Origin of the sequence: Cupriavidus oxalaticus, assembly GCF_016894385.1 — a bacterium.
GTDB lineage: Bacteria > Pseudomonadota > Gammaproteobacteria > Burkholderiales > Burkholderiaceae > Cupriavidus > Cupriavidus oxalaticus.
In genome coordinates, this window is sequence record NZ_CP069812.1 from 1,519,196 (window position 1) to 1,576,866 (window position 57,671).

General features: G+C 65.4%; 45 protein-coding genes and 3 rRNA genes (2 of these 48 running past the window's edge). 21 read left to right on the top strand and 27 right to left on the bottom strand.

Going from position 1 to position 57,671, the window contains the following annotated elements; genetic code table 11:
• Together JTE92_RS19425 and JTE92_RS19430 are read right to left on the bottom strand one after the other, a co-directional pair.
• On the bottom strand, positions 1-885 hold the 5' portion of the coding sequence (locus JTE92_RS19425) for a flavin-containing monooxygenase (RefSeq protein ID WP_063241829.1). 582 nt of this gene lie to the left of the window's left edge; the window shows 885 of its 1,467 coding nt (coding positions 1-885); it begins with the start codon at positions 883-885; its stop codon lies off the left edge, out of view.
• Positions 878-1,888, bottom strand: coding sequence for a LysR family transcriptional regulator (locus JTE92_RS19430; RefSeq protein ID WP_063241828.1), 1,011 nt, complete (start codon positions 1,886-1,888; stop codon positions 878-880). Before JTE92_RS19430 ends, JTE92_RS19425 begins: the two co-directional genes overlap by 8 nt.
• Positions 1,889-2,095: 207 nt before the next feature.
• Here JTE92_RS19430 and JTE92_RS19435 point away from each other — a divergent pair, with 207 nt between their 5' ends.
• Complete coding sequence (locus JTE92_RS19435; RefSeq protein ID WP_063241827.1) at positions 2,096-3,604, top strand: glycine betaine ABC transporter substrate-binding protein; 1,509 nt, start codon at positions 2,096-2,098, stop codon at positions 3,602-3,604.
• Between the two features lie 6 nt (positions 3,605-3,610).
• Here the strand turns inward: JTE92_RS19435 and JTE92_RS19440 are convergent, their stop codons facing one another.
• Positions 3,611-5,026 carry an aminotransferase-like domain-containing protein gene (locus tag JTE92_RS19440; RefSeq protein WP_063241826.1) on the bottom strand — a complete coding sequence of 472 codons (1,416 nt, stop codon included), beginning with the start codon at positions 5,024-5,026 and terminating at the stop codon, positions 3,611-3,613.
• A 153-nt stretch (positions 5,027-5,179) separates the two neighbouring features.
• Between JTE92_RS19440 and JTE92_RS19445 the strand changes: the two genes are divergently transcribed.
• The 3 genes from JTE92_RS19445 to JTE92_RS19455 are packed head-to-tail and all read left to right on the top strand — an operon-like array spanning position 5,180 to position 8,690.
• Complete coding sequence (locus tag JTE92_RS19445) at positions 5,180-5,404, top strand: DUF2970 domain-containing protein (protein WP_063241825.1); 225 nt, start codon at positions 5,180-5,182, stop codon at positions 5,402-5,404.
• A 49-nt stretch (positions 5,405-5,453) separates the two neighbouring features.
• The gene (locus tag JTE92_RS19450) at positions 5,454-6,800 is read left to right on the top strand and encodes a c-type cytochrome (protein WP_063241824.1); all 1,347 of its coding nucleotides are present in this window, start codon (positions 5,454-5,456) and stop codon (positions 6,798-6,800) included.
• A gap of 42 nt (positions 6,801-6,842) precedes the next feature.
• Entirely contained in the window at positions 6,843-8,690 is a 1,848-nt protein-coding gene (locus tag JTE92_RS19455; protein WP_063241823.1) for an NAD(P)/FAD-dependent oxidoreductase, read from the top strand.
• A 48-nt stretch (positions 8,691-8,738) separates the two neighbouring features.
• Here JTE92_RS19455 and yihG read toward each other — a convergent pair whose 3' ends face one another.
• Positions 8,739-9,641, bottom strand: coding sequence for a 1-acylglycerol-3-phosphate O-acyltransferase, YihG family (gene yihG / locus JTE92_RS19460; RefSeq protein ID WP_063241822.1), 903 nt, complete (start codon positions 9,639-9,641; stop codon positions 8,739-8,741).
• A 398-nt stretch (positions 9,642-10,039) separates the two neighbouring features.
• On the opposite strand from yihG, the gene JTE92_RS19465 reads away from it, so the two are divergent.
• The 6 genes from JTE92_RS19465 (at position 10,040) to JTE92_RS19490 (ending at position 19,409) form a co-directional block, all read left to right on the top strand.
• Positions 10,040-10,423, top strand: a complete 384-nt coding sequence (locus JTE92_RS19465) for an META domain-containing protein (RefSeq protein ID WP_063241821.1) — start codon at positions 10,040-10,042, stop codon at positions 10,421-10,423.
• Positions 10,424-10,659: 236 nt separating this feature from the next.
• Positions 10,660-13,269, top strand: coding sequence for a type VI secretion system Vgr family protein (locus tag JTE92_RS19470; protein WP_063241820.1), 2,610 nt, complete (start codon positions 10,660-10,662; stop codon positions 13,267-13,269).
• On the top strand, positions 13,259-15,100 hold the full coding sequence (locus JTE92_RS19475; RefSeq protein ID WP_063241819.1) for a lipase family alpha/beta hydrolase: 1,842 nt from the start codon (positions 13,259-13,261) through the stop codon (positions 15,098-15,100). Before JTE92_RS19470 ends, JTE92_RS19475 begins: the two co-directional genes overlap by 11 nt.
• Before the next feature lie 83 nt (positions 15,101-15,183).
• Positions 15,184-16,329, top strand: coding sequence for a T6SS immunity protein Tli4 family protein (locus JTE92_RS19480; RefSeq protein WP_232353253.1), 1,146 nt, complete (start codon positions 15,184-15,186; stop codon positions 16,327-16,329).
• A 21-nt stretch (positions 16,330-16,350) separates the two neighbouring features.
• Entirely contained in the window at positions 16,351-18,189 is a 1,839-nt protein-coding gene (locus JTE92_RS19485; protein WP_063241818.1) for an esterase/lipase family protein, read from the top strand.
• 80 nt (positions 18,190-18,269) lie between these two features.
• A complete protein-coding gene (locus JTE92_RS19490) occupies positions 18,270-19,409 on the top strand; it encodes a T6SS immunity protein Tli4 family protein (RefSeq protein ID WP_232353255.1) in 1,140 nt (379 codons plus the stop codon).
• 19 nt (positions 19,410-19,428) lie between these two features.
• On the opposite strand, the gene JTE92_RS19495 is transcribed toward JTE92_RS19490, so the two are convergent.
• Genes JTE92_RS19495 through phnG form a run of 7 tightly spaced genes read right to left on the bottom strand, consistent with a single transcriptional unit; the run spans position 19,429 to position 25,328 of the window.
• Positions 19,429-20,637, bottom strand: coding sequence for an alpha-D-ribose 1-methylphosphonate 5-triphosphate diphosphatase (locus tag JTE92_RS19495; RefSeq protein WP_063241816.1), 1,209 nt, complete (start codon positions 20,635-20,637; stop codon positions 19,429-19,431).
• A gap of 24 nt (positions 20,638-20,661) precedes the next feature.
• A complete protein-coding gene (phnL, locus tag JTE92_RS19500) occupies positions 20,662-21,399 on the bottom strand; it encodes a phosphonate C-P lyase system protein PhnL (protein WP_063241815.1) in 738 nt (245 codons plus the stop codon).
• A 5-nt stretch (positions 21,400-21,404) separates the two neighbouring features.
• On the bottom strand, positions 21,405-22,181 hold the full coding sequence (gene phnK / locus JTE92_RS19505) for a phosphonate C-P lyase system protein PhnK (RefSeq protein WP_063241814.1): 777 nt from the start codon (positions 22,179-22,181) through the stop codon (positions 21,405-21,407).
• Positions 22,178-23,080: an alpha-D-ribose 1-methylphosphonate 5-phosphate C-P-lyase PhnJ gene (locus JTE92_RS19510; protein WP_063241813.1), complete on the bottom strand. Its 903-nt coding sequence runs from the start codon at positions 23,078-23,080 to the stop codon at positions 22,178-22,180. The genes phnK and JTE92_RS19510 overlap by 4 nt, the downstream gene beginning before the upstream one ends.
• Positions 23,077-24,213: a carbon-phosphorus lyase complex subunit gene (locus JTE92_RS19515; protein ID WP_063241812.1), complete on the bottom strand. Its 1,137-nt coding sequence runs from the start codon at positions 24,211-24,213 to the stop codon at positions 23,077-23,079. The genes JTE92_RS19510 and JTE92_RS19515 overlap by 4 nt, the downstream gene beginning before the upstream one ends.
• A gap of 1 nt (position 24,214) precedes the next feature.
• Positions 24,215-24,829 carry a phosphonate C-P lyase system protein PhnH gene (phnH, locus tag JTE92_RS19520; RefSeq protein ID WP_063241811.1) on the bottom strand — a complete coding sequence of 205 codons (615 nt, stop codon included), beginning with the start codon at positions 24,827-24,829 and terminating at the stop codon, positions 24,215-24,217.
• A gap of 1 nt (position 24,830) precedes the next feature.
• Entirely contained in the window at positions 24,831-25,328 is a 498-nt protein-coding gene (gene phnG, locus JTE92_RS19525; RefSeq protein ID WP_063241810.1) for a phosphonate C-P lyase system protein PhnG, read from the bottom strand.
• A gap of 173 nt (positions 25,329-25,501) precedes the next feature.
• On the opposite strand from phnG, the gene phnF reads away from it, so the two are divergent.
• From phnF to phnN, 4 genes are all read left to right on the top strand, one after another.
• A complete protein-coding gene (gene phnF / locus JTE92_RS19530) occupies positions 25,502-26,236 on the top strand; it encodes a phosphonate metabolism transcriptional regulator PhnF (RefSeq protein ID WP_063241809.1) in 735 nt (244 codons plus the stop codon).
• A 69-nt stretch (positions 26,237-26,305) separates the two neighbouring features.
• Positions 26,306-27,508, top strand: a complete 1,203-nt coding sequence (locus JTE92_RS19535; RefSeq protein WP_084254804.1) for an alpha-D-ribose 1-methylphosphonate 5-triphosphate diphosphatase — start codon at positions 26,306-26,308, stop codon at positions 27,506-27,508.
• The gene (locus tag JTE92_RS19540) at positions 27,505-28,227 is read left to right on the top strand and encodes a DUF1045 domain-containing protein (protein WP_063241808.1); all 723 of its coding nucleotides are present in this window, start codon (positions 27,505-27,507) and stop codon (positions 28,225-28,227) included. Before JTE92_RS19535 ends, JTE92_RS19540 begins: the two co-directional genes overlap by 4 nt.
• Positions 28,224-28,799, top strand: a complete 576-nt coding sequence (gene phnN / locus JTE92_RS19545; protein ID WP_063241807.1) for a phosphonate metabolism protein/1,5-bisphosphokinase (PRPP-forming) PhnN — start codon at positions 28,224-28,226, stop codon at positions 28,797-28,799. Before JTE92_RS19540 ends, phnN begins: the two co-directional genes overlap by 4 nt.
• A 1,061-nt stretch (positions 28,800-29,860) precedes the next feature.
• Here phnN and JTE92_RS19550 read toward each other — a convergent pair.
• The 4 genes from JTE92_RS19550 to phnC form a co-directional block, all read right to left on the bottom strand.
• On the bottom strand, positions 29,861-30,346 hold the full coding sequence (locus tag JTE92_RS19550; RefSeq protein WP_290369136.1) for a GNAT family N-acetyltransferase: 486 nt from the start codon (positions 30,344-30,346) through the stop codon (positions 29,861-29,863).
• Positions 30,347-30,350: 4 nt separating this feature from the next.
• Positions 30,351-31,163, bottom strand: a complete 813-nt coding sequence (gene phnE, locus JTE92_RS19555; RefSeq protein ID WP_063242153.1) for a phosphonate ABC transporter, permease protein PhnE — start codon at positions 31,161-31,163, stop codon at positions 30,351-30,353.
• A gap of 74 nt (positions 31,164-31,237) precedes the next feature.
• Positions 31,238-32,236 carry a phosphonate ABC transporter substrate-binding protein gene (gene phnD / locus JTE92_RS19560; RefSeq protein WP_063242152.1) on the bottom strand — a complete coding sequence of 333 codons (999 nt, stop codon included), beginning with the start codon at positions 32,234-32,236 and terminating at the stop codon, positions 31,238-31,240.
• A gap of 60 nt (positions 32,237-32,296) precedes the next feature.
• Entirely contained in the window at positions 32,297-33,145 is an 849-nt protein-coding gene (phnC, locus tag JTE92_RS19565; RefSeq protein ID WP_063242151.1) for a phosphonate ABC transporter ATP-binding protein, read from the bottom strand.
• Positions 33,146-33,417: 272 nt separating this feature from the next.
• Here phnC and JTE92_RS19570 point away from each other — a divergent pair, with 272 nt between their 5' ends.
• From JTE92_RS19570 to JTE92_RS19580, 3 genes are all read left to right on the top strand, one after another.
• Positions 33,418-33,639 carry a hypothetical protein gene (locus tag JTE92_RS19570; protein ID WP_084254821.1) on the top strand — a complete coding sequence of 74 codons (222 nt, stop codon included), beginning with the start codon at positions 33,418-33,420 and terminating at the stop codon, positions 33,637-33,639.
• Between the two features lie 226 nt (positions 33,640-33,865).
• Positions 33,866-34,825 (top strand): tripartite tricarboxylate transporter substrate-binding protein, encoded by a 960-nt coding sequence (locus tag JTE92_RS19575; RefSeq protein ID WP_174544903.1) that lies wholly within the window; start codon positions 33,866-33,868, stop codon positions 34,823-34,825.
• 144 nt (positions 34,826-34,969) lie between these two features.
• Entirely contained in the window at positions 34,970-35,272 is a 303-nt protein-coding gene (locus JTE92_RS19580) for a hypothetical protein (protein WP_029049303.1), read from the top strand.
• 349 nt (positions 35,273-35,621) lie between these two features.
• On the opposite strand, the gene JTE92_RS19585 is transcribed toward JTE92_RS19580, so the two are convergent.
• The 7 genes from JTE92_RS19585 to JTE92_RS19615 form a co-directional block, all read right to left on the bottom strand.
• Positions 35,622-37,055, bottom strand: a complete 1,434-nt coding sequence (locus JTE92_RS19585) for an MFS transporter (RefSeq protein WP_232353258.1) — start codon at positions 37,053-37,055, stop codon at positions 35,622-35,624.
• Positions 37,052-37,846 carry a hypothetical protein gene (locus JTE92_RS19590; protein ID WP_063242154.1) on the bottom strand — a complete coding sequence of 265 codons (795 nt, stop codon included), beginning with the start codon at positions 37,844-37,846 and terminating at the stop codon, positions 37,052-37,054. Before JTE92_RS19590 ends, JTE92_RS19585 begins: the two co-directional genes overlap by 4 nt.
• Positions 37,847-38,037: 191 nt before the next feature.
• Positions 38,038-38,250 carry a hypothetical protein gene (locus JTE92_RS19595; RefSeq protein WP_306431143.1) on the bottom strand — a complete coding sequence of 71 codons (213 nt, stop codon included), beginning with the start codon at positions 38,248-38,250 and terminating at the stop codon, positions 38,038-38,040.
• Between the two features lie 59 nt (positions 38,251-38,309).
• Positions 38,310-38,627, bottom strand: coding sequence for a hypothetical protein (locus JTE92_RS19600; RefSeq protein ID WP_063242147.1), 318 nt, complete (start codon positions 38,625-38,627; stop codon positions 38,310-38,312).
• 374 nt (positions 38,628-39,001) lie between these two features.
• Positions 39,002-40,225 (bottom strand): polyhydroxyalkanoate depolymerase, encoded by a 1,224-nt coding sequence (locus JTE92_RS19605; protein ID WP_063242146.1) that lies wholly within the window; start codon positions 40,223-40,225, stop codon positions 39,002-39,004.
• Between the two features lie 805 nt (positions 40,226-41,030).
• Positions 41,031-43,454 carry a spermine/spermidine synthase domain-containing protein gene (locus JTE92_RS19610; RefSeq protein ID WP_063242145.1) on the bottom strand — a complete coding sequence of 808 codons (2,424 nt, stop codon included), beginning with the start codon at positions 43,452-43,454 and terminating at the stop codon, positions 41,031-41,033.
• Between the two features lie 15 nt (positions 43,455-43,469).
• On the bottom strand, positions 43,470-44,105 hold the full coding sequence (locus tag JTE92_RS19615; RefSeq protein WP_371136931.1) for a protein-L-isoaspartate(D-aspartate) O-methyltransferase: 636 nt from the start codon (positions 44,103-44,105) through the stop codon (positions 43,470-43,472).
• 658 nt (positions 44,106-44,763) lie between these two features.
• Between JTE92_RS19615 and JTE92_RS19620 the strand changes: the two genes are divergently transcribed.
• From JTE92_RS19620 to JTE92_RS19635, 4 genes are all read left to right on the top strand, one after another.
• Positions 44,764-46,297: ribosomal RNA gene (locus JTE92_RS19620) — 16S ribosomal RNA — on the top strand.
• Between the two features lie 335 nt (positions 46,298-46,632).
• Positions 46,633-49,711, top strand: a 23S ribosomal RNA gene (locus tag JTE92_RS19625).
• Between the two features lie 113 nt (positions 49,712-49,824).
• A 5S ribosomal RNA gene (gene rrf, locus JTE92_RS19630) occupies positions 49,825-49,937 on the top strand.
• The 16S, 23S and 5S rRNA genes sit together here, the layout of an rRNA operon.
• 205 nt (positions 49,938-50,142) lie before the next feature.
• A complete protein-coding gene (locus tag JTE92_RS19635) occupies positions 50,143-51,159 on the top strand; it encodes an FUSC family protein (protein ID WP_063239036.1) in 1,017 nt (338 codons plus the stop codon).
• Between the two features lie 6 nt (positions 51,160-51,165).
• On the opposite strand, the gene JTE92_RS19640 is transcribed toward JTE92_RS19635, so the two are convergent.
• From JTE92_RS19640 to rpoD, 5 genes are all read right to left on the bottom strand, one after another.
• The gene (locus JTE92_RS19640; protein ID WP_063239035.1) at positions 51,166-51,603 is read right to left on the bottom strand and encodes a YciI family protein; all 438 of its coding nucleotides are present in this window, start codon (positions 51,601-51,603) and stop codon (positions 51,166-51,168) included.
• Between the two features lie 115 nt (positions 51,604-51,718).
• The gene (locus tag JTE92_RS19645) at positions 51,719-54,526 is read right to left on the bottom strand and encodes an Hsp70 family protein (protein ID WP_063239034.1); all 2,808 of its coding nucleotides are present in this window, start codon (positions 54,524-54,526) and stop codon (positions 51,719-51,721) included.
• A complete protein-coding gene (locus JTE92_RS19650) occupies positions 54,519-56,366 on the bottom strand; it encodes an Hsp70 family protein (protein ID WP_063239033.1) in 1,848 nt (615 codons plus the stop codon). The genes JTE92_RS19645 and JTE92_RS19650 overlap by 8 nt, the downstream gene beginning before the upstream one ends.
• Positions 56,363-56,938 carry a DUF2760 domain-containing protein gene (locus tag JTE92_RS19655; RefSeq protein ID WP_063239032.1) on the bottom strand — a complete coding sequence of 192 codons (576 nt, stop codon included), beginning with the start codon at positions 56,936-56,938 and terminating at the stop codon, positions 56,363-56,365. Before JTE92_RS19655 ends, JTE92_RS19650 begins: the two co-directional genes overlap by 4 nt.
• A 136-nt stretch (positions 56,939-57,074) precedes the next feature.
• Positions 57,075-57,671: the 3' portion of an RNA polymerase sigma factor RpoD gene (gene rpoD, locus JTE92_RS19660; protein ID WP_063239031.1), read on the bottom strand. 1,377 nt of this gene lie beyond the right edge of the window; only the last 597 of its 1,974 coding nucleotides appear in the window; the start codon falls outside the window, past its right edge — the gene reads right to left on this strand; its stop codon occupies positions 57,075-57,077.

Below are 57,671 nucleotides of genomic sequence, written 5' to 3' on the forward strand. Positions count from 1 at the left end.
GTTGATGTAATTTCGCAGCCGCCATTTCCAGGCATCCGGCAGGCCATAGTGGCCGTGCGTCAGCCCAGGATTGCCGGCGCCCTTGCTCTTGTTGACGCGCGGGATGTCCTGGCGCCGCACCAGCAGCTCGACGCTGGCCGCGCCGGCTTCGAGCGCGGTGGCGGCGCTGTCCATTGCCGACGCACCGGCGCCGACCACGCCCACGCGCTTGCCGCGCAGCGTGGCGTAATCCATCTCGTCGGACGAATGCGCCCACAGGTGGCACGGCAGGGCTTCCGCCAGCGGCGGCACGTAGGCGCCGCCGAGGCCGTCGCGGCCGGTCGCCAGCACCACGCGGCGCGCGAGGACGGTCAGCGGGCCGTCGGGGGACTGCATCGACAGCGACACCAGGCCATCGGCGCGCGGCACGATCCGTTCGACGCGGTGCTCGTTGCGGATATCGAGGTCCAGCACCTGTCGGTACCAGCGCAGGTAGTCCATCCACTGCAGGCGCGGGATCTTGTCCAGCGCCTGCCAGGCGGCCTCACCGAACTGCGCCTCGAACCACGCGCGGAAGGTCAGCGCCGGCAGGCCCAGCGCGGGGCCGGTCAGCTGCTTGGGCGAACGCAGCGTTTCCATGCGCGCCGTGGTGGCCCATGGGCCTTCGAAACCTGCCGGCGCGCGGTCAAAGGCGCGCACGCGGATGCCGAGGTGCGCCAGCGTGGCGCTGGCCGCGAGGCCGGCCATGCCGCCGCCGATCACGGCGACATCGAGCACGTCATGGCCGTCGTGGGTACGCGGCATGGTCCACGGCCTGGCGGGCAGTTCCAGCCAGGACAGATCCTGGCGCAGGCGTGCCTCCAGTGCGGGCAGGCCGGCGGGGGTGGGTGTGGTGGGGTCAGTCATGGCTGGGAAGGTCGGTGTCCGGTGAAAACATGTCGGTGGCAGCGCCGGTGTCGCCGTACAGCGATTGCAGCAGCGCGCCGTGCTCGGCCGGGTCGCGCATCAGCAGGTCCGGCAGCAGCGCCGCGGCGGCATCGGCCACCGCCTGCACCAGCGCCAGCACCGCGGTGCTGGCCGGGCGCGCCTGCGGCGTGATGACGCCGAAGTAGAACGGGATATCCGCGTCGATCGGGCGTACCGCGATGTCGGCCAGCGGCAGCCCGCGCGCGGTCACGGGCTCCAGCAGCGCGATGCCGAGGCCCGCGCGCACCAGCGTCAGTGCGTTGATCGAGGTATTGGTGTCGATCACGCCGGCGGCCGGCACGCCCGCGCTGGCCAGCGCCCGGTCCACGCGGCGGCGCAGCCGGTAGGGGTTCTGCATGGTGACGATGCGGCGCGCGCGGCAATCCTGCAGCGAGATCGACGCTTGCGCCGCGAGCGGATCGTCGCCGCGCAGCGTCGCCACGCATGCCGACTGGCCGATCCAGTGCACGGTCACGCCGCGGTGTTCCAGCGGCAGGCTGTTCAGGCCAATGTCGGCGGCGCCGGTCAGCACCGCATGCACCACCTGCTCCGGCGAAACGCCTTGCACGGCCACGCGTTCCGGCGCGCACAGGCCGCGTTCGAATGCCAGCGCCAGCGCGGACGGCAGCAGGCCGGCGGCCAGCGCCGGCGTGGCCGCGATGCGCAATGGCCGGCCGTCGCCGCGTGCCAGCGCCGCGGCCCGGTTGCGGATCTGCTGCATGCCGGCCAGCGTCTGCTCGACCTCGTCGTAGAGCAGGAAGCCCTGTTCCGTCGGACTGACGCGCGGGCCGCTGCGGGTGAACAGGGCAAAGCCGAGTTCGGCCTCCAGTTCCTGGATCAGGCGCGTGATGGCCGGCTGCGAGCGGCCAAGCAGGCGGCCCGCGGCGGTGACGCTGCCGGTGGTCACGACGGCGGCGAAGGCTTCCAGTTGCCGGATTTCCATTGGCGTTGACGATGTATGTGTAATTTGGATTCTGAGGCTTTCATCATGCATTTGGCAAATACTATTTCGGGATAAGGCTATGCCCCAGCTATGATGTAGAGATGCCGGGCGCACACCGGCTCACCAAAAAGGACGGATGTGTTGGCCTGGCTCGGTGGCAATCGGCAGATCCCTGAAAAACCCACGCTGTGGCGTGTGGCGCTTTGGGTGCTCGCGACAGCACTCGTCGGAGCGGAGCCCGTGCAGGCCGCCGACCCCTTGCGCGTCGGCTCCAAGCGCTTTACCGAGTCCTACATCCTTGGCGAACTGCTGACGCAGGCCGCCGGCCCGCGTGGCACCGCGCAGCACCAGCAAGGGCTGGGCAACACCGCGATCGTGTTCGAGGCGCTCAAGGCCGGCAGCATCGATCTCTATCCCGACTACACCGGCACGCTCGCCGCGGAAATCCTTAAGCTGCCGCCCGGCGCCGGCCTGGACGCCATCCAGCGGGCGCTGGCCCCGCTGGGACTGGGGGCGGCGATCCCGCTCGGCTTTGAAAACACCTACGCACTGGCCGTCTCCGACACCCGCCCGCCCAACCTGCGCCGGCTCAGCGACCTGTCCGCGCAGCCGCGGCTGCGGCTGGGCCTGTCGCATGAATTCCTCGGTCGGGCGGACGGCTGGTCCGGCCTCGCCAGCCGCTATCGCCTGCCGCAGCAGCCGGTCGGGCTGGACCACGGCATTGCCTATGAGGCGCTGGCAGCGGGGCAGGTGGATGCCATCGACATCTATTCGACCGACGCCAAGATCCTCAAGTACCGGCTGCGCGTGCTCGAAGACGACCGCCGCTATTTCCCGCGCTATGACGCCGTGGTGGTGTACCGGCTGGACGTGCCGCAGCGCTTCCCGCAGGCGTGGCAGGCGCTGCAGCGCTTGTCGGGCCGCATCAGCGCGGCCGACATGGTGGCGATGAACGCCGCGGCGGAGATCGACCGCAAGCCGTTCGATGTCGTCGCGCGCGAGTTCCTGGCGCATGGTCCGAGCCCCGGCACCGCAGCGGCCGCAGCGCCGGCGTCCGCGGCCGCTGCGGCGGGTCCCGGCGATCGCCGCCTGCTCGGGGCGCTGCTTGGCCCCGACACCGACCGGCTGGCGCGGCGCCATGTCGGGCTGGTGGCCGGTGCGGTCGGCGCTGCCACGCTGGCCGGCGTGCCGCTGGGCATCCTGGCCGCGCGCCGCCGACGCACCGGCCAGGTGGTGCTGGGCGCCGTCAGCGTGCTGCAGACCGTGCCGTCGCTGGCCTTGCTGGCGATGCTGATCCCGCTGCTGGGCCGCATCGGCGTGTGGCCGGCGCTGGTGGCGCTGTTCCTCTATGCGTTGCTGCCGATCGTGCGCAACACCGCCACCGGCCTGGAACAGGTGCCGCCGGGCATGCGCGACGCGGCCCGCGCGCTCGGGCTGCGCGGCGGCCAGGTCCTGCGCTACGTGGAACTGCCGCTGGCGTTGCCGGTGCTGCTGGCCGGCGTCAAGACCGCCGCCATCATCAGCGTGGGCACGGCCACGATCGCGGCCTTCGTCGGCGCCGGCGGCTTTGGCGAGCGCATCGCCACCGGGCTGGCGCTCAACGACACCACGCTGCTGCTGGCCGGCGCGATCCCGGCCGCGGTGCTGGCGCTCGCCGTGCAGGCCGCGTTCGAGACGCTGGAATGGGCGCTGCGCCGGCACCGCGACGCGCGCTGAGATTTCTTAGGTTGTCTGTTGCGCGATCAGCCGGCCGAGCGTGGCGACCGCCGCCTCCGCCTCGTCGTTCCACAAATGCCCGTAGTTGAGCCGGATGCAATTACGGTAGCCCTGCCGTGCCGAGAAGATCGGCCCCGGCGCCAGCCCGATGCCGGCCTCCAGCGCGGCATGGTGCAGCGCCAGCGCATCGAAGCCCGGCACGAACTCGACCCACAGGAAGTACCCGCCATCCGGCCGCGACACGCGCACGCCCTCCGGGAAATGCCGGCCGATGGCGTCGAGCATCTGGCCCTGCTGCATCTCCAGCACATGGCGCAGGCGGCGCAGGTGCTTGTCGTAGCCGCCGTGCTGCAGATACTCGGCCAGCGCCACCTGGGTGGGCACGCCGGCCGACAGCGTGGTCATCAGCTTGAGCCGCTGGATCGCCTCGCCGAAGCGTCCCGGCGCCACCCAGCCGATGCGGAACCCCGGCGACAGGGTCTTCGAGAACGAACTGCAATGCATCACCAGCCCCTGCGTATCGAAGGCCTTGGCCGGCAGCGGGCAGCGGTTGCCGAAATAGAGCTCGCCATAGACATCGTCTTCGATCAGCGGCACCTGGTGGCGTGCGAGCAGGGCCACCAGCGCCTTCTTCTTGTCTTCCGGCAGGCTCGCGCCGAGCGGATTCTGGAATTGCGTCATGAACCAGCAGGCCTTGACCGGGTGGCGCGACAGCGCGTGGTCGAGCGCGCCCAGGTCGATGCCCTCGGCCGGATCGACCGGGATCTCCAGCGCCTTGAGGCGCAGCCGCTCCAGCGCCTGCAGCGCGGCATAGAAGCCCGGCGACTCGATCGCGACCACGTCGCCCGGCCGGGTCACGGCCATCAGGCACAGGTTCAGCGCCTCCAGCGCGCCGTTGGTGACGACCAGGTCTTCGGCCGGTTGGGGTGCGCCCGCGCCGAGGTAGCGCAGCGCGATCTGCCGCCGCAGCGCCGCGTTGCCGGGCGGCAGGTCGTTGACCGAATGCCACGGGTCCAGCGCGCGCCCGGCCCGCGCCAGCGACTTGCCCAGCCGCTCCCACGGGAACAGCTCGGGTGAGGGGAAGGCCGAGCCGAACTGCACCAGCTTGCGGTCGCGCGCGCCTTCCAGCACCGCGAACACCAGCTTGGAGATGTCGACCTCGGTCGACGCCTGCCGCGACGGCCGGGCCTGCGGCTGCGGCAGGTCGCGCCGCGCCGGGCCCGCCACGTAGTAGCCGGATCGCTCGCGCGCGCGCACCAGGCCGCGCTCTTCCAGCCGGTAGTAGGCCTGGAACGCGGTGGACGGGCTGACGCCGTATTGCGCCACGGTCTTGCGGATCGATGGCAGGCGGGTGCCGGGCGGCAGGCTGCCGTTGCGGATATCGGCGGCCAGGGTTTCGGCGAGGGCTTCGTACCGTTTCATGGGGGCGCTGTCAGGGGCCGGGTGGCGTGGTGGCATTATCGCTCCGGCCCGCAACTGATACGTAAATTTTCCGGGTATCTGATGCTGTTATGCCTGGCGGCCGGCGGCCATAATCGCTTGTCGTTGCCATAGGCTATCGCGCAAGGAGAGACAATGAACCCGTTGAGGCTGTTGCGGACCGTGCTGTGGGGCTTCTTTGGCCTGCGCAAGGGCCAGGAGCACCAGCGCGACCTGGAAAACCTGCGTCCCGTGCCGCTGATCCTGACCGGCGTGGCCGTGGCTGCCGGGCTGGTAGCCTGCCTGGTGCTGGCCGCCAACTGGGCCGTGTCGAACGCGTCGGCAGCGGCAGGCGCCGTGCCGGCCATGACAATAGCCTGAGCGCGGCGTCGCGTTACATTCCCATCACAACAACAATCTGATCGACCCCATGTCTCGCCCGACCGGGCGGCATTGCGCCGCCGCTTTGCTGCCGGCGCAATGGCTGTCCTGGCTGTCCTGGCTGCCCTGGCTTTGGCTTTCCCTGGCGCTGCTGGTTGCCTGCGCGGCTGCTCGTCCGGCGCTGGCCGCGGGCGCCACCGAGGCGCAGCAGGTCGAACGCGGCCGCTATCTCGCGCGCATCGCCAACTGCGCCGCATGCCATACCCGCGAAGGCGGCAAGCCATTTGCCGGCGGGTTGCCGATCCGCACCGCCGTCGGCACGCTCCATTCGACCAATATCACCCCCGACGCCGCCACCGGCATCGGCGCCTATACGCTGGCCGAGTTCGATCGCGCCCTGCGCCAGGGCGTGGCGCGCGACGGCAAGCGCCTGTATCCGGCCATGCCGTACCCGTCCTACGCCCGCATGCGTGCCGACGACGTGGCCGCGCTGTATGCCTACCTGCGCGCGGAAGTCGCGCCGGTGACGCAGCGCAACCCGGCGCCGCAGCTGCGCTTTCCGTATGGCATGCGCTCGCTGCTGTCGGTGTGGAACCTGCTGTTCCTCGACGACGGCCCGGTTCGCACCGAGCCCGCGCGCGGCGACGCGTGGAACCGCGGCGCCTACCTGGTGCAGGCAGTGGCGCACTGCGGTGCCTGTCACACGCCTCGCGGCCGGTTGTTCGCAGAAAAAGGCCTGGACGAGCGCAGCCGCCACTTCCTGTCAGGCGCCAGCGTCGAAGGCTGGTCCGCGACCAACCTGACCGGCGACCAGCTCACCGGCCTCGGCGCATGGTCGCGCGCGGACATTGCCGAGTTCCTGCGCACCGGGCGCAACGGGCATGCGACCTCGTTCGGGCCAATGTCCACCGTCATCTCCACCGCCACGCAATACATGAGTGCAGGCGACCTCGATGCCGTGGCCGCCTACCTCAAGTCGCTGCCCGGCGCGCGCGGCGAGGACAAGCCGTTCCGCCCCGATCCGGCCACCGCGCAGCAACTGCACCAGGGCCGCTTCGACCTGCCGGGCGCACGCCAGTACGCGGTGTTCTGCATGCCGTGCCATGGCGCAGACGGCAAGGGCTTTGCGCGCGTGTTCCCGCCGCTGGCAGGCAACCCGACCGTGGCCGATCCCGATCCGGCGTCGCTGGTCAACCTGCTGCTCGATGGCGCCGTGACCGCGCGCGTCGGCACCGCCGCCACCGACTACCACATGCCCGGCTATGGCTGGACGCTGGACGACCAGGAGCTGGCCAGCGTGCTGACTTTCATCCGGCGCGGCTGGGGCAACCGTGCCGGCCCCGTGACAGAAGCCGACGTGGCCGCGCGGCGCCGGGCGCTGGCGGCACAGCGCTGAGGCGAAACGCTCCGGCCCGCACCGCTTTTCGATGAGCATCCGATGACGATCACGCGCAGAGACTTCCTCAACGGCACCGCGCTGACCATTGCCGCCGGGCTGGCACCGGCGCAATGGCTGCACGCGCAGCAGGGCGGGGCGGCAAGCGCCGGCTATCCGCCGGCCCTGACCGGGCTGCGCGGCAACCATGCCGGCACGTATACGCTGGCCCACGGCCTGGCGCGCGAGGGTGCCAAATATCCCGTGGTGCTGGCGCGCGAGGCCTTCGACCTGGTCGTGGTCGGCGGCGGGCTGAGCGGGCTGGCGGCGGCATGGTTCTACCGGCGCCGTTTCGGCGCCGCCCGGCGCATCCTGATCCTCGACAATCACGACGACTTCGGCGGCCATGCCAAGCGCAACGAATTCACCGTCCGCGGCCAGCGGCTGGTCACCTATGGCGGCAGCGCCGAGATGCCGCCCGGCGCGGCCAGCGACACCGCCATGCGCGAGCTGCTGGCCGGCATCGGCCTCGATCCCGCGCACCCGCCGGCCGCACCGCCGCCAGACCCATATGCCGCGCTGGGCATGGGCCGCGCCGTGTTCTTCGATGCCGAGCATTTTGGCCGCGACCAGTGGCTCGGCGGCGATCCGTTCGGCGAGCTGGCCGATGTGCGCAATGGCCTGCGCCCGCAGGGGCCAGAAGCCGCTGCCCTGCAGCGCTTCCTCGCGCAGGCGCCGCTGCCCGCGGCGGACCGCGCCGCGCTGGCCCGCCTGGCGGCCGGCACCACCGACTACCTGCCCGGCCTCGACAGCGCCGCACGCGCCGCTGCGCTGCGCACCATGCGCTACGCCGCCTTCCTGCGCGACAAGGCCGGCCTCGGCCTGCCGGCGCTGCGCTTCCTGCGCAGCCGCAGCAACGATGCCTATGCGCTCGATGCCGACGGCATCTCGGTTGCCGATGCCATCGCCATCGGGCTGCCCGCCGGCGCCAACATGCCCGCGCCGGCGCCGAACCCCCGGCTGGGCAAGTCTCCGGCCTCGCGCCTGTGGTTCCCCGATGGCAATGCCTCGCTGGCACGGCTGCTGGTGCATAGCCTGATTCCGGGCGTGGCGTCGATTGCCGCGCCGGCCGACGTGGCCACTGCCGCCTTCGACTACAGCCGGCTGGACCGCGACGGCGCGCCGGTGCGGCTGCGGCTGAACAGCACCGCGATCGCGGTCGAGCCCGATGGCAACATCACCCGCGTGACCTACGGCTGGCGCGGCAACCTGCACCGTGTCGAAGCGCGCCACGTGGTGCTGGCCGGCTACAACATGATGATCCCGTACCTGCTGCCGTCGCTGCCGGCTGCACAGAAGGCGGTGCTGCGCGACGAGGCCAAGGCCCCGCTGGTCTACACCAAGGTCGCGCTCGACAACTGGCAGGCCTTCGCCGCGCTGCGCGCGCGGCGCATTCACGCGCCCGCCATGACGTACACCGACCTGTGGCTGGAGCCGCCCGCGGGACCTCGCCCGTCAGATCCCGCGGTGCTGCACATGCTTTATGTGCCAACCGTGCCCGACAGCGGCATGCGCGCGCGCGACCGCTTCCGCGCCGGCCGGGCCTTCCTGCTCGGGACGCCGTTCGACGCGCTCGAGCGCGACATCCGCGCGCAGCTGGACCGGATGCTGGGGCAGGCGGGCTTCAGCGCCGGCAAAGTGATCCGCGGCATCACGGTGAACCGCTGGGCGCACGGCTACAGCTATATGCCGGACAGCATGGCCGGCGAGAACGTGGCGGCCGACGCGGCCTGGCCGAATCTGGCCGGGGTCGGCAACATCAGCATTGCCAACAGCGACAATGCCGGCAGCCCGTCGGTGACGGCGGCGATCAGCCAGGGCAAGCGGGCGGTGGAGCGGCTGCCGGGGTAAGAGAGAGGCGGGGGGGCTGATGGCGGCGCCCGCCTGATGCGCGCGCGGTCAGTCGGCGCGCCGGGTCGTCAAGGCCTCGATCTCCTCGTCCTTGGACTGCCACTGATGCGCCAGCCAGTGGTGGAATTCGGTGCGGAACGCCTTGTTGGTGGCGTAGTCGGCCTCGCAGAACGCCGGCGGCACCGGGAGCTGGTGCATGCGCACCACCACCATGCCGGCGCGGCCGCAAGCCAGGTCCCAGAAGCTCGGCACACCGTCGGGGTAGGCAATGGTCACGTCGATCATCGAGCGGAAGCGCGTTCCCATCGCATTCAGCGCCACCGCCAGCCCGCCCGCCTTGGGCTTGAGCAGGTGACGGTACGGCGACGCCTGCGCGGCGCGCTTGGCCTCGCTGAAGCGCGTGCCCTCGGCAAACACCATCACGCTGGTCGGCACCAGCGAGAATTTCTCGCACGCGCGCCGCGCCGTTTCCTGGTCCTGGCGCCGCAGCGCCGGGTTGCGGCGCAGTTCCGTCTTGCCATGGCGCTTCATGAACGGAAAGTCCAGCGCCCACCACGCCAGCCCGATCACCGGCACATAGATCAGCTGCTGCTTCAGGAAAAACTTCAGCAACGGGATGCGGCGGTTCAGCGCGTGCTGCAGCACAAAGATATCGGCCCACGACTGGTGGTTGCAGTTGACGAGGTACCAGTCCGCGTAGCGCAGCCCGGTATTGCCCTGGACATCCCACGGCGCCTGCTGGATGCGCGCGAACCAGCCGGTATTCCAGGAGATCCACCCCGTGGCAATGCCGTTGAGCACCGGATCGATGCGCCGGCGGACCGCGGCGAACGGCAGCACCAGCTTCAGCAGTGCCAGCGGGAACAGCAACATGCACCAGAACAGGGTGCTGGCAACCAGCACGGTCCAGCTGACGATGCCGGTGATCCACGCAAGACGGCCGCGCGGCAAGGGCAGCGGACGACGGGATTCGGGCGAGGCGCTGGATTGACCAGCATTGCCGGCACGGGGCGTGCCGGATGGCGAGGTAGGAAAAGTCATGGACGACAGTTTGCTAGCGCTCGGTGGATAAAGGCTTGAGCAGAGTCAAGGCGGGCACTACGAACATCGAAAGTTCAGGGTGGCGCCAGATGCCTAGTGTACGACAGGAAGCAGATTCGGGATGGCGCCGGAGGCACCTGCAGCGCCGGGACAAACCGGTCAGGCTTGGGCTTGCGGAAGACGCAAACCAACGCCGGCGGGAGCGTCTATGCTTTGAGAATGGGCATGCCGGACGCAATGCGGGGCTACGCCGGCACCACCGCCCTGCACACGCTCCCCGCCACGCACAACGGTACGGCGGTGACGACATGAAGCGTGTTCACGCCCTGATCGCGGCCAGCGCGATGCTGGCTGCCTGCGTTTCGACGGGCGTCGACGTCCGGCAGGAACACCTGGAAAACTTCCTGCTCGACTTCTCCACGCTCGACGACGTGACCACGCAACTGGGCAAGCCGACCTCGCAGACGACGCTCAGCAACGGCTCGACCATCCTGGTCTATTCCTTTGCGAGTTCCCGGCCGCATCCCGAGAGTTTTATCCCCTTCATCGGCCCGCTGTTCGCCGGTGGCTCCATCAAGTCGTCGACGGTGCTGTTTGAGTTCGACGAGAACGGCGTGCTCCGGAGCCAGCGCAGGACCATGTCGACCAGCGCGTCGGGGTTGAGCGTGTTGCCGGCGGATGGGTTGCCTTAGGGCAGTCTTACATTTCCCGCGGCCGCGGCGAAATATCAGCGTCCGCAGTGCGAATTCAATTTGCGCTCTGTCTGCGTGTCAGCTGGGAAGATTCTGAACTTGCTTCGGTACGATCAAATGTCGCGATAGTCGAGCCTCTTCAGGCATGTTTTGCGGATAGCATCGATTCCCTCCGCAGAACGTGCTTGATGCGCATCCGGGCACCCTGTGGTTGTCTTCATTCCAGGAGTGCCCGCATGAATGTCCGCGACCATCTGCCTGTCTACGCCCGCACCGTCACTGTCTCCGGCCCGGCATTGCCGCATGGCCGCGGGCAGTCACCGTTCACCTTCGTGCGCCTGCAGGGCACGGAAGGGCTCTGCGGCTTGTTCGAGTACGAGATCGAACTCAACACTTCCGACAAGGGTTTCAACTTCCACGGCCACGAAGGCAATCTCGACCTGCGCGCAATGAATGGCCGGGAGTTGACCGTACATATCCAGCTCGATGGCATGGGCACCGGGCCGGCAGGCCGCATCGGCGCGGGCACCCGCGAGATCAGCGGCATCGTCGATCGTGCCCGCTACCTGCGTGCTGAAGGGCGGCACTTCGTCTATGGCCTGACGCTGCGTCCCTGGCTGTGGCTTGCCGCGCTGAACAAGAACAGCCGGGTCTTCGAGAACCGCACCGACATCGAGATCATCGAGGAGGTGCTGTCCGCATATTCCTTCCCCGTTGAGCGCAGGCTGGATGTGGCGAAGTACCCCACGCGGATCTATCGGACCCAATGCGATGAGAGCGACTACATTTTCATCGCCCGTCTCATGCAGCACTGGGGCATCTCATGGTTTTTCGAGCATTCGGAGGGGAGACACCGCCTTATCCTGGTCGACCATGTCGGCGGCTATCTCAGGATGCCGAGCGAAGCCCATCAAACGCTTGAAGTCTATCCGCCCGGCGTCAGGATCGACGAGGAACACCTGGACGACTTCTCGGTAGTGGATGCCGTGGTCGCCGGCAAGTACACGACCAATGCCTACAGCTTTACCCAGCCGCGCGGCAACCTGACCGCCAGCAGCGCCGATGCGCGCGAAACAGGCCAGAACGCCGGCGCCCTGCATCAGGAGGTCTACGACTTTCCCGGCGAGCACGCGCAGCCAGCGACGGACAACCGCCCATGGGATGAAGGCGAGATGATCGCCCGCATCCGCATGGAAGAGATTCGTTCGCGGGGGCTTCGCTGCTTCGGCGAGGGCAACCTGCGTGCTGTCGTGCCAGGGCACACCCTGCACGTCAGGGGGCACCCACAGCTGGCCGCCAACCGGGAGTATGTGGTACTTGACACGCACCTCAGGGTGGAAGATGTGGCGGAAGCCTCCGGCGAAGGCCAGCGGTGGCATTGCAGGGTGGCATTCGAATGCCATCCGACACACGAGGTATTCCGTCCCGCCCTGAGCGTGCCGTGGCCGGTGGTGACTGGTCCGCAAAGCGCGACAGTGGTGGGGCCCGAGGGCCATGCCGTATGGCCCGACCGCTTCGGGCGTGTACGCGTGCAGTTTCCATGGGATCGGTTCAATCAGATGTCATGCTGGGTCCGGGTGGCAACGCCGTGGGCGGGCTCGCAGCATGGCCAGGTCAGCATCCCCCGCATTGGCAGCGAAGTGCTGGTGATGTTTCTGGACGGCGGCAATCCGGATAAGCCCGTTGTCATGGGGGCGGTGCCGAACAGTCTGAACATGCCGCCGTGGCAGTTGCCGGACCAGCATGTATTGACTGGCATTCGTAGCCGGGAACAGGACGGTTCGGGCAGCGGCCATCTGGTGTTCGACGATACCAAAGGCGAGATTCAGTCCCAACTCTCCTCCGACCATCAGCGTTCCCAGCTCAGCCTGGGCTACCTCACCCGCATCGAGGACAATCGCGGGCGGCAGGATCATCGGGGCGAGGGCTTCGAGCTGCGTACCGATGGGCACGGCGCCATACGCGGCGCCGACGGCCTGCTGGTCAGTACCGAGGCCAGGCCCGATGCCAGGGCGCATCACAAGGACATGGGCGAAACGCTGCACCGCCTGGACCACGCGCAGCACGCCCATCACACCACCGCACAACTTGCCCGGCATCACCAGGCGCAGGACAGCGAGCAGCAGGATGTCGCCACGATCCTCAAGGCTCAAAACGAAGAGATCCGTGGCTCAGGCGAGGTCAACGGCGAACTGACGGCGCCCCATCTGGTGATGGCTTCCGCTGCCGGACTGGCTGCTACGGCTGCAGGGTCCACCCACTTGCATAGCGGCGAGCATCTGGCCGTCACGACCGGCAAGCATGCGTCGTTCGCCAGCAGCGGCGGCTTCTTCGCCAGCGCGGCGCGGCGCATTGCGCTGTTCGCACACAGCCTGGGGATTCGGCTGGTGGCCGCGACCGATCACATTGCACTGGAAGCGCAGGGCGGCGACATCAAGGGAACCGCCCGCCGCAACATCCATTTTCGGGCGCTCGGCAATATCGTCCTTGAAGCCGACCAGGGCATCGTGTTCAAGGTCGGGCAGACCTACCAGCGCTGGACGCCTTCGCAGATTGTGGAAGGCATGCGCGGGACAAGGCAGATTCACGCCGCTGGATTCAGCCTCGATGGCCCCGATGGCATGAGCCCAAGTGCGCTGGCGTTGCCGCACAGCGATTTCGACCAGGAGGTGTACTTGCACCTGCCCGACGGCTCGCCAGCCGGTAACCGAAAATTCCGCCTGACGCAATCGGATGGCAGCGTGATCGAGGGCGTCACCGCTCCGGATGGACTGACCAGCCTCCAGCAAAGCCAGGGCGCGGAAAGCATCATGATCGAAATCCTGGAGGCCGCAAGTGGCCAATGATCGCATCCACCTTAAAACCGGCGAAGAGATTGGCGGCCGCGCCGGCGCCACCATTGCCCTGACACCGTCAACCGACAAGCGCCGCGTCAGCTTGCCGGTGCCGCCGGACTGGGTCATTCCGATCATCTTTATTCCTGGCGTGATGGGATCCCATCTCCGCATGAGCCGGAAGCGTCAGGCAGAGCTTGAGCGCAATGACAACCGGGCGTGGCGGCCGGACGAGAAGATCGACAGCCTTTCCCGACGCGGAGACTCACCGAAACGCCGGCAACTGAACTTCGATCCCGACGAGACCGAGGTCGATCGCTACGAGATCACCGAAGACGCGGGAAGGTTCGACCTGATGGGCGAGGCGACCGCAAATTCCGACAAACGGCACCGCAATGTTCCGGATGGCCTGCCCGATATCGGCTTGCTGATGAGCGCCCCGTTGCCCGCTGCAGCGGAGCAATGGAAAGCGAAGCGCGGCAGGCATGAGGCCACTGCGGCACAGAAGGCCCGCTGGCGCGGCTGGAGCGAGGTCATGTTCGAATCGTACGGCACGGCCATCAAGCTGATGGAAGCGAGAATGAACGATCTGCTGGCACCGACGGGAGAGGTATCGCTTGCCTGGAAGATGCCGCAGAGCATACCGGTGCTGGACGTGGACCCAAGGGAATGGGGCAGTGATGCAGGCCAGCCATTGACCGAGGATGAGATCCGGCGGGTCGGGAACTGCTGGTATCCGGTCTATGCCATGGGATACAACTGGCTGCAAAGCAACGGCGTGTCGGCGGGCAAGCTTGCCAGGCGCGTTGACGAAGTGATCGCGATGTACCAGTCAAACGGACGCCGCTGTGAGAAGGTCATCATCGTGACGCATTCGATGGGCGGTCTGGTTGCACGTGCCATGCTGAATCCGAAGTACGGCAACGGTATCGACAAGAAGATCCTTGGCATCTATCACAACGTTCAGCCCCCCGTCGGGGCAGCGGCGGCCTACAAGCGGGTACGCGCCGGTTTCGAGGATGCGAAAGGCAACCTGGTGGCAGCCATCGAGCGCGCGGTGATCGGCAAGACTGGTAGGGAAGTCACAGCGGTCTTTGCCAACGCGCCAGGTCCATTGGAGTTGCTGCCGAGCGCTTCCTACCCGCGGGGCTGGCTTCGGGTCCAGACGAGCGAGTACCGGCAGGTGATGGCTTTGCCGGTTGCTTCAGACGAGCCGCTCAAGACATATGTGAGCGAACTGCAGTTGCACAAGAAACTGGGAACAGCTAACCCCATCGCGCCTGTTGTCATGGGAGATCCGCTGTATGACATCTACACTCGAAATTCTCAGTCGTGGTGGCGATTGCTGAACCCTGATTGGGTTAATCCGGCTGAGAAAAAATACAACAAGTCCGACCCCTACGCCAAGGCAAAGCAGCGAATCGCAGATGCTCAAGATTTTCACAAGGACATCAACGATTTGTACCACCCGATCACCTACGCAAGCTATGGTGCAGATCCGTCGCAAAGATGCTTCGGTGCGATCACATACCGGGTGAACGCTACGGAGCTATCGAGGTTTGGCGATCCACTGTCCTGGGAACTTGTCAGCGAAGATGGCGAAGGTCGCATAGTAGTTCGGGCTGAGAATAATCACACTCTGCAACTCAGACTTGAACCGCCAAATGATGCCGGCGATCAGACCGTTCCAAGCGACGCATCTGCGTCGCGTGTGCGCGGAACTATGGTGTTCAGGCAAACCGGATATGAGCATCAGAACAGCTACAACGATGACAAGGTTCTGGCGTCATTGCTGTATTCCATCGTCAAGATTGCCAATACGGCGCCATGGTGGGTTCCATGAACTACGGCGGGCGTCTCTGCATCGCGTGCCTGGCAGGCCTCTTGCTGATGGCTTGTCAACCGTATTCATACAAGGAGCGTGGCGTGCCGAACCAAGTTGAACTTTCACCGCAACTGCAAGCTCTGTTTGCCCAAACCAAACTGGTTTGCTTTGGGCGATATGTCCTCGCGGTGCCCGTCGAGGCAGAGTTGATCTTCGGACCGCAGGACTTCCCAGCCGAAATCCTTACCCATGTTGGCGCAGCGAGCCGAGCCAAGGATTTTGCCGAAGCCCATCGTAGGTCAGTACTCGCGCGGAACGATACTGCGGTGGTCACCTACTTCGGCCCGGGCCCAACAAGCCATAGTTTTGAAATTCGATCGTTCGAGAACAAAAATGCAAAAGCTTATGGCAACGAGGATGCGCAAACCTTCGTGGTTTCGGGGAAGCATCTATTTGAATGGTCTTATGGAGGAGAAGAGCTTGCACCACTAGTTCGCGGCCTGCGCGCCCGCGACAACGCCGAAATCCCAAGGGACCCGGGAGTTTGCATCGACCACGGCTTTATCACCGACAGTAGCGGTAAGTATCAGGAAATCCTGCGGGCGGGCATCGTCCTCCCCAGCCTGCCAGACATCAGCTTTTCAGTGGACTCGAACAAGCTGGCCAGCGTGGACGGCGCAAACGGCGAAGGGCTGCTCGCGTCCATCGCGGCACAGAAGGCAGACCTCGGCAAGCTCTACCCAAAGCTAACCACCCTGCGCGAAGGCAAGCGTATTGTCGGCGTCTGGCAAGGCGAGGAGTCGCTGGTCCGCCGAGCGGACGGTACCCACGATTTCGAGTGGGAAGCGGTCGGCAAGGAACGCACCACCCTGCATCCGTCGTCCATCGGCGCAAAGATGTACACAAAGGTGGCAGCCAACCGCATCGGTGCGGCGGACGAGGCGTCACTGAGCGACGACGAGGCCGTGGCCCTATGGGACCGGCTCCTGGACGGGCTGCGTTTCCGTGTCGATGCGCCGCCGACGCAGACTGGCAAGCCTGTCACGGTGCGCTCGGGGCAGGTTGTACCGCGCTCGGGCATGTGGCGTGCCTCGTTGCCGTCCGGCCACCCCATGGGGGCGTGGGTGGCTGGCAAGTCCGGCGTGGTGCGGCAGGCAGGGACGCCGATGATCAGCTTCGGGCTTTCGCCGTCAGATGAAGCGCAGGTGGTCTGGACGTGGATGGGCGAGGCGAATCGAACCTCATGATCGAAATCCTGGAGGCCGCAAGTGGCCAATGATCGCATCCACCTAAAAACCGGCGAAGAGATTGGCGGCCGCGCGGGCGCCACCATTGCCCTGACACCTTCAACCGACAAGCGCCGCGTCAGCTTGCCGGTGCCGCCGGACTGGGTCATTCCGATCATCTTTATTCCCGGCGTGATGGGATCCCATCTGCGCATGAGCCGGAAGCGTCAGGCAGAGCTTGAGCGCAATGACAACCGGGCATGGCGGCCGGACGAGAAGATCGACAGCCTTTCCCGACGCGGAGACTCACCGAAACGCCGGCAACTGAACTTCGATCCCGACGAGACCGAGGTCGATCGCTACGAGATCACCGAAGACGCGGGAAGGTTCGACCTGATGGGCGAGGCGACCGCAAATTCCGACAAGCGGCACCGCAATGTTCCGGATGGCCTGCCCGATATCGGCTTGCTGATGAGTGCCCCGTTGCCCGCTGCGGCGGAGCAATGGAAGGCGAAGCGCGGCAGGCATGAGGCCACTGCGGCACAGAAGGCCCGCTGGCGCGGCTGGAGCGAGGTCATGTTCGAATCGTACGGCACGGCCATCAAGCTGATGGAAGCGAGAATGAACGATCTGCTGGCACCGACGGGCGAGGTATCGCTTGCCTGGAAGATGCCGCAGAGCATACCGGTGCTGGACGTGGACCCAGGGGAGTGGGGCGGTGCAGGCAAGCCGCTGACCGAGGATGAGATCCGGCGGGTCGGGAACTGCTGGTATCCGGTCTATGCCATGGGATACAACTGGCTGCAAAGCAACGGCGTGTCGGCGGGCAAGCTTGCCAGGCGCGTTGATGATGTGATCGCGATGTACCAGGCCAATGGGCGCCGCTGCGAGAAGGTCATCATCGTGACGCATTCGATGGGCGGTCTGGTTGCTCGTGCCATGCTGAACCCGAAGTATGGCCATGGGATCGACAAGAAGATCCTCGGCATCTATCACAACGTCCAGCCTCCTGTCGGGGCAGCGGCGGCCTACAAGCGGGTACGTGCCGGCTTTGAGGATGCGAAAGGCAACCTGATGGGCGCCATCGAACGCGCGGTGATCGGCAAGACCGGCAAGGAAGTCACAGCGGTCTTTGCCAACGCACCAGGGCCATTGGAGTTGCTGCCGAGTGCTTCTTATCCGCGGGGCTGGCTGCGTGTCCAGACCAGCGAGTACCGGCAGGTGATGGCGTTGCCGACTGCTTCGGATGAGCCGCTCAAGACTTATCGTGGCGAAATGCAGTTGCATAAAACTTTGGGAACAGCAAGGCCGGCAGCGCCAGTAGCTGTTGGCGATCCCTTGTATGACATTTACGCCCGCGAATCTGATGCGTGGTGGCGCCTGTTGAACCCGGAGTGGGTCAATCCTGCCAACAAGAAATATGAAGGATACAGCCCGTATGGATTGGCAACGAAGAGGATTGCCGAAGCGCAGAGGTTTCACAGGGATATCCAGGATCTGTACCACCCGACCACCTACGCCAGCTATGGCGCGGACCCTTCTCAAAAAGCCTTCGGTGCAGTCACGTATCGGGTGAACGCAACAGATCTAAAAGGATTTGGCGATCCGCTTTCATGGAGGCTTATTAGTGAAGACGGGGAAGGGCGCATTGTTGTTCGCGCCGAAAATCGTCACACCCTGCAACTCAGACTTGAGCCGCCCATTGATGCCGGCGATCAGACTGTTCCCAGCGAAGCATCAGCATCGCGTGTGCGCGGCACAGTAGTCTTCCGGCAATCCGGCTATGAGCACCAGAACAGTTACAACAACGACAAGGTTCTCGCATCATTGTTGTATTCGCTCGTCAAGATCGCCAATACCGCACCGTGGTGGAAAACATGAACGGCTGCGGAAAACTTGTTGCCATGCTGGCATGTCTGCTGTTGGCTTCTTGCGAGCCATATTCATACAAGGAGAACGGTGTGCCGAACGACGTCGAACTGTCACCACGCCTGCAAGTTATGTTCGCCAAGACCCGACAGGTCTGCTTCGGAAGATATGTCCTGGAAGTGCCAGCCGAAGCGAAATTGATATTCGGACCGCAGGATTTTCCCGGGAAAATTGTGACGTACGTCGCTGCAGCAGACCGCTTGACTGAAATGGCGGACGCCTATCGCAAGAAGATTCTGGACAAGGATGACACAGCGAAGATCACCTATTTCGGTCGAAGTGCCAAAGTGGGAAGCATAGAAATCCGCTACTACGAAGACGACTTATCCGTGAAATACGGTCTTGAAGGGGCACACACCTTTGCCGCAGCGGGCAATCATTTGTACGAATGGTTCTATGGCGGAGAAGAGATTGCACCGCTCGTTCGCGGCTTGCGCTTCCGCGACAATGCCGACATACCGGGAGATCCTGGTGTTTGCATCGACCACGGCTTCATCGCCGACAGCAGCGGCGTACACCAGGAAATCTTGCGGGCAGGCATCGCGCTCCCCAGCCTGCCCGACGTCAGCTTTTCAGTCGACTCCAACAAGCTGGCGAGCGTGGACGGTGCAAACGGCGAAGGGCTGCTCGCGTCCATCGCGGCGCAGAGAGCGGACCTCGGCAAGCTCTACCCGAAGCTGACCACCCTGCGCGAAGGCAACCGCACTGTCGGCGTCTGGCAAGGGGAGGAGTCGCTGGTCCGCCGCGCGGACGGTACCCACGATTTCGAGTGGGAAGCGGTCGGCAAGGAACGCACCACCCTGCATCCGTCGTCCATTGGCGCAAAGATGTACACCAAGGTGGCAGCCAACCGCATCGGCGCCGCGGACGAGTCGTCGCTGAGCGACGACGAGGCCGTGGCCCTATGGGACCGGCTCCTGGGCGGGCTGCGTTTCCGTGTCGATGCGCCGCCGACGCAGACCGGCAAGCCTGTCACGGTGCGCTCGGGGCAGGTTGTACCGCGCTCGGGCATGTGGCGTGCCTCGTTGCCGTCCGGCCACCCCATGGCGGCGTGGGTGGCTGGCAAGTCCGGCGTGGTGCGGCAGGCAGGGACGCCGATGATCAGCTTCGGGCTTTCGCCGTCAGATGAAGCACAGGTGGTCTGGACGTGGATGGGCGAGGCCAGCCCATGAACGCATGCCGCGCCGATGGTCAGGCCAGCGCGTGGATTTCCGGCCGCCGGGACGTACCCGTAGCCTCGGCCTGGCCGCCACGGTACCCCGCCGCGAACACCATCCGCCCCCCAGACCATGTATGGGTGACCATCGGCTGGCCGGCCACGGTGGCCACGGCTATCACGTCGGCGCGCAGCCCCGGCGCCAGCCGGCCACGGTCGCGCAGCAGGCAGGCTTCCGCGGGGTTCGCCGTCACCAGCGCCAGCGCTTCGTTCAGCGGCAACTCGGCCTGCCGGGCGGCGGCATAGGCCGCGGCGATCAGCGTTGACGGCTGGTAGTCCGAGCACAGGATGGTGCCGACGCCGGCATGGATGGCGTCGATCGCGCGCATCGAACCGCTCTGGCTCTTGCCGCGCAGCACGTTGGGTGCGCCCAGGATGGTCGGCAGTGCCTGTGCGCACGCCGCTTGCGCGGTCTCCAGGTTGATCGGGAACTCGCTCATGCGCACGCCCAGCGCCTGCATGGCGGCGATGCGCTGCGGCGAATCGTCGTCATGGCTTGCCGTGGGGATGCCGAGGCGGTGCGCCTGTGCCACCAGCCGGTTGACGCGTTCATGCGCGCCATCCAGCGCAGCTGCCTTCTTGTCGGCGGCATCGGCGGCTTCCTCGCGGGTCATGCCGTGGTTGCCCATCATGTAGGCGAGGTAGGCGTCCAGCGTCTTGAACTGGCCCTGGCCCGGCGAGTGGTCCATCACCGACAGCAGGTCGACCACGCCCTCGGCCATCAGCATTTCCAGCACCGGCACGGCGCTGGAATCGGTCACTTCATAGCGGCAATGGATGCGGTTGTCGACCAGGCTATGGCTGCGGAACGCGGCCACGGTGCGCACCAGCGTGGCCGCGGTGTCGACGTTGCGCACGCCGAAGTGGTTGCCGGCAAAGGAAAGCGCATGGTACGGCGTGGTGATGCCGGCCGCGGCATTGCGGCGATCGACCTGCGCCACGGCGAAATCCAGCGGGAACAGCACGTTGGCGCGCGGTTCCACCTCTTTCTCGATGGCATCGCAATGCACGTCGATCAACCCTGGCATCACGGTATGGCCGCGCAGGTCGATCACGCCGGCGTTCGCAGGCGCGGTGGCCGGCTCGATGGCGGCGATATGGCCGTCCTCGATCAGCAGCGCGCTGTCGTGCAGCACGCGGTCGGGCAGTACCAGGGTGGCGTGCGTGAGGTAGGTTGCGGTCATGTCCGGCTCCGTTGTTCTGGACAGTTACTGGCAGTTGGGGGCGAGGGCGGTGGCGGGCTGAAGCGGCAGCAGGCGCGTGGCCACGGCGTCGCGCACCGCATCGTCGTGGAAGATGCCGATCAGGGCGCGGCCGTCGGCCAGTGCCTCGCGGATCAGCTCGACCACGACCGCGCGGTTGTCGGCATCTAGCGACGCGGTCGGCTCGTCGAGCAGCAGGATCGGGTGCCCGCCGATCAGGCCGCGGGCGATGTTGACGCGCTGCTGCTCGCCGCCGGAAAACGTGGCAGGAGGCAGTTCCCACAGCCGGCGCGGCAGGTTGAGCCGTTCCAGCAGCACCTCGGCGCGGGCCCGCGCTTCTTCATGGCCGGTGCCGCGCTGTTGCAGCGGGTCGGCCACCACGTCCAGCGCCGACACGCGCGGGATGGCGCGCAGGAACTGGCTGACATAGCCGATCACGTCGCGGCGCAGCTTCAGCACGCGCTGCTCGGGGGCGTGGTTCAGCTCGACCCACGGCTCGCCGTCGGCGCTGGTGTCGCGCAGGCGGATGCTGCCCTCGGTGGCGAGGTAGTTGCCGTAAAGGCAGCGCAGCAGCGTACTCTTGCCGGTGCCCGAAGGACCCGACAGCACCAGGCATTCGCCGCGCGCGGCGTCGAAGTCGATTGCGTTCAGCACCGGCAGGCGGATGCCGCCCTGGTTGTGCAGCGTAAACATCTTGCCGAGGCCGCGGACCTCGACCAGTTTCTGTGCATTGTCTGCTTGCATCGTCGTCAGCCTTGCAGGATGGAAGAGACCAGCAACTGCGTGTAGGGATGCTGCGGGTCGTCGAGGATCTGGTCGGTCAGGCCTTGCTCGACCACGCGGCCGCCCTGCATCACCAGCGTGCGGTGCGCCAGCAGGCGCGCGACGGCGAGGTCGTGCGTGACCAGCACGGCGGCCAGGCCGAGATCGGAAACCAGCCGGCGCAACAGGTCGAGCAGGCGAGCCTGCACCGAGACATCGAGCGACGCGGTGGGCTCGTCCATGAACACCAGCCGCGGATGCGTGACCAGGTTGCGCGCGATCTGCAGGCGCTGCTGCATGCCGCCGGAGAACGTGCCGGGTACATCGTCGAGGCGGCCCAGGTCGATCTCCATTTTTTCCAGCCAGCTGCCGGCGACTTCGCGCAGGTTGCCGTAGTGGCGCTCGCCCACGGCCATCAGCCGCTCGGCGATATTGGCGCCGGCGCTGACCTGCATGCGCAGGCCGTCGCGGGCATGCTGGCGCACGAAGCCCCAGTCGGTGCGTGCCAGCAGCCGCATGCGTGCGCTCGACAGCGTGGCCAGGTCGGTCAGGCCGGATTCGCGCATGTCGTAGCTGACGCTGCCGCGCTGCGGCGGCGCCTGCATCGACAAGGCCTGCAGCAGCGTGCTCTTGCCCGAGCCGGATTCGCCGACCACGCATAGCACTTCGCCGGGATAGAGGTCGAAGCTGACGTCATGGCAGCCATGCAGGCCGTCCCAGGTGCGCGTCAGGTTGCGCACCGACAGCAGCGGGGTCGCGCTCATCGGGCACCTCCCGCGGCTTGCGTGACTGCCTGTTCCGCCTGGCGGTCGGCGCAGTACTCGGTGTCGGAGCAGACGAACATGCGCGTGCCGGCATCGTCGGTGATGATCTCGTCCAGGTAGCTGTCGGTGGCGCCGCATTGCGCGCAGCAGCTCGTCCATTTCTCGACTGTGAAGGGATGGTCGGCGAAATCCAGGCTCTTTACCGAGGTATACGGCGGCACGGCATAGACGCGCTTCTCGCGCCCGGCGCCGAACAGCATCAGCGCGGGGCTGCGGTCGAGCTTGGGGTTGTCGAACTTGGGAATCGGCGACGGCCGCATCATGTAGCGCTGGTTGACGATCACGGGATAGTCGTAGGTGGTGGCGATATGCCCGTGATGGGCAATGTCTTCATAGAGCTTCACGTGCATCGCGCCATACTCCGACAGCGCGTGCATCGTACGGGTCTCGCTCTCGCTCGGCTCCAGCCAGCGCAGCGGCTCGGGGATCGGCACCTGGAAGACCATGGTCTGGCCCGCGCGCAGCGGCGTTTCCGGAATGCGGTGGCGGGTCTGGATGATGGTCGCCTCGGCGGTGCGCTCGGTGGTCTGCACGCCGGTCACGCGGCCGAAGAAGCGGCGGATATTGATGGCGTTGGTGGTGTCGTCCGAACCCTGGTCGATCACCTTGAGCACGTCGGGCTTGCCGATGATGGCGGCGGTGACCTGGATGCCGCCCGTGCCCCAGCCATAGGGCAGCGGCATTTCGCGGCTGCCGAACGGGACCTGGTAGCCGGGGATCGCCACGGCCTTGAGCAGGGCGCGGCGCAGCATGCGCTTGGTCGATTCGTCGAGGTAACCGAAGTTGTAGTGCTCGTCGCGGGCGATGCCCGTGGTGGCGGATGCGTTCGCGGCGGTCATGCCAGCGTCTCCTCTTGTGGCTGGGGCTGCGGATGCGATGCGGGTTGCGCCGCGGTGGCGCCCGTGCCTTCCTGCTCGCCGCGCAGCCGGCGCAGCAGTTCCAGGTTGGCCTGGAAGTCCACGTAGTGCGGCAGCTTCAGGTGCTGCACGAAGCCGGAGGCCTCGACGTTGTCGCTGTGGTACAGCATGAATTCGATATCGTTGGCCGGGGCGTCGGCGGCCTCGCCGAGTTCGGCGGCACGCATGGCGCGGTCGGTCAGCGCCATCGACATGGCCTTGCGCTCGTTGTAGCCGAACACCAGCCCGTAGCCGCGCGTAAAGCGCGGCGCTTCGTCGGCGTTGCCGGTGAACTGGCTGACCATCTGGCATTCGGTCAGCTCGATTTCGCCGATGGTCACGGCGAAGCCGAGTTCTTCGACGAACAGCTCGACCTCGGTGGTGCCATAGCGGATTTCCGCCGCGAACGGGTGCGAGTTGCCATAGCCACGCTGCGTCGAATAGCCCATCGACAGCAGGAAGCCTTCATCGGCGCGCGCCAGGTTCTGCAGGCGCGCGGCGCGGCTGGCGGGGAAGGTCAGCGGCTCGCGCGTCAGGTCGGGCGGGGTGGGGTCGCCGGCGGGGATCTCGTCGGCTTCGACTAGTTGTTCCGCCTCGAGCAGCCCGGTCACGCGCGGCATGATGGCGGGCAACGGCTCGACCGAAGGCGGCAGCGGTGCGGGATCGCGGCCGGCCTCGAGCAAAAAGTCCAGCAGCCGCTGCGTGTAGTCGTAGGTCGGCCCGAGGACCTGCCCGCCGGGCACGTCCTTGAAGGTCGATGAAATCCGGCGCTGCAGGCGCATCGCGCCGGTATCGACCGGCACGGTATAGCCGAAACGCGCCAGCGTGGTCCGGTACGCGCGCAGCAGGAACACCGCTTCGATCTGGTCGCCGGCGGCCTGCTTCAGCGCCAGTGCGGCCAGGTGCGGGTCGTACAGCGAGCCCTCGGCCATCACGCGCGACACGGCCAGCGGCATCTGCTCGCGGATCTGCGCCAGCGTCAGCTCGGGCAACGCCGTGTCGCCGCGGCGGTAGGCGTCGAGCATCTGGTAGGAATTCAGGATGGCGCGTTCGCCACCTTTGACGGCTACGTACATGTCAGGCCTCCATCTGGGTGGTGCGCGTCAGCGCGCAGAACCGGTCGCCGCTGGCGAGCAGCAGGTCGACGCCCAGCGGAAAGCCGGCGTTGTTGGCGCGCCAGGCGCCGCGGAAGTCGTCTGGCAGGCCGGCCACGCGCAGTGCTTGCGTGTGTTTGATACCGGGGCCGCGCAGCATGAAGAGGTCGCCGTCGTCGAGCGAGGCGACTTCCACCAGCAGCGTGGCCGAACGGTCTGGGAACGCGGACTCGCCCTGCGCGCAGTCGGCCAGTGCCGGCATGGCGTGGCCGGCGGGCACGCACACGAAGGTGGCGGCGCGCAGGTCGTCGGCCAGCGGACAGCCGCAATGGAAGCGCAGGAATGCGCGTGCGGCGGCGGGAACGCCCGCCGGCAGCCACACCGGGGTGTCGGGATCGGCCAGCGTCAGCAGCAGCGCGGCGAGCGCCGGCGACAGGCCGTCGGGCAGGCCGCTGCTCGCCGGCAGGGACTGGACTTGTCCGGGATGGGCAAAGGCATGCAGCGTGGCGCGGAACACCTGCTGGGCGTCGTCGACCGGGTTGTCGAAACCCGGCACCAGCGACGTGGCGGCGGACAGCATGGGTTGGGTTGTAATCATGTCAGTCCTCTCCCCGGACCATGGTGAAGAACTCCACCCGCGTTTGCGCGGCGGTAGCTGCCTGCTGCGCCGCACGTGTGGCATGGGCATCGGCCAGTGGCGCCAGCACGGCGTCGTGCACGCGCTGGTGCCAGGCCGGCCGCTGCAGCAGCGCGTCCAGCACCGCGGCCTGCTGCGCGTGTTGCGTGCCGCGGCCCTGCACATAGGCAACGCCTACTGAGCCGGCATCGCCGTCTTCCAGCACGACCGCGCAGCGCGTGACCGTGATCTCGCCGAGGTTGAACTGCGCTCCGGTGCCGCCGGCACGCGCACGCACCATCGCCATGCCGGACTCCGGCTTGCGCAGCAGGCGCCACGCGGGCAGGGCCGCTGCCTGGCCCAGTCGGGCATAGGCCGCATCGAGCGCCTCGGCTGGCGCCATCGCCAGGATCCGCAGCCAGGCAGCGCGGGCCGGGTTCGCATCGGTCATTGCCGGACCGGCGGTTTCGCTTTGCATCATCACCCCTATACGTCTATACGTTTAGATGTCACAACGTGAACACGCCGCTACTAGACCACAGGCAGATGAACGTTTCGTGACGCTGCCCGGCATTAGTCGGGCTCCGTGCCATGCCGGAATAACTGGGGCACAATCGCATGGCACCAATGAACGCTTGATGACAAGAGGGCAGGATGTCTGATCGGGAAGTAGAACGGGGTTCCGGCGTGGCGGTGTGGCGCCAGATCGGCGAGGCGCTGGCGGAGGACATCCGCAACAAGCTGTACCAGCCCGGCGAACAGCTGCCGCCGGAGCCGGAGCTGGCGACACGCTTCGCCGTGAACCGGCACACCATCCGGCGCGCCATGGGCGAGCTGGAGCTGAGCGGCCTGGTGCGCATCGAGCAGGGCCGCGGCACCTTCGTGCAGGAGCATGCGATCGACTACGCGATCGGACGGCGCACGCGCTTTTCGCAGAACCTGGCCGCGCAGGGCATGCGCGGGCGTACGGAGATCATCGGCTGCCAGGAACTGCGCGCGCCGGAGATCGCGCGCCACCTGGGCCTGGCGCGGACTGCGCCGGTGCTGCACGTGCAGATGCTCGGGCGGGCCGAGGCCCGCACCATCGACGTTGCCGAGCATTATTTCGATCCGAAGCGCTTCCCCGGCATCGACGAGGTGTTGCGCGCGCAGCAATCGGTGTCGCGCGCGCTCGCGCAGTTCGGCATCGCGGACTACACCCGCAAGTGGTCGCGCATTACCGCCGCGATGCCGAGCGCCCCGGTGGCAAGGCTGCTGAACCAGCCCAAGACGCGCCCGGTGCTGCAGGTCGAGGCGCTCAATGTCGATATCGACGGCGCGCCGGTGCAGTACAGCGTGACGCGATTTGCCGGGGATTGGGTGCAGCTGACGGTTGCGGACAGCGACTGACGTTGCATGGACGCCGCGCGCATTGGTCTAGACATCTGCTTGTCATTTGCCGGCGCTAACGTCCCGTCCATGCATACGATCATTCCTACCCAAGCGCCGCAGTTGAGCGGCATCACGGGGCGCCGCGTGCTTGGCGCAGCGGGCCTGGGGCCGGCTACGCTAGGCTGGCGCGATGGCACTCTCGCCCAGCATGCGCCGGCATCCGGCTTATGGCTTGACGCGGGCGACCTGCTGGTGCTGCCTGGCATCGTCGATATCCATGGCGATGCATTCGAGCGCGCGGTCATGCCGCGCCCGGGCGTCAGTTTCCCGTACGCGGGTGCGCTGCTCGACGTGGACCGCCAACTGCTGGCGAACGGCATCACCACCGAGTTCCATGGCGTGACGCTGTCGTGGGAGGGCGGGCTGCGCGGCGAAGCGTATGCGCTGCGCATGTTCGAAGCGCTCGCGCAGTTGCGCCCCATGCTTGGCGCCGAGCACAAGGTGCATCTGCGCTTCGAGGCCTTCCACCTCGCCGGCGTCGATACCGCGCTGGCCTGGATCGCCGATGGGCGCATCGGCCTGCTCGCCATCAACGACCACTTGCCGATGATGGCGCGCCGCATGGCCGACGAAGGCAAGCTGCGCCAGTACGCCGAACGCGCCGAGTGCGACGTCGAGACCTTCCGCCGGCGCCTGCGTGCGGCCAGCGCCAATGCGCAGGAAGTGCCGGAGGCGATGGCGCGCCTGATCGCCGCGGCGCGCGCGGCAGGGCTGCCGGTGGCCTCGCATGACGACCCGGACGTGGCCACGCGCCAGCACTACCACCGCCGCGGCTGCCGTATCGCCGAGTTTCCGCTGACCATCGACGCTGCCACGCTGGCGCGCCAGCTGGGCGACGACATCGTGTTCGGCGCGCCCAACGTGGTGCGCGGCATCAGCCATACCGGCGCGCCCAACGCGACCGAGATGGTCGCCGCCGGCCTGTGCACGGTGCTGGCTTCCGACTACTGCTATCCGGCGCCGCTGCAGGCGGCGCTGCGCCTGGCGCAGTTGGGTGTGCTCGATTTGCAGGGTGCCTGGCACCTCGTATCGCGCAACCCTGCGCGCGCAGCCGGACTGCGCGACCGCGGCACGCTCGCCGCGGGCCTGCGCGCCGATGCTATCCTGGTCGACGACCGGCAGCCCGGCGCGCCGCGCGTCTGCGCCACGATCGTCAATGGCGAACTGAAGCATGCCGCGGCGATGCCGCTGCTGGTCGATCTTGCCGATGCCGGTACACTGGCGGCATGACCATGCATGCACACCGTTACGCGATCTACCTGGCGCCGGGCGAGCCGTTTCGTACCTTCGGCAGCCAGTGGCTCGGCCGCAATGCCGATTCCGGCGCCGCCGCGCCCATGCCGCCAGGCTTCACCGCGCCGCCCTCCGAGTGGGTACGGGCACCGGCCCACTATGGCCTGCATGCCACGCTGAAGCCGCCATTCCGGCTTGCCGAGGGCACCGACTGCGCGCAGCTCGACGCCGCCGCGCGTGCCTTTGCGCGGGGCCGCGAAGCGTTCGACACGCCGCTGGCGTTGCGGTCGCTGCGGGGCTTTGTCGCATGGTGCCTGGCCGAAGCGTCGCCGTCGATGCAGGCGTTGGCCGATGCCAGCGTGGTGGCATTCGAGCGCTTCCGCGCGCCGCCGGCCCCGGCCGAACTGGCACGGCGCAAGCCGGAACAGTTGAGCGCGGCGCAGCGCCGCATGCTCGATGCCTGGGGCTATCCATACGTGTTCGAGACCTTTGTCTTCCATATCACGCTGACCGGCCTGCTCGAGGCCGCAGGTGAGGCTGCCGCGCTGGCACGGCTGTCGGCGGATAGCGGCACGCTGCTGGAAACGCCGCTGCATGTCGATGGCATCAGCGTGTTCGTGCAGCCGCAGGCCGGCGACGACTTTGTCGTTGGGCGCCACTATGCCTTCGATGGCAGGATCAGTGACGGCGCTGGTGCGGCGTACCTGGACGCATGAGCACGCGAATCGAGACGGACGGCAGGGGCCTGTTCTACGTCATGGGGCCATCCGGCAGCGGCAAGGATTCGCTGCTGCGCGCGTTGCGCGAGCGGTTGGGGCCCGACGATCGCGTCGTGGTGGCGCATCGCTATATCACGCGCGAGGCCGATGCCAACGAAGCGTCGGTGGCCCTGACTCCCGATGAGTTCCAGCGCCGCCAGGCGCTTGGGTGCCTGGCGCTGAACTGGCACAGCCATGGGCTGCACTATGGCATTGGGGTCGAGATCGAGCAGTGGCTGGCTGCTGGCCTGACGGTGATCGTCAATGGGTCGCGGGAGTACCTGCCGCAGGCGGTGGCGCGCTATCCGAAGCTTTGCGCGATCCATGTACGGGTCAAGCCAGAGGTGCTGGCTGCGCGGCTGCGTCAGCGTGGGCGTGAGTCAGAAGAGGCGATCGCGCGGCGGCTGGTGCGGGCGGGGCAGGCGTTTGATGTTCCGGATGGGTGTTTGTTGGTGGAGATTGATAACAGTGGGGCGTTGCGGGCGTCGGCGGATGCTTTGGCGCGGGTGGTGGGGGTAGGGGGGGATTAGCGGGGGTTTTGCGACTGGGATTGCTGTTGGTGGTGTTGTTGTTTGTGACATGTTGTTGGTCGTTGAAGCGTTGGTGTCGCTGTTTGTGACATGCTGTTGGCCGTTGAAGCGTTGGTGTCGCGGTTGGTGACATGCTGTCGGCCGTTGAACCGCCTGGTTCCGCCCTCCTGGGCGGGTCACTTTTTGGCCGAGCGCCAAAAAGTAACCAAAAAGCGCGTCGCCTGCGGCTGGCTGAGCCAATTTGGCGCTTCTGGTTAGATTGCGATGTTGGTTTCAGTGAGGCGTGGTCGCGATGCCAGCCTGCTACGCCAGGTGAGTGAGTGTGGGTGCCTGACGAATCCCGACTTTTGAACCATCCCCATGCCGGGTGTAGGCCGCCTGCTGTCTGCGGTATCGCATCATCGCCTACGGCTGCGCTGCGCGCGGCTCAGTCTCGCGGGTGAGGCGCCCTGGCACGGACCCGCATCGCTTCGCTCGCTGGCGGCGACGGCAATGGCTAGGGTGAGATCGTCGCTCTGCCACATTTAGGGCCGGCGCGTAGCGCAGCCGAAGGCGTCCCACCGATATGGCATGCAGCAGGCGGCCTACGCCCGGCATGGGGATCGTTCAATAGCCGGTTAACGCCAGGCACAGGCCCTGAATCACCTGGCGTTAGCAGGCTCGAACGGCCAAGAAGTCCAAACGGAAATCACCACCGCCCGAACCACCCACACCGCCAACTTGATAGCCAGCCGCTCAGGCGACGCGTTTTTTGGTTACTTTTTGGCGCTCGGCCAAAAAGTGACCCGCCCAGGAGGGCGGAACCAGGCGGTTCAACGGCCGACAGCATGTCACCAACCGCGACACCAGACGCATCAACGGCCAACAGCATGTCACAAACCGCGACACCAACGCTTCAACGGCCGACAGCATGTCATCAACAGCGACAGGCCAGCGCTTAAACAGCCAACAGCATGTCACCAACCGCGACACCAACGCTTCAACAGCCAACAGCATGTCACCAACCGCGACACCAACGCCTCAACAGCCAACAGCATGTCACCAACAGCGACAGCCCCGCCTCAAAGCCCAATACTAAAACTAACCCCATGCTCAACAAACCCAAGCCCCCGATAAAACCGATGCGCCTGCAGCCTCCGCGCATTCGACGATAACGCCAGCTTGCCAGCCCCGGCCTCCCGCGCCAGCCGCATGGCCTCCCGCATCATCGCCTTGCCAACGCCCATGCCGCGCGCGTGCGGCGCGACCACTACGGCTTCGACGATGGCCTCGGGCCGTCCATCATGAACCATCACAGGAAACACCAGCAGGCTGAACGTGCCAAGCGGTATCCCGTCAGCATCCACCATCATGTAGCAACGATAATCCGGATAGCGCCGCATGGTCGCATACCGCTCGCGCATCGTCTCCAGCGACAATGGCGTCTCTCCATCCATTGAGGCAAGCAGCGCAGAAAGATGCCGCAACTCCGCATCGGACCCACGTACCTCGCGCAAGGCAAGGGCAGGAGCGGCGGAGCCGTCTTCAGTGCGGGAACGCATCAGCATAGGGTCACACCAGCACCTTGCGAATCTGAGCCGAAATAATGTCGATGGCCGACACAAACAGGATGATGATGATCATCACCGCACAGGTCTGCCCATACTGGAAACTGCGAATGATTTCCCACAGCACGGTACCGATGCCTCCAGCGCCGACAATGCCCACCACCGATGCCGAACGCACATTCGACTCGAAGCGATACAGCGCAAACGACAACCACAGCGGCAGCACCTGCGGGATCACGCCATAGACGATCTCTTCGATAGGGCCGGCACCGGTGGCCCGCACGCCTTCAACCGGCCGCGGGTCGATCGCCTCGACCGCTTCCGCAAACAGCTTGGCCAGCACGCCGGTAGTGTGGATCCAGATCGCCAGCACGCCAGCGAACGGACCCAGCCCGACGGCGACGATAAACAGCATCGCAAACACCATCTCATTGATGGCCCGGCAGGCGTCCATGATGCGACGCGCCGGCTGGTAGACCCACGCGGGCACGATATTGGCCGAGCACAGCAGCCCCAGCGGCACCGCCATCGCGACCGCCATCGCGGTACCCCACAGCGCGATCTGCACGGTGACCAGCATCTCGTCCAGGTAGTGGCGCCAGTCGCGGAAATCAGGCGGGAAAAATTCGGCGGCGAATTTCGCCATGTTGTCGGAATCGCGCAGCAGGTCCAGCGGGCGCATGTCGGCGCCTTGCCAGGACAGGCCGAGCAATGCCAGCAAGACCGCCCACGTCAGCATCATGGCAAGGGACGTGCGCGGCGGCCGGACAGGGTGTTGAGACGACGGGGGCAGGCCGGGCGTGGCGGTGGCGGTCATGGGCAATCCGGTTGAAGCAGGGAGTGAGGGAACGGCATGGGGCCGGCGACAGGCCGGCCCCTGCAAGGCGCAGCTTACTGCGCGGCGGTGGCCGCGGCGGTCTTGTCCAGCTCGGCCAGGCGGCGCGAGACGTCGGCCAGGCGCTTGTCCTTGTCGGCGGCGGCCAGCGTGGTATCGGTCTCGATCTTGGCTTTCTCGCGGGCCAGCTCGATCTGGCGGATCGGCACCAGCTGCGCATCGCTCGAGGGGCGGAAGCCCTGGTAGGTCAGCGTGGCCAGCACCTGCTTCTCGCGCGCGGCGTCGGCCCCCTTGCCGTAGTTGACGAAGAAGGTCTGGATCTTCTTCTTCAGCTCGGGCGACAGGTCCTTGCGGTAGACCATCGGGTCGGCCGGGATCAGCGGCGACTTCCACAGCACGCGCACCTGGTCAAAGGGATTCTTGCCCGTGTTGATGCGGTAGCGTTCCATGTTCTCGGTGTTGTTCACCGCCACGTCCACCTGCTTGTTCAGCACCGACAGCAGGTTGGCTTCATGGTTGCCGATGCGCACGGCCTTGAACAGCGTCTTCGGCTCGACCTTGTTGGCGGTCCACAGGTAGTAGCCCGGCACCGCGGTGCCCGAGGTCGAGTTGGGATCGCCGGCGCCGTAGCTCAGCTCCTTGCCGCGCTTGATCACGTCCTCGACGCTCTTCAGGTCGCTGTCCTTGTTGACGATCAGCAGCGACCAGTAGCCCGGGTTGCCGTCCTTGTCGATCACCGAGGCGAACACTTCGCCGTTGGCGCGGTCCACCGCTTCCATGGCGGACTTGTTGCCGAACCACGCAATCTGGACCTTGTTGAAGCGCATGCCTTCGATGATGCCGGCATAGTCCGAGGCAAAGAACGGCTTGACCGTCACGCCCAGCGTCTTGCTGAGATCGTCGATCAGCGGCTGCCAGGCGGTCTTCAGGTTCGACGACGATTCCGTCGAGATAAAGCCGATGCTCAGGCTCCTGGCGTCCTGGGCAAAGGCGGGCAGGGCCGGCAGGACGGCGAGGCCGGAAGCGACGACTGCGACAAAGGTTCTGCGAAGCATGGATAACTCCGATTGGGAAAACTTGAAAGAGGACTGCGGGAAGGGATGGCGAGGGGGCGCTCAGGCCGCCGCCAGGTTCATCGTGACCATCGCCGGCGCGGGCATTGCCGCGGCGGGTTCGTCCGCATCCGTTGCGGCATCGTGCAGCAACTCGTCGGCCTCGGTGCCGTACAGGTCGCGCAGCATGGCCGGCGTCAGCGCCGCAGACGGGCCGTCGTAGACCACCTTGCCGTGGCGCAGCGCCACGACGCGCGGACAGTAGCGCAAGGCCACGTCCACCTGGTGCAGCGACACCACCACCGCCACCTTGCGCGTGCGGTTGATCTGCGCAAGCAGCGACATCACGCGGCGCGACGACTCCGGGTCGAGCGAGGCGATCGGTTCGTCGGCCAGGATCACGCGCGCGTTCTGCACCAGTGTGCGGGCGATCGCCGCACGCTGCTGCTGGCCGCCCGACAGCGTCGAGGCGCGCTGAAACGCATAGTCGTCTATACCAACCTGGGCAAGCGCATCGAGGCCGGCGCGCAGTTCATCGGCCTTGAAGATGCGGAACAGGCTGCGCCATTTCGGGATGCGGGCCAGCATGCCGACCAGCACATTGGTGATCACCGGCAGCCGGCCCACCAGGTTGAACTGCTGGAAGACGAAGCCGATCTCGCCGCGCACATGGCGCACGTTGCGGGCCAGGCGGCCATTGCGCTGCACCGGGCGGCCATTGACCAGGATCTCGCCGGCATCGGCGGTGACGAAGCCGGCCATATGGCGCAGCAGCGTCGACTTGCCCGATCCCGAGGCGCCCAGCAGTGCAACCATTTCGCCGGGGGCAACGCGCAGCGTGACCTCGTCAAGCGCCTTGCGGTCCGCGCGGAACGATTTGGAAAGCCCGCGGACTTCAATTGTGTGGGTCATGACGACTCCGTGGCTTGAATGACGTCACGGATTCTGGCGGGGCTATATGTCAGACAGATGAAGGCCGGGCGCCCCGGCCCGCCGTCCCGCATCTGGCATTGAACAGTCACGGGTGACCGACTAAGATGAACATTCGCGGCGCAAACCGTAAGTGTCGCGAGCCAATCTCAAGCACCCCCGGACAACAGGGTCTGCACCACCAGACCGGCCCTCGGAGGGCGCTAGCGCAGTCCCGTTGCAACACACTACCCATGTTTGCCGAGGAGACGCCTGTGCTGAGTCATCACGAGTTTGCCACCCTGGTCCTTGTCAACGACAGCAGCGACCCACCCGAGCTGGACCGGACCGATGTGGAAGCGCTGCTCGCGCACCAGCTGATTACGCTGGAACGGGTCGGGCCCAGCGTCAGCCGCCCGCAGGTCACGCTGCAGGGTTACCGTTTCCTCAAGGCAGTCGGACGCATCCGCGCGAAAGAGCCGCACGCTTGCCGCTGACGTCCTGCCATGTGCGGCTTGCCGCCGCCGCATGCGCGCCAGTCCCCTCGTTGCCCGCCCGGCATTCGGTTTTGCAACATGGCCCGTTCGGGAAATCCGGATAGCCAGCCGTAACCTTGTGCTGCAATCTGACGGCCGATCGATAACAGACCGGCGCACAGGTGCCGGCAGCATGGAGACGGCAACGATGGTGAGGCAAGCATTGCAGGGCAAGGGTTGGCAATGGATGGTGGTCGGAGCGCTGGGCCTGGCGCTCGCCGGTGGGGTGCAGGCCGCGGATGCCTATCCGTCGAAGCCGGTCACGCTGGTGGTGCCGTTCTCGGCAGGCGGGCCCACCGATGTCGTGTCGCGCGCACTCGGGCAGGCGATGGCCAGGGAGCTGGGGCAGAGCGTGGTGGTGGAAAACCGCCTCGGCGCCGGCGGGACGGTCGCGGCGGCGTTCGTCGCGCGCGCGCAGCCCGATGGCTACACCATCCTGATCCATCACAACGGCATGGCCACCGCGCCGGCGCTGTACAAGAAGCTGTCGTACAGCCCGCTGAAGGATTTCGAATATGTCGGCCAGGTTGCCGATGTGCCGATGACGTTGCTCGGCCGCAAGGATCTGCCGCCCGCCAATGCGGCGGAACTCGTGAAGTACGTATCGCAGAACAAGGACAAGGTGTCGCTGGCCAATGCCGGCCTCGGTGCGGTGTCGCAGTTGTGCGGTCTCTTGTTCGAGGAAGCGGTGAACGTCAAGATGACGTCTGTCCCATATCAGGGAACGGGTCCCGCGATGACGGCGCTGCTGGGCGGCCAGGTCGACCTGCTGTGCGACCAGACCACCTCCACGTTGCCGCATATCAACGCCAGCCGCGTCAAGCTGTATGGCGTGACCACCCCCAATCGCATCAAGGCACTGCCCAATGCGCCGACGCTGCAGGAAGGCGGGTTGAAGGGCTTTTCCATGAAGGTCTGGCATGGTGTCTACGCCCCCAAGGGCACGCCCCCGGCCGTGGTGGCACGGCTGACCAAGGCATTGCAGCAGGCGCTGAAGGATCCGGTGGTGGCCAAGCGTCTCGATGACCTGGGCGCCGAGATCGTGCCCGCCGACAAGCAGACGCCGGAAGGGCTGAAGACCTGGCTCAAGGCCGAAAGCGAAAAGTGGCAGCCGCTGCTGAAGACAATGAAGGTCGAGGCCGACTGATCCCGCGCGGCCGCGGCCTGCCACGGAATGCGCCGGCACGTCTCCCGGGAGGCGCCAGGCGTATAACATGGGAATACGCGGATGCGGCGGCTGCCCGCGCTGATGACATCCACGCCACGATCTTCCGCGCGATGGGAGAAAGACATGGCAACTTACGAGTTCAAGGACAAGGACCTCCAGTTCCTGGCTCAGGGCGCTGACTCCTGTTTTGCGTCGCCTGACACGGCTTTCGTTGAATGCGCAGACGGCCATCCGGCGTTCACGGTGACATGGCCGGAGAGCGGATCGACGATGATGAGCCTCAAGGTGCAGATTCGGGCAAGCCAGTACGCCAGTTACCTGACCGATCCGTTCAGGGGACGAGAAGTCCTGCGCAAGGCTGTCGAAGATCGACTTGCGCTGATCCACACAGTGAAAAGCGGACTCCTGCTTGCTCCCGATATCTAGGGGGCACACAACAAAAAAGCACCTTCTGCAGGTGCTCAGCGCTTCCAGACTTCAAGGGGGCGTCCGAACCGGGTCAGCAACTCATGATCCGGCTCGGACCTGCAGGCATATGTCGCCTGCACGATCACGCTTCAACCAGTAAACCCATCTGGGAAACATGATCGTTTTGCCGACCTACCTTCGCTTTACTAGAGCGTGTCTCAGTCAGCACTTCGATTATAGGGCGGCTGACGAACAGGTCAACCTGAATCCGAATCAGCGGTGCACCGCAGGCGGGGCAGTGGGTGGTTGCGCCTTCCGTGTCGTGGACGTTGCCGGTGTACACGTCACCCAGCCCCAGTGCGCGCTCCTACCGGCAAGCGGGTCCGGCAGCGGCGGCGCCGTACCTCGTTTCCCGCCCCACCTTTCGCTCGGCGCGCAAGGCGGCCTTCCGCCCGCGCATGGTGTTGACGCCGCACAGCAGCCCCAGTCCGACGACGAAGTAGCTGCCGGTAACCAGCAGCGCCTGGCGGTGGTCGCCGCCAGTCAGCCAGCTTGCCATGCCATAGGTCAGCGGCCCGGCGATCGAGGCCAGCTTGACCGCCAGGCCCCAGAGCCCGAAGAACTCGGCCGCGCGCGAGGGCGGGGCCAGCAGTCCTACCATGGCTCGTCCGGCGGACTGGGCGGCGCCCAGGCACAGGCCGGCCAGATTCGCGGCAAGCCAGAACAGTGGCGCTTCGCGCGCGGCGTACGCCAGCAGGATGGTCAGGATCCAGCCCAGCAGCGTCAGCGCAATGGCGCGCACGTGGCCGATGCGGTCCTGCACAGGCCCGAACAGGAAGGCGCCGGCCGCCGCCGTCAGGTTGACCACCAGCACCAGGGTCAGGGTCTGCTGCATGCTGAAGCCCATGGCCTGGTTGGCGTAGATGGCGGTCAGCGTGATCACCGCCTGGATGCCGGCCTGGTAGAACACGGTGCATAGCAGGAAGCGGCGCAGGTCCCGGAACTGGCGCAGGTGGCCGAGGCGTTGCAGGACGCGGGCCCAGGCCGTGCCGATGGCCTGCGCGCCAGCCGGCGCGGCCGCCGCGACCTGCGGCACGCTGCGGTCGCGCAGCAGCAGGAAGGTCGGCAGGCTCGCCAAGGCAAAGATGGCCGCCGTGATCAGCATGGTGACGGGCACGAACTGGCTGGCGACGTGGCCGTGCGCGGTGGCCCGGTTGACATAGAGCAGGCATGCGCCCAGCGTGACCAGGCCCCCGATATAGCCAAGGCTCCAGCCCCAGCCGGACACCCTGCCCAGGGCGCGGGCGCTGGAGAGCGATGGCAGGAAGGCGGCGATCAGGTTTTCGCCGCTGCCGAAGAAGAAGTTGGACAGGACCACGCACAAGATGGCCAGGAAAAGTGTGCCGGGCTGCGCGAAATAGAGCAGGCCGGTGAATACCACGCAGCCCGCCGTCGTCACGGCAAGCAGTGTCTTCCTGGCGGCGCGCAGGTCAGCGTAGGCGCCGACGAACGGCGCGGTGAACACCACCAGCGCATAGGAGAGGGAAAGTGCCCCGGTCCAGGCCAGCGTGGCCCACGGGGCATTGCCGGCCACGACGGCGACGAAATAGGCATTGAACAGCGCGGTGATGACCACCGTGGTGTAGCCCGAGTTGGCAAAGTCGTACATGGCCCATGCCCACACTTCGCGCGGCCGCACGTCGGCGCCGAGGGCAGCGGGCACGCGGCGGGAAGCGCGGGGAGAAGCGCGGGGAGAAGCGCGGGGCGCGCGAGCCTGGCTACGCTGTTCGGGCACGGTCATGTTCCTTTTCCCACGATGCGGCGCCGCTTCAGCCGAAGCACGACGCCATAGACGGCTAGCGCTGCGATCACGTGCTTGAGCGTGTGCCCGCTGACCAGTCCCGTCAGCGCAGCGATCTGGTGGTCCAGGACATCGCAAACCAGGGCCAGCACATAGCAGCCGGTGATGGCCAGCACATACCGGTCGCCAGTGTAGCGCGGTGCATAGAGGCAGAGCAGCAGCGGCACCACCGCAATGGCGCAGGCCTGGATCAGGAGGTAAGGGCGCAGGTCGCCGCTGCCGCGGGCTTCGCTCCACGCCCAGTAGCCGACGCTGGCCGGCCCCACGATCAGCAGCAGCGGCAGCAGCCGCAAGCCGGCCTTCAGGCTGGCGCGCTCGCACACGTTGGCGCCCAGCCAGGCCATCAGCGCGAGCGCCAGCGGAGCCCGGTCCCACACCAGCCGCTGGTTGTCCGGTGCCAGGTGGTAATAGCCCGAGCCCAGGCCCACCAGGAAGACGGCGAGAAAGAGCACCCGGTACGGCCAGGCCTCGGCCGGTGTGATAAACGCGCGGCTGGCGGCGCTGGCGTCCAGATAGCGCAGGCCGGCCGCGCCCACGAGCAGGAACAGCAGGTTCGAGCCGATGTCGAGGCAGTGGGGCGTGCCGAAGCAGACGTAAGGGTCGGCAAAACGATGATATTGCGGCGGCTGCGCGATGCGCGGCAGCAGCCAGGCCCCGGCGGCCATGGCCGCCACCAGCAACCAGGCCGCGGCGGCCCTGGCGGCAGGGCGGGCTTGCCGGCAGGCGCGCATGATGGCTCCCTTCCGCTCGTTGGCATCCGTGACTGCAATGCAGGCGATGACGGTAGCACGAACCGAGCGCGACAAGGTTCAATTGCCGACGCCGCGCACGTTGCCGTTCGTGTCGAGGGACGTTGATTCTGCGAGCCGCGCCCGCTGGCATCTGCGAGCAATTCCCTCGGCATAGAGCGTCATGGCGCTCTTCAGGAGCTCATTGCGATGCCGGTCAAAGGGGCCGGCAGCCCGGTTTCGCCAGAACCGGGCGCGGCGTCGAAATGCATCGGTACGCGGTCGGCCACAAGGAAGGCAATTTCGCGTGCGTTGCCATAACCGCAGAACCGCATAGAACCACATAGAACCACGCCATGCCTGGACTCATCATCGCTGCGGCTGGGGTTGAGGAAGCGAGGTGTCATGTTGTCGTCCTGTGTTCGGACCGGGTTGCCACGCTCGCTACCAGCGCAGAGCGCTCCCGCTAGTGCGTATTTCCTTTCATGCTCTCGGCTTCCATCGCGGCATGCAATTCCTCATACGCCTCGATTGGCTCCATGTCCTGGTCGACGAACGCGGCCGCGCGCTCTGCGGCGGCCACCGCGTCGCGCGGGATGTCGCTCTGGCCGTCGTCCTCGGTACTCGGAGGCAGCAGCATGTCCTCAAGCATCCCGCGCAACTCAGGGGTATTCCATGGCTTGCCCAGCCTGGCCTTCCTGTTCAGGTAGTGACGAATTTCCGCGTCTTGCTCGGCGGTGAGCGGAAGCCCGTGAAAAGTGGGGTCCGTGTTGTGATGGATCATGATGCGCCTCCCGCAGCGGTCTGCGCTTTCAATGTAGAGATATCGATTCCTTTCGGTGAACGTTACAGGCTGCGTGTCGTCACTGTGCCGCGTGTCCGCGGCCAACCGATTTACGTCTTCTTCTTGGCGACACCTTCGTTCCCGACCCTCGAATGAACCGTGCTGAACGGGGTTGCCGGCACTGGCGGCTTCCTGGGTTGCTTGGGTTTTTTCGGCTCGCGAGTGCTGCGTAGTTGACTCTTGGCCATGATTGCTCCTGGTGCGTTGCTTGCCAAGATGGCAATTTCAGCATACGCGCTCAGGAGCGCTAGCCAAATGAATTTTCATGACGTCCGCACGAAAAAGGCCTCGGCTCCGAGTATGTGGCATTGCGCTCAGTCCGCGCACCGCTGGATGAACTGAGTAATGGCCGGCAGGATGGATTGCCGGAATCCCTGGCCGGCAAACGTCCCGTAGTGACCCACGCCGTCAACGACCAGGTGTGCCTTGCGGGCGTCGGCAAGGCCCGTGCAGAGCGCATGGGCCGCTTCGGTCTGGCCGCGGCCGGTGATGTCATCGTCGCCGCCTTCGATGGTCAGCAGTGAAACGTTCGCAATGGCCTCGGGGTAGACGCGGCGCTGGCCAATTTCCATGCGGCCCCGGCACAGGTGATGCTCCAGGAAAATCTTCTGGATGGTTTCCAGGTAGTACTCGGCCGGCACGTCGAGCACCGCGTTGTACTCGTCATAGAACTGGCGGTGCCTGGCGGCTTCGTGCTGCCTGCCATCGACCAGGTGGCAGTAATAGTCAAGGTGTGCACCGGCGTGGCGTGCGGCGTTCATCGACACGAAGCCCGCAAGCTGCAGGAAGCCCGGATAGACCCGGCGCCCCCGTCCGGGGTAGCTGTCGGGTACCCGTTCGATGACATTGGACTCGAACCATGGCAGCGAATACTTTTGCGCGAACCGGTTGACCGCAGTCGGGCTGACGCGGGTGTCGATCGGCGCGGCGACAAGCGTCATGGAGCGGGGCTGTGCGTGCTCGTTGTCCTCGGCCATCTGGGCGACCGCACAGAGCACCGGGACGCCCGGCTGGCATACCGCTACCACATGCGTGCCGGCGCCGAGGTATCGCATGAACGCCTTGAGGTAGTCGACATAGCTGCCAAGGTCGAAGCCGCCTGCGTCAAGCGGGACCAGGCGCGCATCAGCCCAGTCGGTGATGTAGACATCATGCTCGGGCAGCAATGCTTCGACCGTCGGGCGCAGCAGCGTGGCGTAATGGCCCGAGAGCGGCGCCACCAGCAGCACGCGGGGACCGGGGCACGGCATGTCCTTCCTGAAATGCAGCAGCCGGCAGAAGGGCGCCTCGATCAGCGCGGTCTCGGCGACTGCCACCCGTTGCCCGCGCGCGATGACCTCGTCGATGCCGAAGCCGGGCTTCCCATAGGACTTGGTCAGTCGGGTGAGCAGGTCGAGCGCGGCACCGGCCTCGCGCATCCCGGGCAGCCACGCGATGGACCCGCCCCAGAAACCGACGGCACGCTGACCCGCTTCGATCATGGCCCCGAGCGGCCCGGCCGACTGCAGCGTGAGTTCACGCAGAGCATAGAGCGCCATGGCAATTCCCGCCTTCCGAAAAATGGTTGCTGCGTTGTTCCGAGGCCGGGCCCGGCAAGCCGGGCAGGGCCCCTTGTTGGCGCGATGCCGCGATCGCTTCAGCGCACAGGGTGCGCCGGACAGCGGCAGAGCCGACTTCGCTCAAGGTGGACGGGCGGGCGGCAGGCTTGTAACGCGGGTCGGCCGGCGGGGGGCGGGCAGTGCTGCGTCGGGAGGTGCTGCGCACGGCCGAGGTGTCGTCGATGTCGAATTGCCCGGGCGCGGGTAGCGTACGTCCTGCCGGGGCGGCAGGTCCGGCTGCTGCGGCCGGATGGAAGCGTACGGCTCAGGCCGCACGCGAATCGATTGGAATGCTGCATGACGTCCCCACTACTCAGGGCTGCCGGCATTGCATCGCAATGCCCAGCGTAACAACATGCATTTAAGTTACGCCATTTACATTCAGTAACACATTCGATCAAACCCTACTGCAACGCCTTGCATAGCTGTTGCGTTGGCGGAAGTGACTGAAGTGGCATTGTGTATTACAGTCCCCGGTTCAAGGCCACTTGCCAAGTGATGCCTGGTTTCCAGCGTGCCGCCGCAGCCAGCGCCGGCCGCGGTGCAATTTGTAAATCTTTGCAAACAGAGCCGGAGATGACGGGCGACAAACCAGTGTTCAGGTAAGGGATCAGAGCGCGCCCAGATCGCCACGCGCGAATGAACAACATGCGGGACTTGTGGAAACCACCCGCAACTGAAGGCACGCGAGCGCTGGGCCTCGGTCGTCGCCCGTGTAGCCTAGTTCGCACAGGGACGAGCGCCATCACGGGCCGGCCAGTGCCGCAGCCGCATACAGCAACAGCGCCACCAGTATCACCATGGTAAAGCCTGCATGGATCGCGACCAGCGTGGCAAGGACCGCCGCCACCACCGAGGCGCAGGCGTTGATGCCCCAGGCCCACGGCACCAGCGTTTCGTCGCGAGCCGCGACCCGGTCCAGGCCGAGCGGAAAAGGCATGCCCATCAGGAATGCCAGCGGCGCGATCAACAGCACCGCGACGGCAATCCGGGCCGGATCGGGCAACGCGATCAGCAGCCTGAAGACGGCCGGCAGCGCCGCGAGATAGATCAGCGATATCGCCCAGATGCCGGCGACCGCCAGCATTGCCTGGCGGCCGGCACGCGCGCGCAGGCGTTGCGAGTACCGGCTGCCGAGGCCGGCAAAGCAAAGGAAGGCACACAGCACCACCGCGACCGCGTACAGCGGATGGCTCAGGAACAGGATGAATTTCTGGATGAAGGCGATCTCGACGAACATGAAGCCGACGCCGACCGCAAGGAAATAGAAACCGACACGCCATGCGCGCGGGCCGCCGTTGGTTGCCGTGCCCGCGCCCGCAAGCATGCGGGTGCGCCGCCGTAGGACGCGAAGCGGTACCACGATCAGCAGCAACGCCGCGGCGGTAGCCTGCAGCAGCGTGGCGACCAGCACCGGATAGCCCCATTCCAGCAGTGGCAGGCCGCCTTGCGACTTCAGCGCCAGCAACTCAGGCAGCGTGCGCCATTTGAAGAAATGGAAGAAATAGGGTTTGTCGTCGGTGGCGGGCCGCACATCGAACTTGTATTCCGACAGGAAGCGGGCACGATCGGGGCCGAGCAAGGCCTGCGCGCTCTCGAAGAAGTAGGGCTTGTCGAGCACGTTGTAGCGATTGGCCTGGCCCGGCTCGATGCCAGGATAGTATTCGACGTCGAACGAGCGCGCCCGACAGAAGGCCTGCAGCGCGGCAAGCTCCACGCCGTCGAACTCGCCGTTCTTCACCAGCAGCGTTGCCGTGTTCCATCCGCGGATCAGCACCAGCCGCAGCGCGGGCGCCGGCACGTCCATCTTTTCCATGGCGGCCACGGCGGTGGCGAACAGCTTGGGGATATCGCGCGGCGGCAGCGTGACCCAGCGCGTGATCGCCAGCATGCCGCCGGGGCGCAGATGGCGCAGGTAGCCCTGGAAGGCTTCCACGGTATAGAGATAGCTCTCCGACAGCGCATACAGGCCCGCTGACGATGTGCTGAATGAATCGAGCAGGGCCACCTGGATCAGGTCGTAGCGGTCCTGGCTGGCCGCCAGGAAGCCGCGCGCCTCGCCGGCAAAGACACGCACGCCAGGCGCGCTGTATGGCTTGCCGGAAAACGCGGCGAAACGGCCCTGGACCAGTTCGATCACCTGCGGGTTCAGCTCCACCGCGTCGACGGCGCTGGCGTGATGCCAGATCGCCTGCAGGACGTCCGCCCCCGCGCCACTGCCCAGCACCAGCACCCTGGGGTTTCGCAGCAGGTGGAACGGCAGCGCAGAGGTGAGGTCGCCAAGGTAGGCCAGCGGCTCGCGCCGGCTGTCATAGCGATTGAGCGCGCTGAGCCCGTCGCCATCCGTCAATACGGCCAGTTGTGGCGGCGGCTCGGTGCTGGCATTCAGGCTCAGCCCGGGCGCATGACGCAGCGGGATCGACGGGCTTTCCACCACCGTGACCAGGCCGAGCGGACTGGAGCGCTGCGCCACCACCCGTGCGTCGCCGATGCGCAGCACCTGATTCAGCTCCTTGTACTCGGACGGCCGCAGCGCGATCCATGCTTCGGGTACGGCAGCCGGTACCGTCGCCACCACCAGCAGCAGCGCCGGCAACCATCGGCGGTGCCAGCGGCATTCCACGCACGCCAGCGCGGCGGCGGCCATGCCCGTCGCGCTGACCAGCCGCAGCGCCCCGACCGGGCTCAACGCGAACAGCGCCACGATGATCGCGAGGCAACCCAGCCCGGCACCCAGGATGTCGAAGCTGTAAATGCGATGCACCTGCGCATTGAAGCGCGAAAACACCAGGCAAACACTGGTCGCCGCGCAGAAGAACGGCACGAACAGCAGCAGGTAGAGCAGCAGCAGGCGCAGCGGCTGCGTTGGCTCCCACAGGATTTCCAGCGGATTGAAGGCGACCTGCTGGGCAATTGCGAAACACGCCATCGCGCCGGCGCCGAAGAGCAGGGCGCCCGCAACGAATGCCGGCAAGAAATGGCGCAGCAGCGCCGGCCGTGCGAGGGCGACCAGCGCGCCGGCCGCGCCATAGCCCAGCAGGGCGACGCTGATCATCATGTAGGCGAAGTGGTGCCACAGGATGATGGACAGCAGCCGCATCAGCAGGATTTCATAGCCGAGCGCGGCGGCGGACAGCAGGGCCAGGGCAAGCAGCGGCGGTCGTGGCATGGGACCGGCGGCGCGCTATGGCTTGCTTACCAGCGGCACGAACCTGACGGGCAGGATCTGCCGGGTGGACACGGCGCCGTCGGCGGCTTTCTCGACCAGCAGCAGGTATTGCGTCATGAACTGCGCGCCCACCGGGATCACCATGCGGCCGCCCGGCTTGAGCTGGCGGATCAACGGAGGCGGCACATGGCTGGCCGCGGCGGTGACGACGATGGCGTCATACGGCGCGTGCTCCTCCCAGCCGTAGTAGCCATCGCCAACCTTGCATGCCACCTGCTGATAGGCCAGCCGCTTCAGCCGGTCGCAGGCCTGTCGTCCCAGTGGCTCGATGATCTCGATGGTGTAGACCGCCTTGACCAGTCCGGCCAGCACAGCCGCCTGGTAACCCGAGCCGGTGCCGATCTCCAGCACGGTATCGCCAGGCTTTGCCATCAGCAGGTCAGTCATCAGGCCGACGATATAGGGCTGCGAGATGGTCTGGCCATGGCCGATGGGCAGCGGGCGGTTGTGATAGGCGTATGGCTTCTGCGCCTCGGGGACGAACTCGTGCCGCGGCACCTGGCCCATCACCGCCATGACGCGCGGGTCCAGCGTGTGCCTGCCGCTGGCTGCGCCGGTTCCGGCCGCAATGGCGGCGATCTCCTTCATCATGTCGGCCCGCTCGGTGGTGCTTGTGTCCTGGGCGCTTGCGCTGCGCCATTGCGACACCACGGCCAGCGTGGCGGCGAGCAGAAAGAGGGCAGGTGACGGTTTCACGGCAAGCACCGGTGGTTGCCTTATGGACATCGTAGTCACGAAAAAGGCGCGCTTCTAAGGGCTGCGGCCCGGCGGGTAATGCACATGACCCGGTAAGTGATGAATGTGGCACTTTCCGGGATTTTTGAAAAAGACTTGCCACTTTGTTTCGGAGGCCCTAATATTCGCCCCCTCCTGCAGCGCAAGCAGCATTGCAAGGCGGACAGGAGGAAATGGGTTGTTGAGATTTACTTCGGCTGGCAGCGCCGGTCGAAAAAAGAAATTTCTCGAAAGTAGTTGCTAAATCGTAGAAAAATCTTTAAGATCTCGTTTCTTCGCTGCTGACAAAACAGCGACGCGACAAGCAAAGCGAATCGCGCAAGTTCTTTAACAAACAAACACCGATAAGTGTGGGCGCTTGATAACGGATGCGAAAGACCTCGGTCTTTTAGCTTACAAGTTATACAGTGCTCGCACAGCAAAACGTGACTGGGTCTTCGGATCTGGTCAGTCAGTTTTCTGAGAGTGAGCGACCGCTCGAAAGAGCGAGGACCTTCGGGTCCACACAGAGATTGAACTGAAGAGTTTGATCCTGGCTCAGATTGAACGCTGGCGGCATGCCTTACACATGCAAGTCGAACGGCAGCACGGGCTTCGGCCTGGTGGCGAGTGGCGAACGGGTGAGTAATACATCGGAACGTGCCCTGTCGTGGGGGATAACTAGTCGAAAGATTAGCTAATACCGCATACGACCTGAGGGTGAAAGCGGGGGACCGGCAACGGCCTCGCGCGACAGGAGCGGCCGATGTCTGATTAGCTAGTTGGTGGGGTAAGAGCCTACCAAGGCGACGATCAGTAGCTGGTCTGAGAGGACGATCAGCCACACTGGGACTGAGACACGGCCCAGACTCCTACGGGAGGCAGCAGTGGGGAATTTTGGACAATGGGGGCAACCCTGATCCAGCAATGCCGCGTGTGTGAAGAAGGCCTTCGGGTTGTAAAGCACTTTTGTCCGGAAAGAAAACGCGCTGGTTAATACCTGGCGTGGATGACGGTACCGGAAGAATAAGCACCGGCTAACTACGTGCCAGCAGCCGCGGTAATACGTAGGGTGCGAGCGTTAATCGGAATTACTGGGCGTAAAGCGTGCGCAGGCGGTTTGATAAGACAGGCGTGAAATCCCCGAGCTCAACTTGGGAATGGCGCTTGTGACTGTCAGGCTAGAGTATGTCAGAGGGGGGTAGAATTCCACGTGTAGCAGTGAAATGCGTAGAGATGTGGAGGAATACCGATGGCGAAGGCAGCCCCCTGGGACGTGACTGACGCTCATGCACGAAAGCGTGGGGAGCAAACAGGATTAGATACCCTGGTAGTCCACGCCCTAAACGATGTCAACTAGTTGTTGGGGATTCATTTCTTCAGTAACGTAGCTAACGCGTGAAGTTGACCGCCTGGGGAGTACGGTCGCAAGATTAAAACTCAAAGGAATTGACGGGGACCCGCACAAGCGGTGGATGATGTGGATTAATTCGATGCAACGCGAAAAACCTTACCTACCCTTGACATGCCACTAACGAAGCAGAGATGCATCAGGTGCCCGAAAGGGAAAGTGGACACAGGTGCTGCATGGCTGTCGTCAGCTCGTGTCGTGAGATGTTGGGTTAAGTCCCGCAACGAGCGCAACCCTTGTCTCTAGTTGCTACGCAAGAGCACTCTAGAGAGACTGCCGGTGACAAACCGGAGGAAGGTGGGGATGACGTCAAGTCCTCATGGCCCTTATGGGTAGGGCTTCACACGTCATACAATGGTGCGTACAGAGGGTTGCCAACCCGCGAGGGGGAGCTAATCCCAGAAAACGCATCGTAGTCCGGATCGTAGTCTGCAACTCGACTACGTGAAGCTGGAATCGCTAGTAATCGCGGATCAGCATGCCGCGGTGAATACGTTCCCGGGTCTTGTACACACCGCCCGTCACACCATGGGAGTGGGTTTTGCCAGAAGTAGTTAGCCTAACCGCAAGGAGGGCGATTACCACGGCAGGGTTCATGACTGGGGTGAAGTCGTAACAAGGTAGCCGTATCGGAAGGTGCGGCTGGATCACCTCCTTTCAGAGCGTGCATCCTTAGTTGAGCGCTCACACTTATCGGTAGTTTGTGGTTAAAGGCCAGGTGGCCAAATGCAAGCGCTTAGATCTTGAGCGTTTGCATTTGGCATTGCCAAGCGATCGGAATGATCGTCTGCTCTTTAAAAATATGGGATGTAGTAAAGGTGTCGCGGTGCTTTGATGAGAAGCACAGTAGTTAAACGCGATACCGGGTTGTGATTGTATCAACCAAAATGTATTTAAGTGATCGAAAGATGACTTGGAATACGGCACAAATGCGAGAACTCAACCTGTGGTGAGCGGTGTCCTGAGCGCAAGCTTGAGACACACTTGTTATAGGGTCAAGCGAACAAGTGCATGTGGTGGATGCCTTGGCGATCACAGGCGATGAAGGACGCGGTAGCCTGCGAAAAGCTTCGGGGAGCTGGCAAACGAGCTTTGATCCGGAGATGTCCGAATGGGGAAACCCGGCCCGAATGGGTCATCCCACACTGAATCCATAGGTGTGGGAAGCGAACGCGGCGAACTGAAACATCTAAGTAGCTGCAGGAACAGAAATCAACCGAGATTCCCAAAGTAGTGGCGAACGAAATGGGAACAGCCTTGTACTCTTTAGCAGCATTGTTAGCAGAACGGGATGGAAAGCCCGGCCGTAGCAGGTGATAGCCCTGTATGCGAAAACAGCGTTGTGGAACTAGGTGTACGACAAGTAGGGCGGGACACGTGAAATCCTGTCTGAAGATGGGGGGACCATCCTCCAAGGCTAAATACTCGTGATCGACCGATAGTGAACCAGTACCGTGAGGGAAAGGCGAAAAGAACCCCGGGAGGGGAGTGAAATAGATCCTGAAACCGCATGCATACAAACAGTCGGAGCCCCGCTTTAAGCGTTTTCGGCGAGCCTCACGCAGTGAGGATCGTCAAAAGACTCCAGTGTGAAATAGCACCACTGGCGCGCAAAGCGGTTTAAGCGCGAGAGCGCTTAAAGCGGGGTGACGGCGTACCTTTTGTATAATGGGTCAGCGACTTACATTCAGTGGCAAGCTTAACCGATTAGGGCAGGCGTAGCGAAAGCGAGTCCGAACAGGGCGTTGAGTCGCTGGGTGTAGACCCGAAACCAGATGATCTATCCATGGCCAGGTTGAAGGTGCGGTAACACGTACTGGAGGACCGAACCCACTAACGTTGAAAAGTTAGGGGATGAGCTGTGGATAGGGGTGAAAGGCTAAACAAATCTGGAAATAGCTGGTTCTCTCCGAAAACTATTTAGGTAGTGCCTCGTGTCTCACCTTCGGGGGTAGAGCACTGTCATGGTTGGGGGGTCTATTGCTGATTACCCCGCCATAGCAAACTCCGAATACCGAAGAGTGCAATCACGGGAGACAGACATCGGGTGCTAACGTCCGGTGTCAAGAGGGAAACAACCCAGACCGCCAGCTAAGGTCCCCAAATATAGCTAAGTGGGAAACGAAGTGGGAAGGCTAAAACAGTCAGGAGGTTGGCTTAGAAGCAGCCACCCTTTAAAGAAAGCGTAATAGCTCACTGATCGAGTCGTCCTGCGCGGAAGATGTAACGGGGCTAAGCTATATACCGAAGCTGCGGACGCGTGCGTTCCTTTAAGTGCACCAAGCTTGTCGATGCGCAGCATCGACAAAGCCACCAACAATGATCGTTGTGGTGTGCATGCTAGTGGATTTAAAGGAGCGCACGCGTGGTAGGAGAGCGTTCTGTAAGCCTGTGAAGGTGTCTTGTAAAGGATGCTGGAGGTATCAGAAGTGCGAATGCTGACATGAGTAGCGATAAAGGGGGTGAAAGGCCCCCTCGCCGTAAGCCCAAGGTTTCCTACGCAACGTTCATCGGCGTAGGGTGAGTCGGCCCCTAAGGCGAGGCAGAGATGCGTAGCTGATGGGAAGCAGGTTAATATTCCTGCACCGTCGTATGATGCGATGGGGGGACGGATCGCGGAAGGTTGTCCGGGTGTTGGAAGTCCCGGTCCCTGCATTGGAGAAGGCGCTCAGGCAAATCCGGGCGCGGGATTCAAGGATGTGGGGCGAGCGGCCTAGAGCTGCGAAGCAATTGGAAGTGGTTCCAAGAAAAGCCTCTAAGCTTCAGTCATACGAGACCGTACCGCAAACCGACACAGGTGGGCGAGATGAGTATTCTAAGGCGCTTGAGAGAACTCGGGAGAAGGAACTCGGCAAATTGGTACCGTAACTTCGGGATAAGGTACGCCCTGGTAGCTTGACTGGCCTGCGCCAGAAGGGTGAAGGGGTTGCAATAAAATGGTGGCTGCGACTGTTTAATAAAAACACAGCACTCTGCAAACACGAAAGTGGACGTATAGGGTGTGACGCCTGCCCGGTGCCGGAAGATTAAATGATGGGGTGCAAGCTCTTGATTGAAGTCCCGGTAAACGGCGGCCGTAACTATAACGGTCCTAAGGTAGCGAAATTCCTTGTCGGGTAAGTTCCGACCTGCACGAATGGCGTAACGATGGCCACACTGTCTCCTCCCGAGACTCAGCGAAGTTGAAGTGTTTGTGATGATGCAATCTCCCCGCGGCTAGACGGAAAGACCCCATGAACCTTTACTGTAGCTTTGCATTGGACTTTGAACCGATCTGTGTAGGATAGGTGGGAGGCTTAGAAGCGTGGACGCTAGTTCACGTGGAGCCGTCCTTGAAATACCACCCTGGTTTGTTTGAGGTTCTAACCTTGGCCCGTGAATCCGGGTCGGGGACAGTGCATGGTAGGCAGTTTGACTGGGGCGGTCTCCTCCCAAAGTGTAACGGAGGAGTTCGAAGGTACGCTTGGTACGGTCGGACATCGTACCTAAAGTGCAATGGCAAAAGCGTGCTTAACTGCGAGACCGACAAGTCGAGCAGGTGCGAAAGCAGGACATAGTGATCCGGTGGTTCTGAATGGAAGGGCCATCGCTCAACGGATAAAAGGTACTCTGGGGATAACAGGCTGATACCGCCCAAGAGTTCATATCGACGGCGGTGTTTGGCACCTCGATGTCGGCTCATCTCATCCTGGGGCTGTAGCCGGTCCCAAGGGTATGGCTGTTCGCCATTTAAAGAGGTACGTGAGCTGGGTTTAAAACGTCGTGAGACAGTTTGGTCCCTATCTGCCGTGGGCGTTGGAATCTTGACGGGGGCTGCTCCTAGTACGAGAGGACCGGAGTGGACGTACCGCTGGTGTACCTGTTGTCTCGCCAGAGGCATCGCAGGGTAGCTATGTACGGAAGAGATAACCGCTGAAAGCATCTAAGCGGGAAACTCGCCTGAAGATGAGGATTCCCTGGAGGCTTGACCTCCTTGAAGGGTCGTTCGAGACCAGGACGTTGATAGGCTGGGTGTGGAAGCGCAGTAATGCGTTAAGCTAACCAGTACTAATTGCCCGTAAGGCTTGATCCTATAACCAGTGTGTTTCACCTGGTGAGCCGATCGCCTTGTGCCACGATACACACAACCAAGACTACATCCCTATTCGCGACGTTGACGCAAGCGCAACGCCGCAACCCCTCATGCCTGGTGACCATAGCGAGTTGGAACCACCCCTTCCCATCCCGAACAGGTCCGTGAAACAACTCCGCGCCGATGATAGTGCGGATTCCCGTGTGAAAGTAGGTCATCGCCAGGCTCTTATTGTGCAAAACCCCTCGACAGCGTGTGCTGCGAGGGGTTTTTGCTTTGTTGGTTTTGAATTGGCTGCCGGGTGGTGTTTTTGGGCTGGTCACAAACAGCGACGGCAAAGCCTCAACGGCCGACAGCATGTCACCAACACCCACCACATTCGCACAGCCCATGCCATAAACTTGGCAATCCCCGCCACGCCAAGCAAAACCATGCTAGCCATCCTGCGCAAAACCACCGACGCGCTGTTCGACACAAACCGTCGCTTTCGGCAAGCCAGGCTGTTTCACGCCACGCGTGTCGCGCTGGCACTGCTGGCATCAATTGCCCTGACCACCGGCATCGATATCCCTCACGGTGAGTGGGCCACCATCACCGTCCTGGTTGTCATCGGCGGGCTCCAGCACCACGGCAATATCCGGCGCCGCGCCGCCGAACGGGGGATAGGCACCCTGATCGGGGCCCTCATCGGTCTCGCGCTGATCGTGCAGCAGTCCTTCTTTGGCCAGCCATTACTGACTTACGCGCTGCTGGCGCTGATCTGCGGATATTGCGCATACCACGCCATCGGCACAGGCGGCTACATCGCATTGCTTGCAGCGATCACGGTGGTAATTACAGCCGGCCATGGCGAACAGAATATCGCCGACGCATTCTGGCGCACCGCCGACGTGTTCATCGGTACCGCGATCGCACTCGTGTTTTCCTTCGCGTTGCCAGCCTATGCCTCATATTCCTGGCGCATTCGGCTGGCCGGTTTGTTGCGCGCCAGCATGGCGGTCCATACGCGGATGCAGCACGGTTTTGCCGACGCCGCCGAACTGCGCGCGGCGATGGTGGATTTGGGCGTGAAACTGATCCCGCTGCGCGGGCTGATTCCCTCTGTGGCCAAGGAGACCGGCGTGCCAGCCGCCGAGTTCGAGGAAATCCAGCATGGCGCGCGCGTCTGTATCAGCGCGCTGGAACTGATGGCCACGATGGAGTTTGAAGGCGGCTTGCGGGAGGGCGACGATCCGGGGATCGACGCCGCACTGCTGGCCATGGCCGATGCACTGGAAACGGGCCAGGCGCCATTGCCGGCGTCTGCGCCAGGAGCCGCCGTGGCGGAGTTGGAGCCGGGACCGCTGCCGATCATGGCACGGCAGCTGGCCGGCGAGTTGGCCAGCCTGCGCGCCAGGCTTGACCGGCTCAGCAGGGAGTATGGTTTTCCGTACGCCGCACGCCTGTAGCCTTTGTCAACGCGGCTTGTCTGCCTGCTCGTCGATCTGCGCGCGCAGCCGCTCTTCCTGCTCGCGCAGCTCGGGTGTGAATTCGGCGCCGAAATCCTCGGCTTCAAACACCTGACGAATCTCGATCTCCGACTCGCCCTCCATGGGGTTGGGGCAGCGCCTGACCCACGAGATCGCCTCGTCCATCGATTTGACTTGCCACAGCCAGAATCCCGCGATGAGTTCGTTGGTCTGCGCAAACGGGCCGTCGGTCACGGTCCGCTCCTTGCCGGAGAAGCGCACCCGTTTGCCTTTGGCGCTCGGATGCAGGCCCTCGCCGGCGAGCATGACGCCAGCCTTGACCAGCTCTTCGTTGAAGTTGCCCATTGCCGCCAGCAATTCTGTGCCCGGCATCTTGCCGGCTTCGGAATCGCTCGTTGCCTTGACGATCACCATGACGCGCATTGTCTTCCTCCTTGAAGGGCTTGGCGCCGCCACACCGGCAGCAGGAGCAAGTCAGCATAGGTGAAATTCACACCACCTTCAAATGACGCCAGGGGCCCATGGGAAGGCCCCCACATCACCCCGCGATCAGCTTGAGGCCCGCGGGCAGCGCTTCACCGAATACCCGTCCCTCGTCCGCGGCATTGAGCTCGACGACTTCGCGGACCATGGCGATCCAGCTTTGCGGCGCGTTGGCGGCTTCGAGCCGGCGTACCACTTCGGCCCGGCTCTCGTCAGGCAGGTCGCGGGTGCGGTCGCCGGTCATGCGCGCGATCTGCACCGCGGCGAACGCGGCGGGCTCGACCTTCTTCCAGTCGAGCGCGAGGATGGCGTCGATCCATTGCGTGGCGATCTCCGCCGGCACCACGCTGTGCGCGCTGCCATAGAACGGCATGCGCGCGCCGATGCGGCCCACCGCCCACCAGGCCAGGTTGTTTTCCGATGGCTTGCGCAGCCGCGTCAGCAGCCAGCCGGCCAGCTCGATCTTGGTGTCGGCCGACAGGCGTTCCAGCGATCCGGCGAGGCGCACCATGTCGGCATAACCGCCCCGCGTGGGACCGGCAGGCTTCTTGTAGTGTCCGCTGCCGGGCGGCTGCAGGGTGAACGCCATGTCCTCGAACAGGCGCAGTTGCGCGTTTTCGTCGAGGCCACCGGCCGCGCGCCGCCACAGCGTCCACCATTCCGACCAGTTCTGGGTTTCGTTGACGTACTGGATGCCCTGGTCGTACTGGGACCAGAGCTGCTCCACGCGCCATTCGTCCAGCGGATAGCCGAAGCCCGGCCGCACGCAATAGCCGGCCAGGTTCAGCCAAAGGCGTTCATGGTCGGCGGTGCGGCGGCGGCGTTTGGCGCGCTCCCAGAACGCGCCGAACAGCTCGCGCAGCAGGGCGCTGTCCCATTGCTCGCGCGCGCCCAGTACCTGTTCCAGCTGCGCGCGCAGCCGCTTGACCTCCTTGGGGCCAACGTCCTGCGAGCGGGCGCCGAAGGTGCGGTCGATCGCCTCGATGGCTTGCGGCAGCGCCGGATGCGCCGTTGTGGCCGCGGGCGCTTCCGTCTGGGCGTCGTTGCCGCGCAGCTGGAACTCCAGCCGCCAGCGTTGCGAGTCGTTGGCGATGTCGATGCAGTGGACTTCGAGCGTGCCCACCTCGGTCAGCGAGGTGCGGATCTGCACCGGCGTCTCGCGCGGACCGCGAGCGCCGCGTGCCGGAACGACAGTGGCGATCGGCGGCAGGCGCACGAAGTCGCCCGCCGACAGGTCGACCAGCTCGCCCGGCTGGTAGACGGTATCGGCGACGGAAGACACCAGGTGAAATTGCACCGGGTGCCCGACTCGCAGCGCAAAGGTGCGATCGCTGAGGTGCACCTCATGGCCTTCCTCGGTGCCCTTGGGCAGCAGGCAGATGCCTTGCTGGCCCGTCGCACCGTCGTCGAGCACAAGGAAGTAGCTGCGCGGCGAGCCGCCGCCGATGCGCGGCGCGTGGCCGCTGCGGGCCCTTGCATAGGCGACCGCGCCGCGTGCCACCGCAATGTCGGGATCGGCGTTGTGCAGCACGTGCAGCGGCGCGCCGCGCCACGCCCCCAGCGTTTCGGCGATGCGGCCTGCCAGCGCTTCGGCGCGGAACACGCCGCCGTTCAGCAGCAGCGTGTCGGGAACGGGCAGGGCATCGTCCTGCGCGGGCGGCGTCTCCAGCGCCATGCGCGACTGCGCGGCGTGCTGCGACAGGAAGCCGGCGACGTGCCGCGTCACGGCCGGGTCGGACGCATAGGGCAGGCCGAACTCGACGATAGCGCCGCGCGCGCGGCCAGGCCGTTCCGAGGACGCGACCTTGGGAAAGAAGCCGTCGACCACGAGTTGCTCGACTTCCTGCCGCGTCACCTCTACCGAGCGCGCGCCGCCGATCAGCTTCGAGCCGGCGCCGAGCAGCGTGACCGTGGCGGACTCCGGCGCCTGCGCGCTGAGCAACTGTTCCTTGGCGGCGCGGCTGCGTGCCACCAGCTGTGACAGGCTGGAGGCCGACAGCCTCTGGTCCGCGCCGAGGCGCGCTTCGACCAGGTGCGCGAGCGCCAGGTCCATGTTGTCGCCGCCGAGCATCAGGTGGTTGCCCACGCCGATTCGTGTCAGCTGCGGCGTCAATTGCGGCTGCCCGTCCTGCATCTCCACGCGGATCAGCGTGAGGTCGGTGGTGCCGCCGCCGACGTCGCAGATCAGCACCAGGCGCGTCTGCGCGAGGTCCGTGTCCAGCGTCTGGCGATGGTGGAACAGCCAGTCGTACAGCGCCGCCTGCGGTTCTTCAAGCAGCCGCAGCGCCGGCAGCCCGGCCAGGCGCGCGGCCTCGAGCGTCAGCGCGCGCGCGCCTTCGTCGAACGAGGCGGGCACGGTAAGCACTACGTCCTGCTGCTCGAGCGGCGCATCGGGAAAACGGTGATTCCAGGCCGCGGCGACGTAGCCCAGGTAGCTGGCGCTGGCGACCACTGGCGAGATCTTGTCGGCGTCGTCGGGCCCGCCCCACGGCAGGATGGGCGCGGTGCGGTCGACCGACGCATGCGAGAGCCAGCTCTTCGCGCTGGCGACCAGCCGGCCGGGCACCTGCGCGCCCAGCGTTGCCGCCAGCCTGCCGAACACGGTCCGGCGCGCGGCGGCGCTGGCGGCGGTCTGCCATGGCAGTTGCAGATCGTCACCGCTTAGTTCGCCCGGCGCCGCGTGGTAGCGCACCGACGGCAGCAGCGGACGCGCCGCGACTTCGCCGGGGCTGACCAGCTGGTCGATATCGAACACGCGGATATCGTCCGACCCGGCCTTCGCGTAGGCGACGACCGTATTGCTGGTGCCCAGGTCGATGCCGACGACGTACTGCTGCGCCGGCGCGGGCGCTGCCTCAGGCATCGGCGTTGCCGCGCACGTCGAACTCGACCTTCCAGCGCTCGCCGTTGCCGCGCGGCACGGCTTCCAGCTCCAGCGTGCCGGCCTCGGTCACGCGCGCATGCAGCCTGACCGGCACGACTTCACCGGCGGTGCGGCCTTCGGCGGGCAGCGTTGCCTGGATTTCTTCCAGTTCCTGCAGTTCTTCCGGAGCCCAGAAGTCGAGCAGCGTGCCGACCTGGTCCTGGCGCCGCACCGACGAGCCGAAGAAGCGGAAATGCACCGGCTCGCCAACCACCAGGCCGAATTCCTGCGGCGGCAGCGCGGCATCGGTGCCTTCTTCCATGCCGAACGGCGCCACGCACAGCGCCTGGATCGGCGGCTCGAAGCCGGGCACGGCCGGCATCGACGACTCCACCGCGACATAGTAGGCGCGCGCGGTACCGCCACGGATGCGTACGCCCTTGCCGCGCCGCACGTAGCCGTAATAGGCCGCGCCGCGTGCCACGGCCAGGTCCAGCTCGGCGCCGCCGAGCAGCCGCGCGGGTGCGGCGCCTTCGCCGGCGAGCCAGCCGTTGAGGGTCTGCAGGATGCGCTCGACCAGCAGTTCCGACTTGAATACGCCGCCGTTGAACAGCACCGCGGTCGGATGCAGGAAGGTCGCGCCTTCCGGCTGCGCGCCCTGGAAGCCTTCCAGTTCGGCCAGCGCGGCGACCTGGCGGCCCAGGAACGCGGCCAGGTGGCGCGTGATGGCCGCGTCCTGCGCGTACGGCAGGCCGAGCTGCGTCAGGCCGGCGCGCGCGCGGCTGACCGGGCGCGCCGAGGCGTCGACCTGCGGGAAGAAGCCTTCCAGGATGGTCTGCGTCAGCTCGGCGCGGGTCAGGTCGGTGCGGATCGAGCCGCCGATCAGCTTGGAGCCGCGGCTCGGCACGACCAGCGGCACGGTATCGGTGGTGGGGTCGGTGAGCAGCGTTTCCTTGGCCGCGCGGCAGGCGTAGGTCAGCGCGCGCAACTGCCACGGGTCGGCCTGCGTGCCTTGCGCGGCCAGCTTGCGCGCCACCACGTGGGCCAGCGCCAGGTCCATGTTGTCGCCGCCGAGCAGGATATGGTCGCCCACGGCAACGCGGTGCAGTTCCAGGTTGCCGTCGCGCTCGACCACCGCGATCAGCGACAGGTCGGTGGTGCCGCCGCCGACGTCGACAACCAGGATGATGTCGCCGACCTTGACCTGCTTGCGCCACTGGCCGCCGCTTTTCTGGATCCAGCTGTACAGCGCGGCCTGCGGTTCTTCCAGCAGGGTCATGCGGGCATAGCCGGCCGCGGCTGCGGCTTCGGCGGTCAGCTCGCGTGCGGCGGGGTCGAACGATGCGGGAATCGTGACCGTGATGTCCTGCTCGCCGAACGGCGCGTCGGGATGGGCCTGGTTCCAGGCCTCGCGCAGGTGGCTCAGGTAGCGCACCGACGCCTCCAGCGGCGACACGCGCGACACTTCCGGCGGCGCGTCGGCGGGCAGGATCTGCGCGCGGCGGTCGACGCCGGGGTGGCACAGCCAGCTTTTCGCGCTCGATACCAGGCGGATCGGCGTGGCCGCGCCACGTGTGCGCGCCATCTCGCCCACGGCGAAATCGCGCTCGGCGGTCCAGGGCAGCGCCAGGTCGCCGGGCGACAACTCGCTCGCGTGCGGCAGGTACAGGAAGGAGGGCAGCAGGTCCAGGTCTTCGACGGCGCCCGGTGCGGTCAGCTGCGTGATGGCCTGCACGTCCTGGCTGGTCTTCTCGCCATCGCTGGCGGCCAGGTCGACATAGGACAGCGCGCTGTGGGTGGTGCCCAGGTCGATGCCGATGGCGTAGCGGGCGTCGCTCATAGCTCCACCTCGGCCGGGGCGATCACGGTGGCGTCATGGCGCTCGGCCACGCGCGGCAGGCGCACTTCCGCGACCTTCCAGCCGCGGTGGCTGATGCTGCCGTGGAACGGCGCGCTGCCGACCACGTTGCCGGTCAGGCGGATGGCGGTGGCGTCAAAGCCGTCGGCCACCGTCACGCGGCTGCCTTCGGCTTCCTCGCGCACCGGGCGGATGGTGAAGTGCTCGCGCAGCACCGCGCGGCAGCCGTCGTGCACCAGGCGGGCGGCGGCGCCGATTTCGGTGTCGGAATAGCGGGCGATGTCTTCCTCGACGAAGTCGACGAAGCGGGCGTCGCGCTGCAGCAGGCCCAGCAGCTGCAGTGCCGCCACCGGGCTGGCTTCCTTCAGCGCGGGGGCCGCGGGCGCCGCTGCCGGGACCGGTGCGGCGACGGGGGCCGGCGCTGCCGGCGCGGCGCTCTCGCCGTTGCGCAGCCGCTTGATGCCGGCCGCGAGCTGGCCGTCGCCGAGGATGGCGAAGAAGGTGCCCACGGCAAGCGAAACCCTGCCGAAGAAAGATAGGTTCGAGTCAGTCATGAAAAAGCTCCCGTGGCCCGTCGGGGCCACCCAGACCGGGATTTTGCCCTAACAAGTGTGTCAGCCGGCCAGTTTGCGGCGAAACGGCCACGGTTGCTTCCCATGCGCCGCCCGGCGCACGCCGGCCGGCCGGAGATCAGGCGTCGCGCAGGTAGGTCATCAGCCGGTCGGCGCGGCTCGGGTGCTTGAGCTTCTTCATGGCCTTGCTCTCGATCTGGCGGATCCGCTCGCGCGTGACGTCGAACTGCTTGCCGACTTCTTCCAGCGTATGGTCGCTGGCCATGTCGATGCCGAAGCGCATGCGCAGCACCTTGGCCTCGCGCGGGGTCAGCTCGTCCAGCATCTCGCGCACGACCGCGCGCAGGCCCGCCTGCAGCGCGGCATCGGCCGGCGTGGCGTTGTCCGAGTCGGCGATCATGTCGCCCAGGCTGGTGTCGCCGTCCTCGCCCACCGGCGTTTCCATCGACACCGGCTCCTTGGCGATCTTCATGATCGAGCGGATCTTTTCTTCCGGCATGTCCATGCGCTCGGCCAGCACGGCCGGATCCGGCTCCTTGCCGGTCTGCTGCATGATCTCGCGCGACAGGCGGTTGAGCTTGTTGATCTGCTCGATCATGTGCACCGGCACGCGGATGGTCCGAGCCTGGTCGGCAATGGCGCGCGTGACGGCCTGGCGCACCCACCACGTCGCGTAGGTGGAGAATTTCCAGCCGCGGCGGTACTCGAACTTGTC

Excerpts from the sequence above, each read along its gene's own strand:
- JTE92_RS19430 (WP_063241828.1), bottom strand. The coding sequence starts at position 1,888 with ATGGAAATCCGGCAACTGGAAGCCTTCGCCGCCGTCGTGACCACCGGC.
- JTE92_RS19440 (WP_063241826.1), bottom strand. The coding sequence starts at position 5,026 with ATGAAACGGTACGAAGCCCTCGCCGAAACCCTGGCCGCCGATATCCGC.
- JTE92_RS19445 (WP_063241825.1), top strand. The coding sequence starts at position 5,180 with ATGAACCCGTTGAGGCTGTTGCGGACCGTGCTGTGGGGCTTCTTTGGC.
- JTE92_RS19450 (WP_063241824.1), top strand. The coding sequence starts at position 5,454 with ATGTCTCGCCCGACCGGGCGGCATTGCGCCGCCGCTTTGCTGCCGGCG.
- JTE92_RS19455 (WP_063241823.1), top strand. The coding sequence starts at position 6,843 with ATGACGATCACGCGCAGAGACTTCCTCAACGGCACCGCGCTGACCATT.
- JTE92_RS19465 (WP_063241821.1), top strand. The coding sequence starts at position 10,040 with ATGAAGCGTGTTCACGCCCTGATCGCGGCCAGCGCGATGCTGGCTGCC.
- JTE92_RS19470 (WP_063241820.1), top strand. The coding sequence starts at position 10,660 with ATGAATGTCCGCGACCATCTGCCTGTCTACGCCCGCACCGTCACTGTC.
- JTE92_RS19495 (WP_063241816.1), bottom strand. The coding sequence starts at position 20,637 with ATGACCGCAACCTACCTCACGCACGCCACCCTGGTACTGCCCGACCGC.
- phnL (WP_063241815.1), bottom strand. The coding sequence starts at position 21,399 with ATGCAAGCAGACAATGCACAGAAACTGGTCGAGGTCCGCGGCCTCGGC.
- phnK (WP_063241814.1), bottom strand. The coding sequence starts at position 22,181 with ATGAGCGCGACCCCGCTGCTGTCGGTGCGCAACCTGACGCGCACCTGG.
- JTE92_RS19510 (WP_063241813.1), bottom strand. The coding sequence starts at position 23,080 with ATGACCGCCGCGAACGCATCCGCCACCACGGGCATCGCCCGCGACGAG.
- JTE92_RS19515 (WP_063241812.1), bottom strand. The coding sequence starts at position 24,213 with ATGTACGTAGCCGTCAAAGGTGGCGAACGCGCCATCCTGAATTCCTAC.
- phnH (WP_063241811.1), bottom strand. The coding sequence starts at position 24,829 with ATGATTACAACCCAACCCATGCTGTCCGCCGCCACGTCGCTGGTGCCG.
- phnG (WP_063241810.1), bottom strand. The coding sequence starts at position 25,328 with ATGATGCAAAGCGAAACCGCCGGTCCGGCAATGACCGATGCGAACCCG.
- phnF (WP_063241809.1), top strand. The coding sequence starts at position 25,502 with ATGTCTGATCGGGAAGTAGAACGGGGTTCCGGCGTGGCGGTGTGGCGC.
- JTE92_RS19535 (WP_084254804.1), top strand. The coding sequence starts at position 26,306 with ATGCATACGATCATTCCTACCCAAGCGCCGCAGTTGAGCGGCATCACG.
- JTE92_RS19540 (WP_063241808.1), top strand. The coding sequence starts at position 27,505 with ATGACCATGCATGCACACCGTTACGCGATCTACCTGGCGCCGGGCGAG.
- phnN (WP_063241807.1), top strand. The coding sequence starts at position 28,224 with ATGAGCACGCGAATCGAGACGGACGGCAGGGGCCTGTTCTACGTCATG.
- JTE92_RS19550 (WP_290369136.1), bottom strand. The coding sequence starts at position 30,346 with ATGCTGATGCGTTCCCGCACTGAAGACGGCTCCGCCGCTCCTGCCCTT.
- phnE (WP_063242153.1), bottom strand. The coding sequence starts at position 31,163 with ATGACCGCCACCGCCACGCCCGGCCTGCCCCCGTCGTCTCAACACCCT.
- phnD (WP_063242152.1), bottom strand. The coding sequence starts at position 32,236 with ATGCTTCGCAGAACCTTTGTCGCAGTCGTCGCTTCCGGCCTCGCCGTC.
- phnC (WP_063242151.1), bottom strand. The coding sequence starts at position 33,145 with ATGACCCACACAATTGAAGTCCGCGGGCTTTCCAAATCGTTCCGCGCG.
- JTE92_RS19575 (WP_174544903.1), top strand. The coding sequence starts at position 33,866 with ATGGTGGTCGGAGCGCTGGGCCTGGCGCTCGCCGGTGGGGTGCAGGCC.
- JTE92_RS19580 (WP_029049303.1), top strand. The coding sequence starts at position 34,970 with ATGGCAACTTACGAGTTCAAGGACAAGGACCTCCAGTTCCTGGCTCAG.
- JTE92_RS19585 (WP_232353258.1), bottom strand. The coding sequence starts at position 37,055 with ATGACCGTGCCCGAACAGCGTAGCCAGGCTCGCGCGCCCCGCGCTTCT.
- JTE92_RS19590 (WP_063242154.1), bottom strand. The coding sequence starts at position 37,846 with ATGCGCGCCTGCCGGCAAGCCCGCCCTGCCGCCAGGGCCGCCGCGGCC.
- JTE92_RS19595 (WP_306431143.1), bottom strand. The coding sequence starts at position 38,250 with ATGACACCTCGCTTCCTCAACCCCAGCCGCAGCGATGATGAGTCCAGG.
- JTE92_RS19600 (WP_063242147.1), bottom strand. The coding sequence starts at position 38,627 with ATGATCCATCACAACACGGACCCCACTTTTCACGGGCTTCCGCTCACC.
- JTE92_RS19605 (WP_063242146.1), bottom strand. The coding sequence starts at position 40,225 with ATGGCGCTCTATGCTCTGCGTGAACTCACGCTGCAGTCGGCCGGGCCG.
- JTE92_RS19610 (WP_063242145.1), bottom strand. The coding sequence starts at position 43,454 with ATGCCACGACCGCCGCTGCTTGCCCTGGCCCTGCTGTCCGCCGCCGCG.
- JTE92_RS19615 (WP_371136931.1), bottom strand. The coding sequence starts at position 44,105 with ATGATGAAGGAGATCGCCGCCATTGCGGCCGGAACCGGCGCAGCCAGC.
- JTE92_RS19635 (WP_063239036.1), top strand. The coding sequence starts at position 50,143 with ATGCTAGCCATCCTGCGCAAAACCACCGACGCGCTGTTCGACACAAAC.
- JTE92_RS19640 (WP_063239035.1), bottom strand. The coding sequence starts at position 51,603 with ATGCGCGTCATGGTGATCGTCAAGGCAACGAGCGATTCCGAAGCCGGC.
- JTE92_RS19645 (WP_063239034.1), bottom strand. The coding sequence starts at position 54,526 with ATGCCTGAGGCAGCGCCCGCGCCGGCGCAGCAGTACGTCGTCGGCATC.
- JTE92_RS19650 (WP_063239033.1), bottom strand. The coding sequence starts at position 56,366 with ATGAGCGACGCCCGCTACGCCATCGGCATCGACCTGGGCACCACCCAC.
- JTE92_RS19655 (WP_063239032.1), bottom strand. The coding sequence starts at position 56,938 with ATGACTGACTCGAACCTATCTTTCTTCGGCAGGGTTTCGCTTGCCGTG.